This is a genomic window from Bacillus cereus group sp. BfR-BA-01408 (assembly GCF_022663305.1).
In the GTDB taxonomy this organism is placed as follows: Bacteria; Bacillota; Bacilli; order Bacillales; family Bacillaceae_G; genus Bacillus_A; species Bacillus_A pacificus.
Window position 1 is genome coordinate 1 of record NZ_JAKUFF010000006.1, and the last position, 57,471, is coordinate 57,471.

Below are 57,471 nucleotides of genomic sequence, written 5' to 3' on the forward strand. Positions count from 1 at the left end.
TTCTTAGCAGCCTCATCTTCAGCTTTCTTCGCGTCTGGAGTTCCTCCAGGCGCAGTGAAGGATGCTCCAACTGCTGGGCTTGTTCCAGTACCTTTTTTCGCTACTACAGAGAAGCTGTAAGTAACGCCCGGTTTAATACCACCAAGAGTAGCTGTCGTACCTTTTATTGATAAACTACCACTTGAACCGTCAGTCGCTTTATAGCTTGCTGCATACGCATCAACTTCTGCTGGTCCAGACCAGTTTAGTGTAACTGTGCTAGCGCCATCGAAAGTGACATTAAGACCACTAGGTGCATCTACTTTAATTTGTTTCACTGCATCTTTTTTAGCGCCTTTTACGTACAATTCACCATTTAATTCTTGTACAGAAGAAGGACGTTCGAAACGAGTTTTATCTGTAGCGAATTTGCTCATCATTACTTGGAACATTTGCTGTGCAATTTTAGTATAACGATCACTAATGTAGTTTTCTGGGCCATTTTTTTCGTACCCAGTCCATACTGCCATTGTATATTGCGGTGTATATCCAGCGAACCAGCTATCTCTGTTTGCATCAGCTGGAATACCATATTCTTTTATAACGTCTGCATCAAAGTTTTGTGTTCCTGTTTTACCGGCAACATCAACACCTGAAACGTATGCTGTTGGACCAGTACCGCCAGAACCAGGTTTTACGACGTCACGAAGAACGTCAGTCACCATGTAAGCTGTGTAGTCTTGCATCGCACGTTGTTCTTTCGGTTTAAAACTTTTCTTTTTCCCATCTGGGAAGATAACTTCTTTTACGAAGTGCGGTTTATTGTAGTTCCCACCATTACCAAAGGCTGCATATGCACCTGCTACTTGTAATGGTGAACTATCGTTACTACCAATTGCTGTTGATTCATATGTTTTGCCGTCTTTAAATGTCATACCTAAACCTTCAGCAAACGCTTGTGACTTAGGAAGACCAACCGCTTGAGCTGTCTTTAAAGCCGGAATGTTTAATGATTTTTTCAAAGCTTCACGTAGTGAAACGTCACCTTTGTAACTATTTGTTGCATTTCGTATTTTTTTACCATCGGAATACGTATATTCTGAGTCATTTAATTGATGGTATGTAGACCATTGTAAATTCTCAATTGCTGGACCGTAGTCGAAAATTGGTTTCATTGTTGAACCAACTTGGCGTTTTAAATCAGTGGCCATATTATGACCTTTGAAAGTAGACTTACTTTCTTTACGCCCAGCCCCAATTGCTCGAACTTCTCCAGATTGTGTATCCATAAATACGAATGATCCTTGGAATTGATCGTTCGGATACTTAATAAGATTGCCATCCATAATTTTTTCAGCATAATCTTGAGCATCTTGATCAAGTGTTGTATGAATCGTCAAACCATCTGAACCAATATTTACATCAGGATATTCTTTTTCAACTTCTTTTACAACCGCATCTAAAAATGCTTGATACTTCATCTCAGTTATTTCTGAAGACGGTTGAAGACCCTCTGTTACTGGGATCTTAACTGCGTTATTCATTTCTTCTTTTGTTATATAACCATGTCGATTCATTAATGACAATACGACATTACGACGATTTGTTGCTCGTTCAACATTTTCCTTTTTGGTTGGATCATAAATGTTTGGACCTTGGGGTAAACCAGCGAGCATAGCAGCTTCATGTAATTGCAAGTCTTTTAAATCTTTACCATAATATTTTTGCGCTGCTGTCGCAATACCATATGAACGGTTACCTAAATTAATCTTATTTAAGTACATTTCTAAAATTTCATGTTTAGAGTATTGTTGCTCTAATTTGTAAGATAGGTACCATTCTTGTACTTTTCTCTTTGCAGTTTTGTCCATCGTTAGAAAATAGTTTTTGACTACTTGTTGTGTAATCGTACTACCACCTTGAGATCCGAAACCTCCAGTGACATTTTCCATAACTGCTTTTGTAGTTCGTTTCAAATCAATTCCATTATGATCATAGAAACGTGAGTCCTCAGTTGCAAGGAATGCATTTTCAACTACTTTTGGAATTTGATCATACGTAACGTGGGTTCGTTTTTCAGCACCGTATTCATAGAAAAAGTTCCCATCTTTATCAAGAAACTTTGTTGATAAAGGATTGACAAGTTTTGATTTGTCTAATTTTGGAGCGTCCTTCACCATAACAAAGAAAGCGGAAACGCCAGCTACAAGACCAACGATACCAAGAAGTAGACAACCTATAAGGAATTTTTTAAAAAAGGAGCCTTTTTTCTTTGGTTTTTTCTCTGTATTTGTTTCTTGCTTTTGATTTTTTACATGATTTCGTTCTGTACGAGAACGATAATTATCTGACATTATACTTTCTCCTACCTTTCATTCTCTCCCCAAAAGTCGAAAAAAGAGCCTTAGTGATGACTCTATCACGAAAAATAAACCGTGTCTAGTACACGGATATAATCAATCCGAGGGTGATAACCGCATGATAATAAAGATCCATGCTCTACTATTTCTTCTTTCGTAATCGATTTTCGTCCACCAGTATTTTGACGATTCCAAAATGCAATAATATGTTTTGCATCTAATAAATAAAGTTCATCAAAAAGTGTAAATTTAATAATAACAAATGCAATTCCATTATGAGCGATTACTTGCTTCATATGCTCAATTTGATGAAGGTGGAAGTTTTGAAGTGGAAAACTCGTTTTATTTTTTGTTTCTTTCGCTTCAAAATCGATGTATTTCCCTTTATATACACCGTTGTAATCTGTTGTAGAAGGTTGTTTAAAATACGCTTCTTTTACCACTGCAGCACTTCGAGCGGGGTAATCTACTTTTACAATTTGAAGAGGTGTAGGTTTTTTATGTACGCATGCAATATTATGGGTTAAGTAATATTCATTCGTTTCATTCAATTCCTCTTCAAGGGACATACCTCTATTACTATAAGTATGTTTTTTAATTGGTGTTTTATGAGGTTGTGAAGCTTGATTGTACCGTTTTCCATTTGGGTAACGAATGGTCATAGTGTGTCCACTCCCAACTTGCTAAGAATTACTTACAAAGGTGATTATAACAAAAAATGAAAAAAGATGTGACCTTTTTGAAGAAAGGTATGATGACTTATTCATGTTTACATGGAATGATTATGAAAAAATTAAACAATATCGTAAAAATACGGTCTGTACAGAGGAAGAAAAAACAATGGTTTACAACATGAAGAGGGAAATAGAAATAGCTAATATGGACAACATTTCTCGAACGCAGTGTTATCAAGAATATTATGTAAGAAATAGTGAAATTAGGTGGGCTTTTTTAGCGAGTATGGTCTCGAGAAATGCGGGATGGAATATGACTGATTTACAAGGGAGGTATTATGCTACTGTTTTACCTCAAACAGTAAAAAAACATTTATTTTTGACTTATGAAGAAGCGAATTGGATTATTTTTTTAGATGCATTTCCTCAGCTGTTGTTATATGAAGAAAGTAAGAGGAGGCAGGTGCCACTATTCCATTTGTTACAATATTTTAACGTATCCATTTTTATGGAAAAGGAATGGATATATTTTTGGGAGAAAAAAGATATAAATAGACTTATGATAGCGCTTATTATAAATGAACAAAATAAAATTCAAAAACCAGTTATTGAGAATGCATATTTTAAAAAACATGTATTCCATACAGCACTTTTTAAATTACAAGAAATGCTTCATATTAGTGCCGTTATATTCCCAACCGTTGAAGGGAAGATGTATGGTTTTTCAGTTTATCAATTTGAAACGTTACAGAAGCGTATAGAACTAGGGAAGAAATTAGCAGCGTTACTATTTCATTGGAAGTATAAAAGTTTATTCCATAGGTTTGCATTGCGAACGATACACACAGGATCAAGAGCAGATTATGAATGTTATGTAAGAGAAGCTAGAAAATCTTGTACACCAGCTCTTAGAGAAGTTTATCCTGCTGTTGCACATGATGAAATAAGTATGAGAGATTGGTTTTGTAGAGATACGGAAATAAATGAACTATTTTTACCAGAAGAGTATAAGGGTGAAGTTGATATAACAGAATGGTATAAAAGAAAGAGGGAGCAAATCTATATTGCTTCCACCGTAAATCGTTTTGTTAAAAGGATAGATGAGTTCGTGATATAATAAAAAAGAAGTCCCGTCTTCATTTATGAAGACGGGACTTCTTAATGTGAAGTAACCCTGCTATGCGTGCTAAACATTTAATCTCAAAACGTAATGAATATAAGAGATTAAAGAAGTTTCACTTTATGTAGCAGGGAAGTTTGGACCATCTAATTTTGGGTTGCCAGTTTCGGGTTTATTTTGTTTATTTTGTTTTTTCTTTTTTTCGTTTTTGTTCTTTGCCATTTTCATGCACCTCCTTTTTGTATTGTTACCATTTCTATAAATGACATACAAAATGATTTCTTTGACGAATAACAACTAGTTTTGTCATGTGAGAAGGAGTGTGAAATCATTCGGCGAAATTACATGACAAAGGAAAAGCAAAGAAGGAGGCGTTTTGTATATGGCGATGGTTCAGAAGGAAGATGTAATGAAAACAATGGATCAAATGTTAAGTTCTCTCGATTTGCTGGAAATGAATATAGGGATTAGAATGAATCATGCATTAAAGGATAAGAGTGAAAAAATATGCAACAAGATAGAAATAACAGAAATGCATATTGAGCATATGGAAAATAAATTAGTGCATCACGAAGAAAAAGGGAATTGGGTGAAGGCATTTCAAAACGTCGTAGTGAGTGCATAATAAGGTGGGAATAAAATGAAGTATGAAGCATTAATACAGTCTTCGGAAAAACTTATGCAACATAATAATGAAGCAAATGTGAAAAAAAGAGAAATGATTGAATACGATTTTTATAAGGATATGAAACCGTTTGTAGATATGGTAGATGAGGAATTAAAAGTGTGGAAAGAATTAGCTTATGAATGGATTAAGGAAGAAAAACCAAAGTATATACATGTACAGCAAATTGATCAAGTGTACGATAATTTACAAACAAATGTGTTGCAATGTTTTGTAAATAAAGGAAAAGGTAAGCGATTCTTTGAAACGCATCAAGCCATTTCGTATACTTTGCAAAATATAATTGAGCAATGTAAGTAACAAGAGGGGAAACCCTCTTGTTTTTTATGCTTCTGTCATCGTTGTAGGCTTTGTTGCGCCGTTTATCTCTAATTCTTTTATTAATGTTCGGTAATCTGAAATACATATTTTTCCTTCGAGATACCAATGTCTCGCAAAGTCTAACAATTCATTTACATTCTCTGTGTAATACCCCTTTTTTTGAGAAAACGCTTGTTTTAAATCCCCTAATACCATGTTGATTCCTCCCCCATGAGAATCTTCTTCTTTTTTATCATAGCATGGAAGGGTTTTCTTTTATAATTTTTTAAAAATTTAAACTTCCGACAAAAATAGACAGATACTCCGTCACACAAATTATTTTACAAGTACATATTATATATGTAGAAACTTATGTGAAGGAGGAGAGAATGCATGTTTCAACAATCTAACGTATATCAGCAATCTAATCCATATGCACAGCAAAATATGTACCAATATAATACGGATACATATTTACGTTATAATATGTATCCTTTCGAGCCTCATTATGGAAATCAAAATTATTACCAGCCATTTGAAGTGTCGTTTATGAATCAACCGCAGCAACCTTATACGAACCAACAACCACAGCCTTATATGGATCACCAACCGCAACCTTATATGAATTCACAATACTATATGCCACCGCCATCTCCCTATAATCAACAAGCGATGTTTTATCCACCAAAACAACCGTACCCGACGCAAAATAAACAAAAGCAACAGCAACAACCAAGTCAATTTTCTAGTTTCGTTTCCCAATTTAAAAATTCAGATGGTAACTATGATGTAAATAAAATGATGAATACAGCTGGACAAATGATGAATGCGATGAATCAAGTAACAGGCATTGTAAAGCAAGTGGGAGGTTTTTTTAGTAAGTAATTTTGGAGGGATGGCTATAAAAACATTGTATACGAAATAAAGGACTAGACAAATTTCCTTAGAATAAATGGGTATATATAACAAGCGGCTTAACCTCTTTTCTCATATTGTAAAGTGTAATCAGATTTTTTTTATGAGAGAGGAGAGAAAAAACTATGCATCATTGTCATCCTTGCTTTGGAGGGCATAAGCCTACAGGACCTATTTGTACGACTGCTCCTGTCATTCATCCGACGAAACAATGCGTAACACATTCTTTTTCAACAACGGTGGTGCCACACATTTTCCCAACGCATACAACACATGTACACCATCAACAAATTAAAAACCAAAACTTCTTCCCACAAACAAACTCAAATGTAAATGTTGTAGACCCAATCGATCCAGGGTTCGGCGGATGTGGACCGTGTGGTCATGGACATCATCACCACGGTCATCAAATATCTCCATTTGGACCAGGGCCGAATGTATCACCGTTTGGACCAGGACCTAATGTATCACCATTTTTACCAAACAATGTATCACCAGTAGGTCCGAATATTGGACCAAACGTTGGTGGAATATTTAAAAAGTAAATGATATGTTAGAACTAGCGAAATGCTAGTTCTTTTTTTGTAATTGGAGTGTTGATATGAAAGTTATTGCAGTAACAGGATATAAGCCATTTGAACTTGGAATATTTAAAAATGATCATCCAGGAGTAGAATGTATAAAAAAGGCGTTGCGTCGTAAATTAACTGCTTTTGTAGAAGATGGTTTAGAGTGGGTTATAATAAGTGGCCAGTTAGGTGTAGAATTATGGGCTGCTGAAGTTGTTTTTGAAATACAAGTAGAATATCCAGATTTAAAATTAGCGGTATTTACTCCATTTTTAGAACAAGAAGAGGGTTGGAAGGAAGATAACCGTGAATATTACGAGTTTATTCTCTCTCAAGCAGACCATGTTGATAGTATCACGAAACGTAAGTACGAAAGCCCAGAGCAATTTAAATTAAAAAATCAATTTTTTATTGAAAAAAGTGATGCGCTTTTAGCTGTATATGATGAAGAAAAACCAGGGAGTCCTAAATATATTGTAGAAGCAGCAAAGAAAAAAGGAGAAATAGAAAATTATCACAGTTATTTCATTCTTTTTTCCGATTTACAAGATATAATAGAAGAGGAACAGTGGAATAATGCTGAGTAATATGTAATATAGTACTCGTATATATGATTGACAAAAAGCATTGTTTCTGAAAAAATTTAGTTAATGAAAGTTTTGGCAAAAATTTGAGGTGAAGAAAATGATTTCGGATAAAATTAAATTAACGGCGAAAGATATTTTAGAAAAAGAATTTAAAACAGGTATGAGAGGTTATCAACAAGAAGAAGTAGACAAGTTTCTTGATATGATCATTAAAGATTATGAAGCTTTCCACAAGGAATTTGAGCAATTAAAGCAACAAAATGCTCGTTTAAAGCGTGAACTAGAAGAACAAAAGCTAGCAGCAACGCAAGTTCCGCAACAACCTGTACAAACACCAGTTGCGCAACCAGTATATAACAACACGAATACGGACATTTTAAAACGTCTATCGAATTTAGAAAAAGCTGTATTTGGAAGCAAGTTATACGAATAATTTCTGGTGATAAAAAGGTTAAAGCATTTTACATAGAAAAAAACATTGCAAAATCTTTTTGTTTCCACTATACTAATGGATGTCATAACGTTTGGGTAATCGCTGCAACGCCAACGTTGTAGAGGAAAGTCCATGCTCGCACGGCCTGAGATGGCTGTAGTGTTCGTGCCTAGCCAATTCATAAGCTAGGGTATTCTGGCTGTAAGGCTGGTTTAACGGCAGGGAAAAAACCTAAGTCCTTTCGGATATGGTTTGACTACCTTTAAAGTGCCACAGTGACGAAGTCCTTGAAGAAATGATAGGAGTGGAACGAGGTAAACCCCACGAGCGAGAAACCCAAATAATGGTAGGGGAATCTTTTCCAAGGAAATGAACGATGGGAAAGGACAGGTTGTATAACCTGTAGATAGATGATTGCCACCGGAGTACGAGGCGTGGGCCGTTTGCAGTACAAAGGAACAGAACATGGCTTACAGAACGTTATGAACCAACTATGAAATAACTCAGCTCTCCTTTGTTAGAGGAGGGCTTTTTATTTGTATGAAGTTATAAATGATGAGTTAAAATGGTTAATGAGAAAATTCTTCGTAAAATGTAATAATTAATAGGAGAAATAGCTATTAATTATTGTTTGAATATACATAAGAGGTGAATGCAAATGGGAAAAGTTACTTTAATCGCAACAGCGGCAATGGGTATTGAAGCTTTAGTTGCCCGAGAAGTTCGTGATCTAGGTTATGAATGCCAAGTAGAAAACAGCAAAGTAACATTTGAAGCAGATGAAAAGGCGATTTGTCGCACGAATTTATGGTTACGTACTGCGGACCGTGTGAAAATTAAAGTTGGCGAATTTAAAGCGACAACATTTGATGAGCTGTTTGAGAAAACGAAAGCATTAAACTGGGGAGATTATATTCCAGAGAACGGTGAGTTCCCTGTTATCGGTAAATCTTTAAAATCTGAGTTATTCAGTGTTTCGGATTGCCAACGTATCGTTAAAAAGGCTGTCGTTGAAAAATTAAAAACAACATATAAACGTACAACTTGGTTTGAAGAAGATGGCCCGTTATTCCGTATTGAGATTGCAATGTTAAAAGATATCGCAACATTAACAATCGATGCGAGCGGTGTTGGACTTCATAAACGTGGATATCGTGTGGATCAAGGGGAAGCTCCTTTAAAAGAAACATTAGCTGCGTCTTTAATTAAATTAACAAACTGGAAGCCAGATCGTCCTTTCGTGGATCCTTTCTGCGGATCAGGTACAATTCCGATTGAAGCAGCATTAATTGGACAAAATATCGCACCAGGTTTTAACCGTGGTTTTGCATCGGATGAGTGGGGCTGGGTTGGTAAACAAAACTGGCGTGAAGCTCGTCAAGAAGTAGAAGATTTAGCGAACTATGATCAACCATTGCAAATCATTGGATCAGATATTGATCATCGTATGATACGTGTTGCTCAAGATAATGCAGAAGAAGTAGGTTTAGGTGATTTAATTACATTTAAACAAATGCAAGTAAAAGATTTCACAACAAAAGAGGATTATGGCTATGTTGTAACGAATCCTCCATACGGAGAACGTTTAAGTGAAAAAGCACTTGTTGAACAACTGTATAAAGAAATGGGACAAGTATTCCGTCCATTAGACACATGGTCGACGTATGTATTAACAAGTTACGAAGCATTTGAGAAGTGCTACGGAAAAGATGCATCGAAGAAACGTAAACTGTTTAATGGATTTATCCGTACAGATTACTACCAATACTTCGGAAAACGTCCACCTCGTAATTCATAGTATAAAACTCCTTTAGCGCGCATATACTGGCTATTATGTAATGCGTAAAGGAGGAACTGATATGGATAGTTTCCAATTATCAATGATTCAAAAAGCTATTCACCGTACGTATGATGAGCTCGGAAAAGAAGTGGATAACCAAGGTGCGATTGTAGATGAAATACAAAAAGCACAAGAAGAATATTTGTTAGCTCTTTCGCATGAAACAGCGATAGATAAACGGTATTTAAAGTCATTAATATAGAAGAAAATTTTCCTTTTTCGAAAGGAAAATTTTTTTTCGTGTATTTCCATGTATTGCAACAGGGGAAAGTGGCTGCGCACATATGAGTAGCAGTTGCTATATCTTTTATAGAAAAACTTTTTGGTTGGAGGCTAAGGATGTTTACTGAGAAGAGATTACCATTTGAAGTAGGGAAACAAGACAATTTTTATGATAAGTTGAATGAGTGGATTGGAGATGTGTTTTACGACATCCTTCCGGAAAAAGGCTTTGAAGAGCGTGATGAACAAATTTTTATGGCGTTTCAATTAGAGCGTGCTTTCCAAGAAAAGAAAGTAATGTTCGCAGAAGCGGGTGTAGGAACCGGGAAAACAATTGTATATCTTCTATATGCAATTTGTTATGCACGTTATACTGGAAAGCCAGCGATTATCGCTTGTGCAGATGAAACATTAATTGAGCAGCTTGTGAAAGAAGAAGGGGACATTGCTAAATTATCTGAGGCATTAGGCTTATCGGTAGATGTAAGACTTGCGAAATCGATGGATAATTATTTATGTTTACGTAAACTTGAAGATGTTATGAGTGGACGAGCTCCAGAAGTAATTGAAGATGTATACTACGAATTACCGCAGTTTGTATTTGACCACGGTACGATGCAAAACTTTACTCACTATGGTGACCGAAAAGAATTTCCGCTTTTAAATGACGAGGAATGGTCAAAAGTAAATTGGGATTACTTCCAAGATTGCTTCACTTGTGATTCTCGACATCGTTGCGGGCAAACTCTATCACGTGAACATTATCGTAAAGCAGCAGATTTAATTATTTGCTCTCAAGATTTCTATATGGATCATATTTGGACGTATGATGCTCGTAAGCGTGAAGGACAAATTCCATTATTACCAGAAAGTAGTTGTGTTGTATTTGATGAAGGACATCTTGTAGAGTATGCAGCTCAAAAAGCTTTAACATATCGTTTAAAGCAAACGATGATGGAGCAACTTTTAACGAGATTATTACAAAATGATATTCGCGAGGAGTTTGCGCATTTAGTAGAAGAAACAATTTGGCAAACAGAGCGATTCTTTGATGTGTTACAAGAGAATAAAAAAGAAATTGCTGGTTCTGATCGTTTAGAAATTACTGTGACAGAAAAAGTAACGGCTGAAGCGAAGCGACTTTATGCGAAAATTGGTGAAGTCGGTGATGCATTAGTATTTGAAAGTGAAATGCATACAGTAAACACGTATGATTTAAATATCGTTGATGAACATTTAGATGTATTAGAGCATTCACTTCGTCTGTTTATGCACGAGAAAAATGTAATTACATGGGGTGAAGAAGGTGATGGAGCTTTCACGTTAGTAATTATGCCGCGTGCAGTTGAAGAAGTATTACAAGAGAAAGTATTCTCGAAGAAAATCCCGTATATTTTCTCTTCTGCTACATTATCTAACAACGATTCATTCGCATTTACAGCAAATAGTTTAGGGGTAAAAGATTACTTATCATTCTCAGTTGCCTCACCGTTTGATTACGAAGAGCAAATGGCAGTAAACTTACTATCTCATACGAAAGAAAACGAATGGGAAAGAAAGTGTCAATATACACTTGAAAATATACAAAAAACAAATGGTCGTACACTTGTATTGTTCCGTACAACACAAGAGCTTGCAGCGTTTAAAGAATATGTAAGTAAAGAACAAATGTCAGTTCCGTTCTTATATGAAGGGGACCAAGAAATTAGTCAGCTCGTTTCTCGTTTCCAAAATGAAGAAGAGACTGTACTTTGTGCCGTTCATTTATGGGAAGGTTTAGATATTCCTGGTTCATCATTATCACATGTTATTATTTGGTCATTACCATTCCCTCCAAACGATCCTGTGTTTGAAGCGAAGCGTAAACACGTAAATGATCCATTCTGGGATGTAGATGTACCATATATGATTTTACGTCTTCGTCAAGGGATTGGCCGTTTAATTCGTACGAGCGAGGATAAAGGTGCTATATCAATCTTCTTATCTGATACAGAAGATGAGAAAGTGGTAGAAGCGGTGAAAAACGTACTACCAGTAGAAGGTAAAGAATTATAAGGAGAAAGCTTGGCGCTTGCCAAGCTTTTTTTCTATTATAAAAGGAATTTGGATTTTCGTGTCGAATTAAGTTTGAGGTAGAAAAAGGAGGTTTTTATAGGATGACAGTAGCTACATATGAAGTGGAAAAACAATTTTTAACATATGTGAAGAAGATACAGAATTATGGAGAAGCATTAAGCTTAATGTTTTGGGACTTGAGAACAGGTGCGCCTAAAAAAGGTGTAGACCAGCGTTCAGAAGTAATTGGCATGCTTTCATCAGAAGTATTTGCTATGTCGACTTCAGATGAGATGGGGAACTATTTAACAGAGCTTGAAGCTTTAATAAGTGAAGACAAACTTTCTGAAACGACGAAGAAAATGGTGGAAGAGTGTCGTAAAGAATATGATAGAAATAAGAAAATTCCACAAGCGGAATACGAAGCATATGTGAAATTAGAAGCGAAAGCGGAAAGTGTGTGGGAAGAAGCTCGCGAAAAATCTGATTTCGAAATGTTCCGTCCGTATTTAGAACAAATCGTTGAATTTAAAAAGAAGTTCATTACATATTGGGGTTACGAAACATATAAATATAATACATTATTAGATATGTATGAGCCGGGTATTACGGTAGAAGTGTTAGATCACGTATTTGGTCAACTTCGTGAGCGTATCGTTCCGCTCGTAAAAGAAATATCAGAGTCGCAAAAGAGATTAAAGACAAGTGCTTTATCAGAGCATTTTTCAAAAGAAAAACAAAAAAACTTTACATTAGAGCTATTAAAGCAATTAAATTATGATTTTGAAGCAGGTCGTCTTGATGAAACGGTACATCCATTCGAGATCACATTAAATAGAGGGGATGTTCGTATTACGACACGCTATGACGAAAAAGATTTCCGTATGGCTGTGTTTGGCACAATTCATGAATGTGGTCATGCTGTATATGAACAAAATATTGCAGAGAAATTTGAAGGTACACCGCTATGTAGTGGAACGTCTATGGGTATTCATGAGTCACAATCATTATTCTTTGAGAACTTTATCGGTCGTAATAAATCATTCTGGAAGAAAAATTATGATTTATTAAAAGAGTATAGCGATGGTCAATTCAATGATTTATCAGTAGATGAGTTTTACGATGCGATTAATGAATCAAAGCCGTCGTTTATTCGTATAGAAGCAGATGAGCTTACATATCCGCTTCACGTCATGGTTCGTTATGAACTTGAGAAAGAATTATTTGATGGTACATTACAAGTGAGGGATTTACCAGCCGCTTGGAATGATAAGATGGAAGCATATTTAGGAATTCGCCCGGCTAACGATGCACAAGGCGTATTACAAGATGTTCACTGGGCTGGTGGTTCATTTGGATACTTCCCATCTTATGCGCTTGGCTATATGTATGCAGCGCAATTTAAGCAAAGAATGTTAAAAGACATTCCGAACTTTGATGCATTATTAGAAGAAGGAAACGTAACACCAATTCGTGAATGGTTAACAGAAAATATTCACCAATACGGTAAAACGAAAAAGCCACTTGAAATTTTAGAAGATGTAACAGGTGAAGGATTAAATGCAAATTACTTAGCAGATTATTTAGAAGCGAAGTATAAAGAAATTTACGAGTTATAAAAAGAGCTGCTTACTTGCAGCTCTTTTTTTAAAGGGGGGAGAAAAATGGATTATACATATACAGTAATGACGCAAGAAGAAGCAGAAGAAATTGCATACAACTGGCATTATGAAGGGGAATATTCCTTTTATGATATAGAGGCAGATGAAGAAGATTTAGCTGAATTTTTACATGATGAGAGTAGGGGGGATCATATCTTTTCTGTGAAGGAACATGGCACTCTCATTGGTTATTTTACTGTTTGTAAAATAAATGATGGGACGGTTGATATAGGTCTTGGAATGAAACCTAATATAACTGGAAACGGATTTGGTTTACAGTTCATAAACGCTATACTAGCTTTTAGTAAAGAAAAATATGGATGCAAGTATATAACACTATCAGTAGCTACATTTAATAAGAGAGCAATTAAAGTGTATAAAAGGGCAGGATTTAAAGCAGTTGGAACGTTTATACAGAAGACAAATGGTAGTTGTTTTGAGTTTTTGAAAATGAATTATATATGTAAAAATGATTAAAAACAGAAGAATCTCCTCTGTTTTTTATTTTGATGCAGAAATAAATAATATTTTTTGTAATTGGGTGCTTTGAATTTTTGATAGAGGATGTGTATGATTGAATTTCAGTAGTAAATGTGAAGTTTAGTCAGGAGAGGTAGAATGGTTACAATTAAAACGAAAAATGAAATAGATGTAATGCATGAATCTGGAAAGTTACTTGCTTCATGTCATAGAGAAATTGCGAAAATAATGAAACCAGGTATTACAACAAAAGAAATTAATACGTTTGTGGAAGCATATTTAGAACGGCATGGTGCAACGTCTGAGCAGAAAGGGTACAATGGATATCCATATGCGATATGTGCATCTGTAAATGATGAAATGTGTCATGCGTTTCCGGCCGATGTTCCTTTAACTGAGGGTGATATTGTAACAATTGACATGGTAGTAAACTTAAATGGTGGTCTTTCAGATTCTGCTTGGACGTATAGAGTTGGAAAAGTTTCTGATGAAGCAGAAAAGTTGTTACTAGTAGCTGAGAATGCTTTGTATAAAGGCATTGATCAGGCGATAATTGGTAATCATGTAGGAGATATTGGTTATGCGATTGAAAGTTATGTAGCAAGTGAAGGTTTTTCTGTCGCAAGAGACTTTACGGGACATGGAATTGGTAAAGAGATTCATGAAGAACCAGCAATTTTTCATTTTGGTAAGCTGGGACAAGGGCCTGAGTTACAAGAGGGAATGGTAATTACGATTGAGCCAATTGTCAATGTAGGTATGCGATATTCGAAAGTAGATTTAAATGGATGGACTGCGAAAACGATGGATGGGAAATTATCAGCTCAATATGAGCATACAATTGCGATTACAGAAGATGGACCAATCATTTTAACGAAGTTATAATTGGGAATGAAAGAGTTTACAAAACTCGAACGAAAATGATGATTTTATAAAATTTGTCCGTGTTTTATTAATAAAAGCTTTTCAAAGTATAAAAAGTACGTTATAATCCTTCTATAAAATAAATAGTTAGCTACACTCATATAATCGCGGGGATATGGCCTGCAAGTTTCTACCGAAGTACCGTAAATACTTTGACTATGAGTGAGGACGAATATATTTGCTTGTTTAGCATTCTTTTTTTGCGAAACTCCAAAAGCGCGTCTCTCACTTGTAACGAGTGGTGGCGGCTTTTGGAGTTTTTTTATTGCATAAGAGGGGGAACAAACATGAAAGTATTACAAGAAAAGATTTTGAACGAAGGAAAGGTTTTATCTGGTGACGTATTAAAGGTAGATGCTTTTTTAAATCATCAAATTGATCCAGTACTTATGCAAGAAATCGGAAAAGAATTTGCTAAACGTTTTAAAGAAGAGAACATTACAAAAATCGTGACGATTGAATCTTCAGGTATTGCACCAGCGGTTATGGCTGCATTAGAACTTGGTGTAAAAGTAATTTTTGCTAGAAAGCGTAAATCGTTAACGTTACAAGATAATATGTATGTGGCAAACGTATATTCATTTACGAAACAAGAAACGAATGAAATCTCATTATCTCGAAATCATATCGATGAAAGTGATCGCGTTTTAATTATTGATGACTTTTTAGCAAACGGTCAGGCTGCTTTAGGTTTAATGAGTTTAGTAGAGCAAGCCGGAGCAAGTATTGCAGGTATTGGTATTGTTATTGAAAAAGCATTTCAAGATGGAGGAAAGAAGCTTCGTGAACAAGGAGTTCGTGTTGAATCACTAGCAGAAATTGCATCACTTGATAACGGCACAGTTACATTTGTACAGCATGAAACTGCGGAGGTGAAATAAGCGATGAAGCAACATCCATTTAAAATCGCATCACTTGGTATGCAGCATATGCTTGCTATGTATGCTGGTGCAATTATCGTTCCGCTTATTGTGGGCGGCGGACTTGGTTTAAATCAAAAAGAGTTAACGTATTTAGTCTCAATTGATTTATTAATGTGCGGCGTTGCGACAATTTTACAAGCATTATCAAATCGCTTTTTCGGTATTGGACTTCCAGTTGTACTTGGTTGTACATTTACAGCGGTTGGCCCGATGATTGCAATCGGGAAACAATACGGCGTATCCTCTATTTATGGAGCGATTATTGCTGCGGGGTTATTCGTTGTTATTTTTGCGAAATTATTTGGAAAGCTTGTAAAGCTGTTTCCCCCTGTTGTAACAGGATCTGTCGTTACCGTAATTGGAGTTACACTTGTTCCTGCCGCTATTAATGATATGGCTGGTGGAGTAGGAAGTAAAGATTTTGGTAGTCTTGAAAATTTAGCATTAGCATTTGGTGTGTTACTATTTATTATCATTATGTATCGTTTCTTTGACGGATTTATTCGTTCAATCTCTATTTTACTAGGTCTATTGTTCGGTACAATCGTTGCAGCATTTATGGGGAAAGTAAGCTTGCAAGCGGTTGGAGAAGCGGATTGGTTCCATGGTATCCAGCCATTTTATTTCGGTACACCAACATTTGAATTAACGCCAATTATTACGATGATTCTCGTTGCTTGCGTAGGGATTGTAGAAGCGACAGGCGTTTACTTTGCATTATCTGATATTTGCAATAAAAAGATTGGTGAAAAAGAATTAACAAAAGGTTATCGTGCAGAAGGATTAGCGATGGTGTTAGGTGGTATTTTCAACGCTTTTCCGTATACAACATACTCTCAAAACGTAGGGCTTGTTCAATTAACTGGAGTAAGAAATCGCGTGATTATTTACACGTGTGGTGGTATGTTAATCGTTCTTGGGTTCATTCCAAAAATCGCCGCTATTACAACAATCATTCCGAAATCAGTACTTGGCGGTGCGATGTTAGCGATGTTCGGTATGGTAATGGCATATGGTATTAAAATGTTAAGTAGCGTTGATTTTGGAAGACAAGAAAACTTATTAATCGTTGCATGTTCTGTCGGAATTGGACTAGGAGTTACTGTCGTTCCTACATTATTCTCACAACTTCCAGAAAGCATTCGTATTTTAACAGATAACGGAATCGTACTTGGAAGTGCGTCAGCAGTCCTTTTAAATATCGTATTTAATATGGTGCCGCAGCGTAAAGTGAAAGTAAAGGATGAACCAGTTCCGATACAAAGTGCGGTAAGAGAAGCGTAAAATTGATAAAAGGTTCAAATCGCATGCGATTTGAACCTTTTATTTTTGTGTTGCTTACGAGACCTTGCTTTTCTTTTTAAGTGGCATCATCTTTCCGTACGTACCAAGGCGCCATATATACTCAAGTGGCCCGTATTGGTAACGTGACAGCCACCAGCGGCTAATAAAGATTTGCAGCGTGTAGAAACCGATGCAAAATAGTGGTCCTACCCATAATGGAGCAAGATAATCATTTTTGAACAATATTCCGAATACAAGCAACGTAACAATTGTATGCGAGATATAATTTGTTAATGCCATTCGACCAACGTACTGGAACGGACGTAATATCTTTTGCCATTTTTCTTTTTGTAATAAACGCATGAGCGTGAAAATGTAGAATATGAATAATGTCTTTCCGCTTATCATCGTAATACCCATAAGTGAAAATGGTGTGTATGGTTGATTGTTCATAAAGAAGTAAACCATAATAAACCACATCGGTAATGTTAAAATGAACATAATGATTTGCCATTTTTTAAGTTTTGGATCTAATTCCTTAGCACGGCGGAAAATGTCTTTTTTACCGGCATATAATCCGAGTAAAAACAATCCTAGTGTTTCAGGAAGCATAATAAGACTGTTACTAATTGCTTCAGAATAGAAAGAATGGAATCGGTCTGTGATTTGTAAGCCCCAGTTTTCTAACGGCATAATTGCTGTGGAAAGGCCTAATTCCTCTACTGGCACGATTAACATGAGAAGAGAACCTAATAATGAGAACAGTTGCATGAAACTTAATAGTACAATTGACCAAATTAAAATAGTTCGTGGCTCTCTCTTATAAAATAAAAATAAGAAAAAACCAGTAATTGCATAAGTATGTAAAATGTCTCCGTCCCATAAAAGAACGTAATGTAAGAAACCAAATAATAATAAAATAAGTAAGCGACGAACAAATAAAGTTTTTGGTCGATCTGTTTTCGCTTCAGCACGAGTCATAAAAATGTAAAATCCTAGGCCGAATAAAAATGAAAAGATAGTATAAAACTTTGTTTGAATAAACATATCGTAAAATAGGCGAATGTAGCTGTCTATCCCTTCGTAAATTCCTGTAATATCACGTGAGTCAATCCCGGCGATAACAGGCCAGTTAACAAGAAAAATACCAAGTACAGCTATTCCTCTAATAATATCGATGGAGTGTATCCTCTCGCCTTGTGAAATATTTTGTGTCATTATTTTCCTCCTTGTTAAGTAATTCCCTTTTATTATACAAAATGTAAGATGGAGGGTATAGGGTGGATTTCCATTTTTTTTAACTATTAAGTTATGTAAGATGAGATATAATAAGAGTGCACAACAAGTTTTACCTTTTTTCAAAACAGGCAGTGAAGCTCCTTCTTATAAGGGGCTTTCTTTATGAAAAAGTGTTGATAATGATTCTCTTTAATGATAAAATGTATTCAAAAGTGATAATCATTATCAAAAAAGGTTGGTGCATGAGTATGGTATATGCATTAGTAGCAGGTACAGTCGCTGTATATGCAGTTATTGCAAAGTATGTTTTAAATGGAGTAGGAACAGCAAAATGAGTGATATTACATAAAATCCCTTTCATTTGTAAAAAGAATGAAAGGGATTTTTTATTTTTAATGAGAATATGCTGAAAATTTAGTATGATAGTAAAGTGAAAAGATAATCAATGAGTAGGTGCATTTCTCACTGGTTATTGGCTTGCAAATAGCATATACATCTTGGATAAAGGGGAACAAGGGGATGACAAACATAGTACAGACAAACGGTATGAAAAAACTTGTTTGTTTTTATGAAGAGTGGCAAAAACACGGCGATGCAGAGAATAGCTTAAAGTTGTTTGAAGTAATTCAAAAATATAAACGAGAGCAGCTTATGATAGCATTCTGCGGTCACTTCTCAGCAGGGAAATCAACGATGATGAATCATCTATATAAAGCGCAGTTGTTACCGACAAGTCCAATTCCGACAAGCGCTAACGTCGTTAAAATTGAAAAGGGATTTGATCGTGTTGTTGTAACGATTAAATCTGGAGAGCAGTACGAATATGACGGTGCATATTCAGCAGAAGAATTAAAACAAATTTGTAAAGATGGCGATGAAGTAATTGGTGTTCATATTTATCGGAATGATGCGCCAATTCCTGAAGGTGTTATGTTAGTTGATACACCAGGGATTGATTCAACAGATGATGCCCATCAACTAGCGACAGAATCAACGCTGCATCTAGCAGACGTGATTTTTTATATGATGGATTATAATCACGTCCAATCGGAAGTGAATTTACAATTTGTTAAAGAATTGAAACAACGTAATAAAACGGTTTATCTCGTTGTAAATCAAATAGATAAACATAAAGAAAATGAATTATCGTTTGCGGATTATAGAGATAGTGTAAAACAATCATTCTCTAACTGGGATATTGAAGTAGATGGAGTTTATTATACATCATTACGAATGATGAACCATCCACATAATGAAATTGAAAACCTAGAAACGTTAATTACTTCTATTATGAAAGAAAAAGAGCAGTATGTAAGAGATGGAATGGAGCGAGAAACAGAATATTTAATGGGGGAACATTTCTCGTTTATTCTTTCTGAAAATGAAAAAGCTCTTTTGAAATATGAGGAAGAGTTAGCATCACCGCTTTCCATTTCAGAAATAGTTGAAAAGAAAGAAGAGCTAACGGAAATGAAACATCGCGAGGCTAATAAAGAGTCTCAAATGAGAAATGAATTTATAAAAGGTTTACAAGCTATATTAGATAACGCGTATTTAATGCCATTTGAAATGAGAGAATTGGCAAATGCGTACTTAGAAACGAAATTAACAAAATTTAAAGTTGGTTTGCTATTTGCGAAAGGAAAGACTGAGCAAGAAAAACAGAGACGTTTAGATGCTTTTTATGCTGCTTTGCAAAAGACTGTCGAAACGCAACTTGATTTTCATGTGAAAGAATTTATTGTTGCCTTCTTAAAAGAAGAAGGGTTGTTTACAGAAGAGATTGGGAAAGACATATATGCTTTAGAAATTGCTTTTGGACCAGAAATGTTAGCGGAAGTAATTAAACAAGGTGCAGGTTTCACAGGTGATTACTTACTTCTTTATACAGCGGATGTAGCGAATGAATTAAAGAAACGTTATTTTACAAAAGCACAGCAAATTTTTGATAAAAGTGCAGTCGTTTTAAAGCAAAAGGTAAAAGAAGCAGTTGATCGTGTTGAAGAAGAGATTGAAACATATACGATGTTGCAAACTGCGAAAGAAACACAATTGCAATACAGTAACAATTTGGAGGCATATGAAGGCTATTTACAAAATATTTGGCATGATCGTGTTGCTACACCAGAAGGATTGCAAGTAGAGGAAATATTGCAAAGTAAAAAACAAATTGTTAGTGAGAAATTCACACTACAAGAGCAGGAAATTGTAAATGATAACGTAGCGGCTCGTGAGGAAGAGATAAAAGGAACGGCAGCTTTAAATATTCAGCGTATATTAGAGAAAGTGAAGAAAGCTGAAACGATATTAGAGCCATTGCCAGCGCTAAAACATGTACAGCAAGAGGTAATAGAAAAAAGGCGCCGTGTGGAAACGAAACAATTTACAGTGGCATTATTTGGAGCTTTTAGTGCTGGGAAATCATCATTTGCCAATGCATTGCTTGGTGAAAAAGTACTTCCTGTGTCACCAAATCCGACGACGGCAACGATTAATCAAATTTTGCCAGTTACAGAGGAAAAACCACACGGAACAGTAATGGTTCAATTTAAATCAAAGCAAGCCTTATTAGAAGATATGAAAGCTGTTTATAAGCTGTTTCATTATGAGATTACTACGTTAGATGAAGCGTTAGCACAGATTGATAAAGTTATGAAATACCCTTCACCAACTGGAAAGCAAAAAACAACATTTAGCTTTTTACGAGCGGTACAAAAAGGGTATGATACGGTTTCTGCGCATTTAGGTGAGCAAGTACAAGTTACATTAGATGAGTTTTCTGATTATGTAGCGAATGAAGAAAAATCTTGTTTTGTTGAGTACATGGAGCTTTATTATGATTGTGCATTAACAAGGCAAGGAGTAGCGCTTGTAGACACACCTGGAGCGGATTCTATTAACGCCCGCCATACAGACGTTGCGTTCCAGTATATTAAAAACGCAGATGCTATTTTATTTGTCACGTATTATAATCACGTGTTCTCTCGTGCCGACCGTGAATTTTTAATTCAGCTTGGTCGTGTAAAGGATACTTTTGCTCTTGATAAAATGTTCTTCTTAATTAATGCGGCCGATTTAGCAGAGTCTGAAGAAGAGCTTGAAATGGTAAAAGGTTATATCGCAGATCAGCTACTGCAATACGGTATTAGGAATCCGCGTTTATTTGCAATTTCAAGTTTATGTGCGCTTGAAGAGAAACAAGGGAAAAATATTGAAAAAGAGAAGTACGGTATTTTACAAAACTCTGGGATTGCTAAGTTCGAGGAATCATTTACATCCTTTATGATGAGAGATTTAATGCTCGTATCTGTTCATGCTTTATATGGTGCATTGCAAGGGGCAGATCAGCTGTTAGTAAATATGATAAATGGTGCAAAGCAGGGGAATGAAGAGAAAGAGAAGCAAACGAAAAAATATGAAGCAGAGCGTGATCAACTACTTCATATTATTTCATCATATAGTGTGCTTGCTGAAGAACAGGCGATGCAAAATGAAGTGAAAGAATTGCTTTATTACGTGCAACAACGTCTATTCCTACGCTATAACGATGTGTTTACTGAATTTATTAATCCAGCATCGCTTCGAACGGATGGAAATGTGAAAGTGCAGTTGCAGCAGTGTGTTATGGAATTAGTAGCATTTATTCAGCATGATTTATTACAAGAAATGCGTGCGACATCATTACGCCTTGAAAAATGGATAGATGAAGCGATGAAGCGTGCAAAGAATGAAATTGTGGTGAACTGTAAAGTAGAAAATGAATCAATTTCTATGAATGGAACAGTGGAATATGAATATAAAGATATTACACATAAAGAACCGTTCCCTTCAGTTGAAATAAAAGATTTCAAAAAAGCATTGGCACACTTTAAAAACGAGAAAAGCTTTTTTGAAAAGAATGACAAAGCCTTTATGCAAGAAGACGCTAAATCTGTATTAGAACCTCTCGTATCAAACTATGTAGCTGATGAAAAAGATTTATTTGTTCATCATTATAAGCAAGAGTGGGATTTGAAATGGAACTTATTCCAAAAAGTGATGCAGCAAGATGTGATGAATTATTATGAAAGTGTATTATTTGCATTGGCTGAAACAATTGATGTATCACTATATGAACAAAGTAAAGAACAATTGCAAAAGCAATTAGTAGAGATTGAAAAAGAAATGTATGTGATGTAGTCGTTATGAGAAAAAGATTCGTTCGATTTTCTTTTGTAGTACAGTATCTAAAGATTTGACAAACCCAGCAAATTCATCGGTAGAAATCATATGAGTAAGAACGAGTCGTCTGCCGTCTGGTGTTTCACCGCATAAGACGAACGAAGAAAATTCATATGTTTTGTTTTCTACTACTAATTTTGGATAGGAATACGTGTCGCTCTTCTTCTTCTTTCCATCAATAGAGATGACGTTGCATTTTTTCTCATTGTTGTCCATGGTGAATCCCTCCTTTCTATTACTTATGGTAGACAAGGAGGGTTTAGAACAATAGAGAAGGGGGAATTTTTTATGACTGTTGTAATAGAACGTATTTCAAAAGAAGCTATACCGAAGTCTTTATTACTACTTGCTGATCCAAGTGAACAGCAAATTGATGCATATGTACAAAGAGGATTAACATACGTAGCTAAGCAAGAGGATAATGTAATCGGTGTATATGTGATTTTGGAAACAAGGCCGAAGACGATGGAAATTATGAATATTGCGGTTGTAGAGCATTTGCAAGGAAAAGGGATTGGAAAGAAGCTAGTAAGTCATGCTATAGAAACTGCTAAAGGATATGGTATGTCAAAACTTGAAGTTGGTACAGGCAATTCTAGTGTTTCACAACTTGCTTTATATCAAAAATGTGGATTTCGTATTTTTTCTATTGATTTTGATTACTTTTCGAAGCATTATGAAGAAGAGATTATTGAAAATGGGATTGTATGCCGTGATATGATTCGGCTTGCAATGGAATTAAATCAGAACGTATAACTTATTTAGGGGGAAGAGAAGATGGAAGTACATAAAGCAATTACAGCACATTCTCGTAAACAAAATGAAAGTGTAAAAGCATGTTTACAATTAGATGCGCAGCGTGAAGCAGCTATTGAAGCAGCCGTATCTCTTGCGTCAAATGGGAAAGAATTTTCGGTTGATGTCATTAATGTTGTAACGAAGCAAATTAATGCTCTTGCAAAAAATGGTGTTACACTAGAGCGTAAATATGTTACAAAAGAAATGGTTATGGAGTATGTAAGTCGTTTGAAAGAGAAAGAAGGTCGTTAAAGATGTTAGTTACAGTCGAATGGTTACGTGAGCATATAGAAGATGAGAACGTCCGTATAATCGATTGTCGTTTTGATTTAGCGAATCCTAATTGGGGTAGAGAAAAGTATGAGGAAGAACATATTCCTCATGCATTATATTTTGATTTGAATGTAGATTTATCAAGTCCTATAACAGAACATGGTGGTCGCCACCCGTTACCAAATATTGAGGAGTTTGCAGACAAGCTTTCGCAAGCTGGTATTGATGAACACACGAAAGTGATTGCATATGACAGTGAAGCGGGTGCAAATGCTTCTCGTCTTTGGTGGTTATTAAACTATGTAGGACATGAGAAAGTATATATATTAGATGGCGGATTTCCAGCATGGAAAGAGAATGGACTACCGGTAACACCGGAAATTTCTGTTGCTAAACGAAAAGCATTCAAAGCAAATGTACAAAATCATATGCTTGTAACGATGGAAACGGTGAGAGAGAATATTTATGCAGGTGCAGATGTTACGTTAATTGATTCTAGAGAGCCAAAACGTTATGCTGGTGTAGAGGAACTTGTTGATCCGAAAGCAGGACACATTCCAACAGCAGTAAATTATTTTTGGAAGGATGGAATGCTGCAATCAGGACAATTTAAGAATGAAGCTCAGCAACAAGAACGATTCCAAAATCTTTCGAAAGATAAGGAAACAATTGTATATTGTGGTTCTGGTGTTACAGCATGTCCAAATATCGTTGCATTGAAATTAGCTGGATTCCAGAATGTTAAATTGTATGCAGGTAGCTGGAGTGATTGGATTTCTTATCCAGAAAATCAAATTGCAAAAGAAGAAGATTAATCACTTGCATGCAAAAATAATTTGTATTAAAATAAGGTCACAAGCAAGAGATTGCTCGAAAAACTTTGTATTTTACACATTGGAAACAATGTGATAATATAACGACAAGTAAATAATACATCCTGCGGTGTACGTAACTTATTTATGTCTAAAACCGATGTTAGTTATACGGAAGCTCAATATTTAGCGACCATCATCAAGCCTTCCTTGTGGAGGAAGATGTACGGTAACTGTGAGGGCATCCACCTGCGAGTAGCGGGTTTTTGGACATTTACGAGGAGCGGCACGTGCGGGGGTCTTATTTCAACTAACATTATATAAAATTCCTACGGTGTACGTAGCTTATGCATGTCTTAAACCAATAAGTTTAATATGGAAGTTCAATATTTAAATGTAGCTAACATGCCATCTTTTTAAGAAGGAAGTTACAAACATTTGTGAGAGCATCCACCTGTGAGAGCAGGTTTATGGACATCTAGAGAGAACGGCATATGTGGGGCTAAATAAAAACCTTACGTTTTATACGTAAGGTTTTTTTGTTGCATACATATATCCATGTTATCTCGATTCACCTGTGAAGTTTCCGTAATAAATATAGCACTTTCTGTCTTTATTATATCTAGGTTAGTTTGTTATACCTTTCGAAAAAAATGTAGGCTACTGTTGACATCTATTTTAAATAAGAGTAACATTTTCTATGTAATAAAAATAAGTCTCTGTTAGGTGAGGCTCCTGTATAGAGAAATGCTACTGCCCAAAAATGTCGAGAGACGCCAATGGGTCAACAGGAATGATCGAATTAAGGTTTTTCTTAACGTAGCTGGTAATGTACCTATGCTATACAGTGCTAAAACTCGGCGAGGGAGAGGTCCGTAGATTTCTAATTGTATTAGGAATCGTTTATTTGTGTATGTCATGGCCTTTACTCTTTTCGGAGTAAAGGTCTTTTTGTTGCAAAGCTATGAGTAATTTCATAGTATAAACTATAAAATAAAACGAGGAGGTGAGGAGCATGTCAAATTCTGACTCGGTTCCGTTACCCATATACTTCAAATCAAAAATATATGATGTAGGCAGGAAACGACTTGTTCCTCCCTTTATATTTATCATCATGTAGCGTTTATATGTATGTTTAAGCGCTAAATACTTTCACAGTAAAGTAGATAAATTGAGAAACAAAGCGTTTCTTCCTACGTTGTAAAGGAGGAGACGATAATATGTTATATGCAAACAAAACTGTGGGTAACACGTCATATAAATTAAGTAAAAAATCAATGAAAGAACAAACATTGCTTCAAAAAAATAAAGATTTATTAATTGAAATCGCAACGAGAGATGTAAAATCTGTATTTGCGTATTTTAAAACAACAAGAGATGGATTATCTATGAAAGAGGCACAAAAACGTATTCAAGTATACGGCCGAAATGAATTAACTTCAAAAAGAGCTCGTATTGCGGAAGTAATGATGAAGCTAAGTGGAATGATCCCAGGTTTTTCAAAACAACATGTGAGAGATGGATTACAATGTGAAAAGATTACTGTGTCTCGAGTAGAATGTTCTAGTGTAACAGGTTTAAATGGTGAATTAAAAATGATGGATTTGCCAGTACAAGAGCTTGTTCCTGGGGATATAATTTTCCTTTCAGAAGGTGACACAGTACCAGCAGATGTACGTATCATTTATGCAAATGATTTATTAGTAAATGAATCTGTACTAACAGGAAATGATGCGAGTATTGAGAAGTTTGAAAGCTGCTATCATCTTGAGCGCAAACGATTTATTCCTTTAAAAAGAATGAAAGACTATAATCCACTTGAACTTGAAAATGTATGTTTCAAAGGAACGTATATTGTTGGTGGAAATGCGAAAGCTGTAGTAGTTTCAACTGGGAAAAATACGTATACAGGGATTCTTCATACTTGTTGTAGTAGAACGTCTTAATGTGTAAATGATGCTAAATATACAAAAACAATGTATAATAGACAAAGTTGAAAAACGTAGAATGGTAATCTATTTATATAACCTTACGTGATGACGTGAGGTTATTATTTTTTTGGTAGGAGAGGAATTATGAAAAAAGTATTATTAGTTGATGGTATGGCACTATTATTTCGTGCTTTTTATGCAACAAGTGTCTATGGACAGTTTATGAAACGACAAGATGGTACCCCTACAAATGGGATTCATGGTTATATGAAACATTTATTAACGGCAATGCAAGCAATTGAACCGACACATATCGTAACATGCTGGGATATGGGAAGTACAACATTTAGAACAGAATCGTTCTCAAATTATAAAGCAAATCGTGCAGCGCCGCCTGAAGAATTAATTCCGCAATTTGATCTAGTGCAAGAAATGACTGCAAAATTATCTGTTCCAGTTATCGGTCTGAAAGGGTATGAAGCGGATGATTGTATCGGTACACTAGCAAAACAATATTGCAATGAAGCGGAAGTTTATATTTTAACAGGTGATACGGATTTACTTCAGCTTGTTGATAAAAACGTTACAGTTATGCTTCTGCGCAAAGGAATTGGAAATTACGAGTATTACACACCGGAGAAAATTATGGAAGAAAAAGGTGTAGAACCGTGGCAAATTGTTCATGCGAAAGCTTTTATGGGAGATACAAGTGATAATTATCCAGGTGTAAAAGGTATTGGTGAAAAAACAGCGTATAAGCTTATTCAAGAACATGGTACAGTATCAGCTGTACTAGAAAACATAACATCATTAACGAAAGCGCAACGTACGAAGATTGAAAGTGATTTAGAGAATTTAAATATTTCATTACAATTGGCACAAATTCATTGTGAAGTTCCTATTTCATGTTCACTAGAAGAAGGATTACACACAATAGATGAAGAAAAATTACGATTCGTTTGTGAAGAAATGAATTGGGGAAGACCTGAAATATTAATCAATATGTTGTAAATACTCGAAAGACCGATTAAAAGTAAAATGAATCGGTCTTTCTTTTTTTGTTCACAAAGTTGTCAGAAAATAAACGGAATTTTCATATGAAGTTCAAATAGAATTCACAACAATCAATTATTATAAGAACAACCAGATAATTCATTATCTTTTATCCCACTTTAATGGGCAGTAAGACCCCCATCTTAAAATTCAGCGAAAGCAAAGAAGTTAGGTGGGGGATCAACTGCCCATAAAAGTCCGATTGGTTCAACTAATAATCAGTGGGGGATGAAGAAAACCCCCACTGATTAAAGTTTCACTTTATATAAATCATCCCCCAAGGAGGACAATGAAAATGAGAAAAAAAGTGAGAAAATCTTTTAAACAATTATTAATTGAAAATAAACAATCACTATTAAATAATAAAGAAAATATGAAAGAAATTGAGGAACGAATTGAGAAACGACATGTAGCATATCAAGTTGCTAGTAATTGAGTATAATAATTTTCCCTATGAAAAAAGCTTGTAGTTTAGAGACTATCCAAACTACAAGCTTTTTCTTTTGTATTACTTCCACCAAATCCAAGCCCAAAAGTAATTTCGTACATTTCGAGGAGTAATCCGTATGAAGCGTTCACCGTCAAAGAAGCAATTCAAATTTGGAAGTGTTTCATCTGGATTTTCTGGAACAAAGGTGACGATGTTTTCGTTACTTCTAATGGGTACTGTAATGGGTAGGTAGTGAAATTTGAAGCTGTACTATTTTAATCACAAGATAGATAGTTGCCATCCTAAAAAAGATTAGCACTATTAGCAGGGATGTTTAAAATAGCGATAGAACTATTTTGTGTATGGTTAATAATGTTGCATTAGCATGATTTTAATTATTATTGTACTTAATTCTTATAGGTATGTTGTCACCTCATATAGTCTTGGTCAAAATAGGATATGCGTGACAAATAAAGGGTAACATGTACAAGTTGAATTGGGAAGATGGATTTAAATGTCTAGATAAGGGGATGGAGTATGATTGAATTGGAATTTAGCGTGGAGCGTCTTAGGGAAGAACAAATAGGCGATATTGTAGCATTATCATCTTATATTGGTTGGGATTATAACAGGGAAGAAGTTGAAGCAATTTTTAACTCAGGTATTGTATACGGCGTATGGAATGAGAGAAAGGAACTTATTGCTAGCGCAGCAATAATATTATATGGGGAGGCGTTGGCATCTATCGGAATGGTAATTGTACATCCAGATTATAAGGGAAGAGGAATTGGAAAGATGATTACAAATTCATGCATGAATAGCGTATCAGCTCAAACTCCATTTATGCTTATTGCTACGGATGAAGGGAAACCTTTATATGAAAAATTAGGATTTAGGGCAGTAAGTTATGTTTCTAAATACATATGTAACTCATACAATGCGAATGATTATTGTGTAAGAAATGAAGATTATGTGATGAATTATGAAGAGGATGAGTTAGAAAAAATAATAAAAATAGATGAATATGCGTTTGGAACAAATAGAAAAGAGTTTTTAAAGAAAAGAATTATGCAAAGTGAACAGTGTATCGTTGTAAAGGACAAGGAACAAAATGTATTAGGTTACGGTTTAAGCATACAAACACCAGAAAATAAAATAATAGGACCGGTTGTTGCTAAAAATGATGAGATGGCAATGAGAATTGTACATGATTTAGCAAAAGGGCATAATGGTAAATTAAGAATTGATGTACTAGAAGGAAAGAAAGATTTCATGAAAGTATTAGAGATTACTGGTTTTAAAAAGGTGAATACACCACCAATTATGATGAAAAATAGCGGTCAATTATTAAAAAGGAATAATGAGTTATATAGCATTGCAGCACAAATTTTTGGGTGAAAAAGAATCCTTCTGAACGAAGGATTCTTTTTCGCTAATCACGATATTGATCATGAGTCGGCTGAAAGAGGTCTTCCTCGATATCCCTCACCATAGAAAAATGATCAACGTTATAATGCCCATGTAAAGTTTTATTGTGGTGACCAATAATTTGCTCTGCAGACAATACGTCAGAATCAGTTGTGGAATGACCGTTTTTAATTAATGTAACATCAAAGCCTTGTACAGTTGCTGTCCTTACAGCGGTATCAATACAATGCTCTGTTTTACATCCACCGATAACGATATGGTTAATCTTTTCTTCTTTTAAAAGTTCAAGTAAAGAAGTGCCATAGAATGCATTTGTGGCTGCTTTATTAATAAGGATTGCAGACTGAGGTACTTGGATTTTATTATGTACTTCAAAGCCTACGCCGCTACCAGAAGCAACATCGATATCTCTTACGAAAACAATAAGGGCATTGGAATCTATTGCTTTCTGCACGGCTGTATTTAATGTAGATAATAATTCGGTTTTACGAAAAACTTCACTTTCTTGTTCATTTCCATCCATTAATTCTTGCTGCGCATCGATAATTAATAGTGCTTGTTTCATCATGTCTCCCCTTTAATATGGAATAAGTTCCACGGTACATATTCCTTCATATTGTAAAGAAATCCTCCATTTATAAACGAAGTAGATGATTGATTTACAAAGTTGTCAAAGAAATTTCATTCTCATGGCGTATAAAAACATGTATGATAGGAAGTGGAGAATTTTTGAGTAGGTGGGAATAACATGCAAACAGTAGAAGATTATCTTTCATTCTTACATACGAAAGGATTTAAATTATCAGAGGAAGCACAAGGATTTATTATGTTCGGACAAGGATATACGGGTGCATCTGATGGCATTGTAAACGCAGCAATAGAAGCGACAATTAAGCATCAATTGCAGTTTGATGGCAGTTATTTTGTTGCGTTATTAGAACGATTGAAAGAAGAAGAGATTACAGATAAAAAAAGCGCTAAGGCTTTTATGCGGAAGTTACAAGCGTAACTTCACGCAGCCTGCGCTTCTTTTTTTGTTTTAGAAGGTAATTCAACAAAAACCATGCCTAGGAAAATACAGAGGCATCCGATAATAGCGGAAATAGAAAGTTGTTCGTTTGCAACGAGAACGCCTGTTAAGGCAGCGAAAACGGGCTCCATTGCGAAAATAATTGCTACTCTCGTTGGAGACGTATGTTTTTGTGCTGATGTTTGAATGAAAAAAGCAATGGATGTCGCGAACAGGGAAGTTAGAAATAGAGCAAATAAAAAGGAAGCATTCGTCCATAGTGCTACTGAAAATAATTTTTCCCAATCTTCAAACAAAAAGGCGCAAATAGAAGAAAACATACCGACAGCTAATACTTGCGATGTGCTTAACAATAAAGGTGATATTTTTTTAGAGAAGAAGCCGTTAACGAGAATATGAGCAGCGAAAGCAACTGCACAACCGAGAACGAGTATATCTCCAATGTTTAATTGAAAAGAATCACCTGCTGTTAATAAATATAAACCCGCTGTTGCTACAGCAATGCCAATTACGATAAAAATAGTAGCTTTTTGTTTTAAAAAGATAAAAGACAAGATTGGTACCATAACGATACTAAGCCCTGTTAAGAAACCAGCTTTTGAAGAAGTTGTATAAAGTAAGCCGAATGTTTGTAATACATAGCCAACGCATAAAAAGAATCCAACGGTTAATCCAGCGAGGCTACTCTGTTTTATATCTTGTTTTGAAGTTTTTTTTGAGAAAATCATTTGAACGAATAATAAAATGATTCCAGCGAATAAAAAGCGTATACCATTAAATGTAAATGGACCAACGAAAGACATAGCATTTTGAACGACGACAAATGTAGCTCCCCAAATAAAAGACACAAATAATAAAGCAAGAGGAGCAATCCAATCTTTTTTCACACTCATACCCCCGTTAATTTTGTAAGATAGCTTTTCTAGCTAATTCATCAGCAACTTTATTTTGACTACTTGGAATCCACTTAATAAAAAAGAGATCGAAACTTTTTATGTACTGCAGTGCTTCCTCTAATAGTGGTGCAAACATTTTATTTTTTGCGTATTCTTTTTCGACAGCTCGCTCAACAAGTTGCGAATCTGTACGAAAAGAGACAATGTTATAATTATGCTCCGTGCAATATTTTAATGCCGCAAGTAAAGCGTGGTATTCCGCTTCATGATTGGACATTGTCCCAAGGGGGAATGATAATTGTACAGCGGGTTGAACCCCTTTAATAAATACGCCTGCACCAGAAGGACCAGGATTTCCTTTTGATGCACCATCAATATATACTTCAATCAAAATGAGAAACCTCCAAATGATAAGATGATCCCCTACCTATATGTTTCATTGAAGTAGGGGATAGAGTAACTTAGCCGATTGTAATACTATAACGACATGTAAATGTTTCATGCGCTTGTAAAGATTGAATTCCTTTTTTTCCCTTGAAATCTTTTGCTGGATTTACTTCATCAGCAATTCCGTACCAAGGTTCAATACATAAGAAAGGTGCATTCTCGCCTGGTGTCCATACGCCGACAAATGGGAATCCGTCAAATTCTACTTTTACGAATTTATTATGTTTATGAGAACGGATGGAGATTTCATCTGTATTCATATTTTCAAAAATAAGTGCATCGTTTTTAAATAGGTCGTATGTAAGTGGCAACTCATTCGTACTTTCAGCAATTAGTTGCTTCTTATTTGAAAGGTAAGGTCCTTCTAATACGCTCGTTTCTAAACGCTCTGAACCATTAAAAGATAGATGGTAATCTGTAAATGACTCGCCCTCTAATAACGGGAAATTGAAACCAGGATGTGCTCCGATTGAGAAGAACATCTCTTTTGAAGCAGGGTTATTCACTTCGTATGTTACATGAACGGTTTGTCCGTCTAGTTCATAAGAAACGAGTAATTCGAATTCGTATGGGTATTTTTTTAATGTTTCTTCATTACTAGTTACAATGTAGGTGATTTTCGTTTCACTTTGTTCTTCTACAGAGAATGTAAGATCACGAGCAAAGCCGTGTTGTGTTAAAGAATAAGGTTTACCATCTACGTAGTATGTATTATCTACTAATCGGCCGACGATTGGGAATAAAATTGGTGCACGGCGTCCCCAATAAGTAGCATCACCTTGCCATAAGTATTCTGTATTGTCTTCTTTTAAGCGAACGCTTTGTAATTCTGCACCTTTGTCAGAGATGGTAACGATCACTTTTTCATTTTGAATTGTTGCAGTCATGAAGTAAAACCTCCTAAATCTTTCATATATTTCATTATACGTTGTCTAAAAGAAAAAGGGTAGTTCATGGTAGGAATCTATTGACGAAAGGGGGGCTACCGCGTAAAATATAATCTTGTTGCTAAAAAAACGAATAACGTGGTTCGAAACCATCCCACGTAAAAAAACTAAGGAGATTTTGTCATGAATATTAGAACTTTAGTCGGTAATGGTATTTTAGCGGCATTATATATTGCTGTTTCTATGCTTATTCAGCCATTTGGCTTTACGAATGTACAGTTTCGTATTTCAGAGATGTTTAATCATCTCGTTGTATTTAATAAGAAAGCAATTTACGGAATTGTATTAGGTGTATTTTTAACGAATCTCTTTTTCTCACCTATGATCGCTTACGATTTAGTATTTGGAGTAGGGCAATCTATTCTTGCATTAGTTGCAACGATTATTTCTATGCGATTTATTAAAGGTGTTTGGGCTCGTATGATTTTTAATACAGTTATTTTTACAATTACAATGTTTATGATTGCAATTGAACTTCATCTTGCATTTGATTTACCATTTATGTTGACTTGGTTAACATGTGCAATCGGTGAATTTGTTGTCATGGCGATTGGTATGCCTGTAATGTACTGGATTAATAAACGAGTACAATTTGAAAGATTTATGTAATAGATGAAAGAGCTATTCCTATAGGGATAGCTCTTTTTGTATGTAATCACATTGAATATAATGCTGTGACTATTGATAAAATATAATAAAATAAAGTGAGGCTTTCATTAGCTGGCTACATATAAGAAGTCTTACATAAGGGGAATCTAGTATGAAATATAAAATTCATTGGTTGTATAAAACAAAGCGCGGTTTGCAGACGGACTTAACGACAGATTATATGAACATAGAAGAAGTACTTCAATTTGCAGAGGATTTCGAGAAAACAGGAAGAGTAAAAGAACTATTATTTTATGATGAAATGGATGCAGAATGGTCATTAAAAGAAATGAAAAAACTGAGTAAGCAAGTGGAGGATGAGCCTCAAGAAATACTCGTTTATTTTGATGGTGGTTATGATGTGCAGACGAAAGAAGCTGGAGTAGGTATATGTGTGTACTATAAAAAAGGAAATAAAAACTACCGAATTCGCCGTAATGCATATATAGAAGGCATATATGATAATAATGAAGCGGAATATGCATCATTACTATATAGCATGAATATACTCGAGGAATTAGGGATTAAGTATGAAGCGGTCACGCTTCGCGGAGATTCTCAAGTTGTACTGCAGCAATTGGCTGGAGAATGGCCTTGTTATGATGAACATTTAAATCATTATTTAGATCAAATTGAGCAAAAGGCGAAGCAAATGAAATTAAAACTTGTATGTGAGCCTATATCAAGAAAACAAAATAAAGAAGCACATCAATTAGCTACGCAAGCATTAGAAGGAACAGTGATTGATAGTCATAAAGAAATAACCGAATAGAGAGGTGCAAGAGTGGATAAAAAGCAACTCATTACAGAGGTAAATGACTTATTAGAAACGTATTGTGAAGGATGTTTTTTGCGAGAACATAATCGAAAGACAAATAGTAAGTATTATGCTCATTCCTTTTGTATAAGACAATGTACAGTTGGAGAAACATTGAAAAAATATGGGGAACAGTTGTCATGAAAAAACATCCAGAGAAAACTCTCTGGATGTTTTTTAGTGCTTCGCTTCATTTAATTGATGCTCACACTCGCTTAATTTCTTTTCCTCATTTATTAAAAATGGCTCGTCTAAATCTGTTGCAACAGATTTCATAATTTCAAGCTGAGAGCGAGCTGCTTCTACAGCAGTAGTCGCATGCTCTAATGTATCTGGATCCATTGAAATTGTCGCTGATCCTACCATTTTTTGTGCTGTTTCTACACGGAATTTCACTTCTTCAAAATCATTTACTTCTGATCCCATTAATAATTCCTCCTTTGTATAGTGCGCATTTCACATAGTTTTTGCTCTGGAAAACGGAAATATACAAAGGAATAACAAAGGAGGTTACCAAGTAAGGTAACCTCCTGTCATATGTTGGATTAAAGTTTTACTACGTTAGCAGCTTGAGGTCCACGGTTTCCTTCAGTGATATCGAAAGATACTTCTTGACCTTCTTCTAAAGCTTTGTAGCCTTCGCCTTGAATAGCAGAGAAATGTACGAATACATCGTCAGCGCCTTCAATTTCGATAAATCCAAAACCTTTTTCGTTGTTAAACCATTTTACTTTTCCTTGCATGTTACAATTCCTCCTAGAAAACATTTACGTTTTTTCATTTAGTGAAATTCATTTGAAAAGATAATATAAACTAAAAATGCTATAATCTTGAATATTCTGCTAAATGATTAATTTAAATATACACGAATTGGGAGAATTTAGTCAAGTAAGCGATTTTATTTTTTTGTATTTTTAAATAATTTTTTAGCCAAATTTTTTAATAGGTATAGGACAGGCCGAGTATGTAATAGTCTTAATTGAACGCTATACATAATGAGGTGAAAGAATGAATGAGTCTTATTTATTAGATAATGAAGGAATGAGAACGAGAAACGACATACCGAATTGGGTTGCAAAGGAATTTCAAAATTTTTCGAGTGTTGTGCTAGAACCAACTTTTCCGTGCTATTTCGGCTTAACAGCTTTAAAAAAGAATGAACTTCGTTATTCATTTCTCTCTCATAATGATTGGAGTCATTTGCCACATACAATGTTATCTTTTTTAGAGTTAATGAAAGAGCGTCCAATTGTAAGAAGAGGATTTTTTCTTTTTGTAGAACCGGAATGTGAGGAGCAATCACTGGAATATTACCGTGATTACTTTTGGAAAGTACTACAATATTTACATGAAAACGATAAGGAAACATGGCCAAAGCAAATTCCTGAAGACCCAGATCATTACTTATGGGAATTTTCATTTGGCGGGGAACCGATATTCGCATTTGGAAACGCACCAGCCTATAAACAACGAAAAACTAGGCATTTAGGAAATTCTCTCGTTATTGGATTTCAGCCACGTACTATATTTGATGGATTAGAAGGAGATCGTCCTAAAGGAGCATATTCTAGGCAAACGGTCCGTGAGCGAGTTGAAAAGTGGGATCAGCTGCCGAAACATCCTAACATTAGTCATTATGGTGATCCGGATCATCGTGAATGGAAACAATACTTTATAGGAGACGATGTAGAACCGTTAAAAGGAAAATGTCCTTTTCTTCATAAGATAGAAAAGTAAGAGTCATCATCTGGATGGCTCTTTTGCATATTTTGGATAAAAAAGGGTATTTTAGTAGTAAATATTTTGAGGAAAGCTAGTCTATTTTTAATTATTACATCATTACTTAATAGTAAAGGAAGTAGAAAGGATAGAGTGATGTTTGGAGCAATTATACAACAAATTGTATTAGGTATTTCATTAGCTGCGCCAGTAGGTCCGATTAATATTGAAATGTTAAAACGAGGAATTGAACGAGGTTTTTGGCATGCGTGGGTTGTTGGAATTGGTGGAATGACAGCAGATATTTTGTTTATGCTTCTCATCTATTTCGGTTTATCTTCTCTGTTTATGTATACATATGTACAAGCTTTTATGTATTGCACAGGGTTTTTCTTATTATTTTATTTAGGATTTCAAAGTGTAAAACAAGGAATTTCTCAATCGAATATGGAATATAAAAAAGAAGAGGTAGGCGGCCTTAAACAATCGTTTATGGCAGGTTTTTTAATTGCGATATCCAATCCATTAAATCTTGTTTTTTGGTTTGGTATATATGGAAGTACACTTAGCTCATTGCTTACGAAGGTAACGAAACAAGAAGCCTTTTTGTACAGTCTTTGTATTATCGTTGGTATTATTTTATGGAATGTAAATATTGCTTTTTCTGTCCATTTTGGCAGAACATTATTAAAGCAAAAAGCACTTGGCTATATAACAGCCGGAGCAGGTATTATTTTAGTAGGATATTCTATCCATTTTGCATACAAAGCTTTACAGTTGTTCACATAAGATTGAAGGGGAGATTTTTATGTATCGAACCACTATTGACGGAAAAGAAATCATTATTACGTTAGCACCAAAAATCAGAAAAGAAATTACTGATAGAAATCCACTATATGAAGCGGTATTTCATAATGCAGCAAGATTACTACAAACAAAGCAACCAACGTTTGCTGTAAATCATGAAATATTTGGACTTATCATTGGAGAGGTACAAAGAGGAGAAGTAACAGTGTTTGCGGTAGAACATATTATTCCAAAGCAAAATATATTTGGACCGAACAATTTTTTCTCGACAATAGAGCAACAGGCAAATTTGTAAAGCGTATAGAATAAGATATAGAAAAGAAATAGTCGTAACGATATGTTGCGACTGTTTTTTTTGAAAAGGGGGAAGGAAGATGAAGAGGGTGGGGAAAGAGTTCTTTTTACAACATGATATCGTTATTATGTATAGTATTTTATTTGTTTTTATCATTATTTTAAAAATGCAATTTTTCACATGGATCGGTTTGTTAGCATGTTTGTTTGGGATTATTTTTTATACGCTAAACGAATATATGACACACCGTTTTTTATTTCATTTAAAACCACCTAAAAACGTATTTTTATTAAAAATGCTAAGAAGATTACATTATGACCATCACGTATATCCAGATGATTTAAAACTTTTATTTTTGCCTGTATGGTTTAGTATACCGAGCTTTACTATATATTTACTTATATCATACGTGATAACAAAAAGTGTTACCATTACACTTTCATTCGGAATCGGAATGATTATTATGCTTCTCGTTTATGAATGGAAACATTATATTGCACATAAGCCAATTCGTCCCGTCACCAAGTTTGGTAGGTGGCTAAAAAAACAGCACATATTACACCATTATAAAAATGAAAAGTTTTGGTTTGGTGTTTCAAATCCAGTATTCGATTTCATATTTGGAACACTTAAAGATGGAAAAGACGTTGAATTAAGCGAAACAGCTCGTAATTTAGAAAAAGAGAAAAAAACAGAAGTGGTGCGATAAGCACTACTTTTTTATTTTGTTTTAATGGGTATGAAAGCTTCACTGGCACGTAAATTTTATGTTGGAAAAGTATATTAAAAACTTAGGGGAAAATGCTGAAAAATGTCTATCGAAAAATCTTTGCAGGAATGTATGGATTGTCTAAAATGAAAATAGGTTTCTGAATATTTATAAAATTTAGTTTTTTTGGTATACAAGGGGGAATTGTACTTTCAGTAAGAGAGGGGATTAGAGAATGAAACGAGATGATACGTCAGCACGTAAGTTACAAAATGAGGTGAATTATACAGAGGTTGTTCAGTCAGAAGAATTTCAATTGTTATTAAATACGAAAAAGAAGTTCATCGTTCCAATGAGTATTTTCTTTTTAAGTTTTTTTATTGCGTTACCTATTTTAACATCGTATTCAAAGGTACTCAATACACCGGCATTTGGTGATGTTACGTGGGCGTGGATATTTGCTTTTGCACAATTTATTATGACGTGGTCATTATGTATGATTTACAGCAAAAAAGCTGAATCCTTTGATAAAATCTCACAAAACATTCTGCAAGAGATGCAAAAAGGGAGGGGCTGACTTTGAATACAACCGCTTTTGCACTATTTTTAATCATCGTACTTGGTACACTCGTCATAACTTATTTTGCATCGAAGAAAACGAAAAATGCGAGTGAATTTTATACAGCTGGAGGGGGATTAACTGGTTGGCAAAATGGTCTGGCCATTGCGGGAGATTATATGTCTGCTGCGTCTTTTCTTGGTATAGCGGGAGCGATCGCGTTAACTGGGTTTGATGGTTTCTTCTATAGTATCGGTTTCTTAGTTGCTTATTTAGTTGTACTATACTTAGTTGCAGAGCCGCTTAGAAACTTGGGGAAATACACATTAGCAGATATGATTGCGGCGCGTTTTGATGCGAAAAAAGTTCGCGGAGTTGCAGCGCTTAATACGATGACGATATCCATTTTTTATATGATTGCACAATTAGTTGGTGCGGGTGCACTTATTAAATTATTATTAGGAATCGAATATACAACATCTGTATTAATCGTTGGTACACTTATGACTGTGTATGTTATTTTTGGTGGTATGACTGCGACGAGCTGGGTACAAATCGTTAAGGCTGTATTACTTATGGCTGGTACATTTATTATTTCTGTAATCGTTTTCGCCAAATTTAATTTCAGTGTGACGGAAATGTTCGCGCAAATGAAAACAGCTACTCCGTTAAAAGAGTCGTTTTTAAATCCCGGTGTAAAGTATAAAGATGGTCTTGATACGCTATCTTTAAATTTAGGACTAGTTCTTGGTACAGCAGGGTTACCACATATTCTTGTCCGCTTTTTTACAGTACGTGATGCAAAAACGGCACGTCAATCTGTTGTATATGCGACATGGTTAATTGGCGCATTTTATATTATGACGATTTTCTTAGGATTTGGGGCAGCAGCGTTTGTAGGAAATGAGGCAATTATTAAAGCAAATCCAGCTGGTAATATGGCAGCACCTTTATTAGCTAAAGCATTGGGCGGAGATTTCTTATTTGCTTTCGTATCAGCAATTGCTTTTGCAACGATTTTAGCTGTAGTGGCAGGCCTTGTATTAACAGCAGCATCCGCATTCGCACATGATTTTTATAATGAAATTATCCGTAAGGGGAAATCAACGGAAAAAGAGCAAGTATCCATGGCTCGTTATGCGTCTATTGGAGTAGCTGTATTATCTATTATACTAGCGTTATTTGCTCAAACATTGAACGTAGCATTTTTAGTTTCGTTAGCATTTGCAGTTGCAGCGAGTGCAAACTTGCCAGTTATATTATTCACAATATATTGGAAGCGCTTCAATACAACAGGTGCCATCTCTGGTATGATTGCTGGTCTTGTATCAGCTATTGTTCTTGTAGCGTTAAGCCCAAATGTATGGAACCCTGTAGCTGGAAAAGCTATATTTGTTGGGGAAGCGATATTCCCATATACGACACCTGGAATTATTTCGATTCCGCTCGGATTTCTTGCAGCGTATTTAGGAACTGTTTTATCTAGTAAGAAAGAAGATGCAGCGAAATTTGATGAAATTCTCGTGAAATCTAATACTGGGCATGGTATTAGTGACGCGTCTTCGCATTAAAAAAGAGGAGCTTTTCGATAGATAAGAAAAGCTCCTTTTTCTTTTGTCATTTTCTTGTAAATAATACTGCTTTGTAAGTAGGATTTGTCTTAATTTTGTGGAATGAAAATAAGCAGGGAGAAATTTAAATCATCATGGTACCAGCGCAGCTTTTGTGAAAAATAAGTTGTTATGGAAGGTGGAAGAAATGATGAAAACGAAACAGACTGATGAATTATTAGCAAAAGATGAGCAATATGTTTGGCACGGAATGCGTCCCTTTAGTCCAAATAGTACAATGGTAGGGGCAAAAGCAGAAGGGTGCTGGGTTGAAGATATACAAGGAAAAAGATATTTAGATGGTATGAGTGGTCTTTGGTGTGTGAATAGTGGATATGGCAGAAAAGAGCTTGCAGAGGCGGCCTATAAGCAATTACAAACATTATCATACTTTCCGATGTCACAATCACATGAACCGGCTATAAAGCTTGCAGAAAAATTAAATGAATGGCTTGGAGGAGAGTATGTTATTTTCTTCTCTAATAGTGGTTCGGAAGCGAACGAAACAGCTTTTAAAATAGCGAGACAATACTATGCGCAAAAAGGTGAACCACATCGTTATAAATTTATGTCACGTTACCGCGGCTATCATGGGAATACAATGGCAACGATGGCAGCGACGGGACAAGCACAGCGTAGATATCAATATGAGCCATTTGCTTCAGGATTTTTACATGTAACGCCGCCAGATTGTTATCGTATGCCTGGAATAGAAAGAGAGAACATTTATGATGTAGAATGTGTAAAAGAAGTAGATCGGGTCATGACATGGGAACTAAGTGAAACGATTGCAGCTTTTATTATGGAACCAATTATTACAGGCGGAGGCATTTTAATGCCGCCACAAGACTATATGAAAGCTGTTCATGAAACGTGTCAAAAACACGGTGCCCTGCTTATTAGCGATGAAGTGATTTGCGGTTTTGGACGTACAGGAAAGGCATTTGGATTTATGAATTATGATGTGAAGCCTGATATTATTACAATGGCAAAAGGCATTACGAGTGCATATTTACCATTATCAGCAACAGCTGTGAAAAAAGAAATATATGAAGCATTTAAAGGAAAGGGAGAATATGAATTCTTCCGTCATATTAATACATTTGGTGGAAATCCTGCAGCTTGTGCACTAGCACTTAAAAACTTAGAAATTATGGAAAATGAAAATTTAATTGAGCGATCTGCGCAAATGGGTTCTCTTTTATTAGAGCAATTAAAAGAAGAAATTGGGGAGCATCCACTTGTTGGAGATATTAGAGGAAAAGGTCTACTAGTGGGAATTGAACTAGTAAACGATAAAGAGACGAAAGAGCCAATTGATAACGACAAAATTGCAAGTGTTGTAAATGCTTGCAAAGAAAAAGGGTTAATTATAGGTAGAAACGGTATGACAACAGCAGGATATAATAACGTCTTAACATTAGCGCCACCACTTGTTATTTCAAGTGAAGAAATTGCCTTTGTTGTTGGAACGTTGAAGACAGCGATGGAACGCATTTAATGAATCGAGCGAGCTGTGATTACAGCTCGCTTTTGTTTATCCCACTTAATGGGCAGTAAGACCCCCACCTCAAAATGCAGCGAAAGCAAAGGAGTTAGGTGGGGGTCGGGCTGCCCATTAAAGTCCGATTGGTGAGGGCTGATTAAAGTTTCACTTTATTAGGTGAAATATGATACGTTTTCAAAGGGAGGGAAATTATTATGAAGAAATATGATCCTAGTCAACATTATCACATCGGATATTATGAAGATGGATATGATTTAGAAGTGACAGCGTACAAAAGAATACATGAACCAGTTTGGGATGCTTATATTCCACACTATGAGGTAGACGATTTTTATAAGAAAGTGGAGGAAATGAAGCTAGGTGAATATGTAGATGATTATGGCATTATGGTGTATTCATTTCGTAATGATATTGATGATGATGAAGCGCGAATTATTTTTGAAAAATGGTTAAAAACGAACGGGATTGTTTAAAGATAAAACGAAAAAGAAGCCTACTATCTTATAAGATAGTAAGCTTCTTTTTTATTAAACTTATTTACTTGCTTTCATTGCTTTATCTTTTGCACCAAAAGTGTATTTTAACATTGGTGGTGTAATCATTGTAGTTAAAATAACGACAATAACGATAGCTGTAAAGTAATCTTGTGCTAGTAGACCTGAAGAAAGTCCTGTTCCTGCGATGATAAGTGCAACTTCACCACGAGAAACCATTCCAGAACCGATAATTGCAGAAGACTTAGCGTCAAATCCAGTCATTCGTGCACCTAAGCCACAACCGATTAGTTTCGTTAATACAGCGATTACTGTTAATGCTAGGATGAACCAAATTTGATCGCCAATACCGTCAAATGTAATATTCATACCGATACTTACGAAGAATACTGGAACGAACATAGCGTAAGCGATTGGCTCTACTTTCTTTTCTACTTCATGTTTGTAGTTCGTTTGAGAAATAGCGATACCAGCTGCGAAAGCACCGATAATACCAGCAATTCCTAATAGTTCGCCGAAATATGCGAATGAGAAACAGATGATAAGAGCCGCGCTCACGATAGACTCAGATACGCGTAGTGGTGATAACCAGCGCATAATCGCAGGAACACCTTTCCATCCGATTAAAATAATAGAAGCGAAGAATACAACTTTCTTCAAGATAATCATTGTTAAGTTAACATCGTCTGTACCTAGGAAACTCATTGCAAATGCTAATAAAATAACGACAAGAATGTCATCAAATACAGCTGCGCCCAGCATAGTTGTACTTTCACGTGTTTTCATCTTTCCTAAATCGCGAAGTGTTTGTACGGAAATACTAACACTTGTCGCACATAGAAGTAATCCTAAAAATACAGCATTTCCTTGTTCCATTCCCATAACAAGACCAGAAACGTAACCACCTACGAATGGAAGAATGATACCTCCAAGTGCAACAGCTAAAGAAGAATTACGATTTGCGTTTAATTCCTCTAAGTCTGTTTCAAGTCCTGCCATAAACATTAAAAGAATAACACCAACATTACTTAATTGTGTTAGAAGCTCTGAATTTTCAATCCAACCTAATACAGCTGGACCGATAACGATACCGACAATTAATTTACCTAGTACAGAAGGTTGACCTAATCTAACACTAAGATCACCAGCAAGCTTTGTACTTAATAAAATAAGTGCAATTTGAAAGAAAAATTCGAATTCCATCGGATCCTCTCCTTATCATTTTTATTTTTATCATACGATTTCTCGGAATTTGCCTAATGAAAATATGTAAAACCCATTAAACAAAGGGTCTGATTACGAGTTCTTTTGAACTTGTAATTTGAACCTGTAATTAATATATAATAGATTTTACAAAAAATCAATGAAAAAATGGGGGCTTTTTTAGAGAGAGACTGTGTAATTGGGGATATACATATAAGAGTAGCGTGTGAATTTATATATGTATGAAATAGTATGAAGTCCTTTTTCATTACAAATAATAAAGCCTAAATACGATTTCACGAGTTATAAATGTGAAAGGGAGGGTTTATAGTTTGAAGTCATTAAAAAACAACGTGTCTATCGTTGCTTTAGGTGGAGTAAATGAAATAGGGAAAAATATGTATGTTATTCAATTTGAAAATGATATTGTCGTTATTGATTGTGGATCAAAATTTCCAGATGAAAGTTTATTAGGAATTGATTTAATCATTCCAGATGTCACCTACTTACAAGAAAATAAAGAAAAAATTCGCGGATTAGTCGTGACGCATGGACATGAAGACCATATTGGCGGAATACCATATTTTTTAAAACAACTAAACGTACCAATCTATGCTACGAAGTTAACGTTAGGTTTAATTGAAATTAAATTAAAGGAGCATAACCTTCAAGATAATACAGAATTAATCGTGATTCATTCAGAATCAGAAATTGATTTTGGTGCTATTAAGACAACTTTTTTTAAAACGAATCATAGTATTCCAGATTGCCTCGGTATTGTTTTTCATACACCAGAAGGTACTATAGTACATACAGGTGATTTTAAATTTGATTTAACACCAGTTAATAATCAACATCCTGATATTCATAAAATGGCTAAAATAGGTAGTGAAGGTGTATTAGCTTTACTATCTGAAAGTACAAATGCAGAACGACCTGGATTTACCCCATCAGAAAGGTCGGTAGGGGAACGGATAGAGGAAATATTTATGAAAGCAAATAGGAAAGTGATTATTTCTACTTTTGCTTCTAATGTGAATCGTGTTCAGCAAATAGTTGAAGCTTGTATAAAAACAAATCGAAAACTGGCTTTGCTCGGGAGAAGTATGGTAAATGTAGTAGAAGTTGCTCTAGAGAAAGGGTATCTAAATATTCCAGATGGTATGCTAATTGAAGCAAATGAGGTAAATAATGTAGATCCAAAGCAGGTCGCAATACTTTGTACAGGAAGTCAAGGAGAACCAATGGCAGCTTTAGCGCGTTTAGCTAGTGGAAACTATAGGCAAGTAGATGTTTTACCAGAAGATACAGTTATTATAGCTGCGACTCCTATTCCAGGAAATGAACGTAATGTTTCGCGAATTATCGATAACTTATTTGCATTAGGGGCAAGAGTGATTTACGGATCAGGCAGTTCTACTGGAGTCCATGTATCTGGCCATGCATATCAAGAAGAATTAAAGTTAATGCTCACATTAATGAAGCCAAAATATTTTATCCCCATTCATGGAGAGTTTAGAATGCTACATCACCATAGCTTACTAGCGGAATCAATTGGTGTTGAAAAAGAAAATATCTTTATCGTTCGTAATGGAGATGTTGTAGATATAAGTAATCAAGTGGCAATTCAATCGAGAAAAATACAAGCAGGAAATATATATGTAGATGGATTAGGAATTGGTGATGTTGGAAATGCATTATTACGTGATCGAAAACAACTTTCAGAAGATGGAATGCTCGTTATAGTTATTACTTTTAATAAAGTGGATGGAGAAATAATTTCAGGTCCTGATATTATTTCTCGTGGATTCGTCTATGTTCGTGATTCAGAAGAATTTTTGAAGGAATTAAATAAATTAGCTGTTATTACGATTAATAATGTAAAGAAAGAGAAAGTGAATAGCTGGGGTATTTTGAAAAGAGAAGTAAGAGAAGCTTTAGGGAAGTATATATATACGAGTACGAAAAGAAAACCGATGATTCTTCCTATAATTATAGAGGTGTAATAATGAATAAAAAGAATTCTCTTAAGGGAATTCTTTTTTGTTTTGAAGATAGAATGAACATATAATGAAATAAATAGAAATGGAAGGGAATAAAAGATGTTATTAAACAAACGCTTTACAATTGGAGAAATGGCAAAAATGCATAATATAGCGGAATCTACTTTACGTTATTATGATGAAAAAGGAATTTTTCATCCGTCCATTGTGGACCCACAAACAAATTATCGCTATTACACAATCGATCAATTTTCACTATTAGATACGATTAAGTTTTTACGCCAATTAAATATTCCATTAAAGGAAATTAAGAAATATATTGATGAAAGAAATCCAGCATACGCACTCAATTTGTTGGAAAAACAACAAGAAATGATGTTGAAAAAACAAAGAGAAATTGAGTATGCTTTGGCGAAAATGGAGCATAGAATTCATTTGATTAAGGAAGCAACAAAAGCAAAAGCTAAACAAATGGTAATAAAAGAGATCCCGCGGCGAAAAATAACAGCCATTGCGGTTGCTCCGAATACGACGGATGATATGTTTGAGTACTACATCCATTCGTTGCAAAAAAATATGAGGCAAATGGATGATAGTTTATTTTCTGGAGATATTGGTGTAACAGTTGCGAAAAAAGGATTCATGCAAAATGAGTTTCAAGCGTATAGTAGCGTGTTTATTCTTTTGGATTATATGCCGTATGAAGTGCATAATTCAGATGAGATTAAGGAAGGTTTATATGCTTGTTCTTATCATCATGGACCGTATGAAGAAACAGATGCAACGTATAAGGAATTACTTGCATACATTGATCAAGAAGGATATGAAGTAAGTGGAGATGCGATTGAGATTGGATTAATCGATTGGTCTGTAACAGAAAATCCAGAGGAGCAAGTAACAGAAATTCAAATTCCTATCATGAAAAAATAAAACAATAAGCTGTGGCACTCGTATCATTACAAATGGGTATTAAATACGATAATTCAGTTACCTATTTTTTAAATTCTCTATTGACCTTCAAGTTACTTGAAGGTTTAAACTAAGAAAAGAGAGTTAAAAAAAGGAGCATAATAGTATGGAAGCAACAGAAAAATTAAGAGAAAAACCGATAAAAAGTTTATTTATTTCTTATTTAATACCAGCTGTTCTAGGAATGGTATTAATGTCGGTTAATATTGTAATTGATGCGGTAATGATTAGTCGGGGAGTTGGAGCAAATGGATTGGCAGGAGTAAACGTGGCTATTCCAGCGTTTTCAATTTTCTTCTCTATTTCATTATGGATTGGAATGGGCGGGGCAACGTTATATTCCATTGCATTAGGTGAAAATAAAATTGAAAGAGCAAGGTCTATTTTTACTCAATCCATGACGGTAGCAGTCATTATTGTAGGCGTTTTAGCGGCCATTTGCTTATGGAGAATAGAAGATTTAGCATACGTATTCGGTGCGAATGAAGTAATTTTACCGTATGCGTTAGACTATTTACACGTATTATTAACATTTGGAATGATATACGTTTTAGAAAATATTTTAAGTACATTTATACGAAATGATGGAAATCCTAATTTAGCAATGGCAGGTTTAGTTGTAACAGCTGTATTAAATATAGTGTTTGACTATATCTTTATTTTCATCTTTAAATGGGGCGTAACAGGAGCTGCTTCAGCAACTATTCTTTCAGCAGCGATTGGTTTCCTTGTATTATTAACGCATTTCTTTAGAAAAAGTAGTATTTTAAAATGGACGAAATTCCATTTTGAATGGGATACAGTAAAACAAATTATGATAATTGGTTTCCCGAGCTTTACAGCAGAAAGTACAGTAGCGATTGTAACGATTGGTTTTAATATTGCATTCGTTCAATATGCAGGAGAAGTAGGAGTCGCTTCTTATGCGATGGTGAATAGTATTCATGCAATGACATTGCTATTATTCTTTGGTGTAGGTGCAGCATTACAACCGATTGCTAGTTTCCATTATGGTGCAAATTTAGCAGAGAGACTTCGTGAAGGATTGCAGTTTGCAGTGAAAATTGCAGTTGTACTTGGAGGCGTTGCAATAATTGTCGGATTATTCTTCGGGAAATATATTATTGGTCTATTTGATGTCCAATCTCCAGAGTTATTGGAGTTAACATTAACAGGTATGAGCTTGTTCTTTATCCAATATGTATTTTTAGGCTATAACATTGTGTATGGAGAGTACTTCCAATCAGTGCGACAAACGACAAAATCAGTACTTATTATAATGAGCCGAGGGCTGCTATTTATTATTCCGTTATTATGGATTATGCCGAAATTATTTGGGATAAACGGAATTTGGCTCGTTATGCCAGTAGCGGAAGTATTGACAGCGATTATCGTATTTACGATGAATCGTATGAAACATCCTGTGCCATTAAACATGGCAGGCGAGAAAGAAGCAATATGATGAAGAAAATCCCCTTGAGCAAGTAAGGGGATTTTTTATTCTTTTAAACTAATAGCAAAAGATCCATCCGTTTCTTGAACAGACGCAAAGGCAACGTTTTTAATATTTGTGATGCCTTTTTCTTTTAATTCTTTATATAACCACTTTTCGTCCTTATGAATTAACTTTAAGTTATCGTATTGAATTTGTGAATCAACGATAAGGGCAATTGGTAATCCAGCATACTTAACATCTATGTTCAAATCTTTCGGAGTTAATGGGACAAGTTCACGCTTTGGTAAAATGCTAATGGCTCCATTCGCTTCTAAAATAGCGTATTCAATTTCATGAACACTTGGATATCCTGCGACACGAAGGTTAGAAAGTAATTCAGCAATGGGATACCTACTTTTTTGTAAGTTCTCAAAAATAATATCACCATGTTTAATTAAAATAATCGGGTGTCCGAGAATGAAACGATTTAGTTTGTTGAATAGGCTTAATTTTGTAAGGATTAAATGCAAACATGTAATAACGACCATACCGAGAAAAGCTTGCAAAGCACCAGAGACTGGTATGGCCTGAAAAGCTAAATAAGATAAAAAGATAATAGCACCAAAATCATGAGGAGTTAGTTGTGCTAAAGCTGATTTACCGAGCATCTTAAGTGATAGTAAAAATAAGATAAAAAAGAACGATACGTTACATAAAAAGAGAAGCAATAGAGACACTCCTTCGTGCAAAGTTGTACTTACTGTTCCCGAAAGAAATATAAATATTACTTTCTAGAGGATAAATTAGGTTGAATTGGAATTTGTCTGTATACAAACAAATAAATGGATATTATCATGAAAGAAGCAAAGAACATAGGAGTATAGAGATATGAGAAAGAAAAAAATAATGAAGTATATGATAGGAATGATAATGGTTTGCGCCGTTTATGTGGGATTTTTACAATATAACATTTATAAGCATGGGCAAATGAATGCCACCTATGAAGCTGATTATATCATTGTATTAGGCTCGAAAGTAAACGGAACGAAACCATCGTACTCATTGCAATATCGTATTGATAAAGCAGCTGAGTATTTGAAAGCACATGAGAAAGCAATTGCTATTGTGTCTGGAGGAAAAGGAAAAGGGGAAGATATTTCAGAAGCATTAGCAATGAAAAATGAATTAATAAAACTAAAAATTGCAGAAGACCGCATTATAATGGAAGATAAGTCAACGAGTACAGATGAAAATATTAAATTCTCAAAACCTTTAATTCCGGACAATATGAAAAAAGGACTGATCGTAACAAATGACTTCCATATGTTTAGAGCGAAAAAAATAGCAGCTAAGCAAGGTTTACAATTAGAAGGTCTTCCGGCCGAAACACCAAAGCGAATTGTCATTCCATCGAATATACGTGAATATTTAGCCATTACGCAATATTGGTTTATGAATCGAATATAGTGGACGTGGTCCCGCCTAGCATTCTAGGCGGGATTTTTTGAGGGGAATCTTACAAATATGTCATCTTAATGAAAGGTAAAGCGATAGTTTCTAGAATGGATTCCTGACATAATGAAGATAACAAAAACTATTTAGAGGTGAATCGGATGAAAGGAAATAATATATTATCTTCACTATGTTACTTTAGTATCTTTTTTGCACCATTTTTACTACCAATTATCGTGTACTTCGTTGCAGAGGATGAAGTGAAATATCACGCGAAAAAAGCATTTTGGTCACATATTTTCCCGTATGCAATTTTATTCGGAGGGGTAGCGATATCAGGAATATACGGTTTAGGATTCAATCAATCTGACGGTGCTGGAATTGGGATCATGATCACATATGCAGTGTTCATTCTTGTAGGGATTTATTACTTCATTTGGAATATTGTAAAAGGTGTTAAAGTGTTGAAAACAGCGCAATAAGATAAGGAATAATTTGGAGTTAATTTGTCGTTATTTGTCGGTAAGTCGATATCCTTTGTCGAATCGACGATATATTTGAAAAATCGTCGATATAGTGCAAGGAATCGTTGATATATTGAAAAAATCGTCGATATAATTTCATTTACCGTATTAATAGATCTTTTAAAAGGAGCAATTCAAAAAGAATTGCTCTTTTTGTGCTTATAAGTTGTGAATATTGGAAAAGATATGTTAATTTTTCATTAGGAAGAGAAAAAAGGAGTGATTTTCATGAATGAGATGATACATAAAATGGAGCAACACGTTTCAGTTCGTAAATATAAAGAAGAATCCATTCCGAAAGATGTAGTAGAAAGAATGGTGCAAGCTGCGCAGCATGCTGCTTCCTCGCATTTTGTACAAGCTTACTCTGTTATATATGTAACCGATCAAGACTTAAAGGCGAAACTAGCAGAGTTATCCGGAAATCGTCATGTGAAGGACTGCGCAGCATTCTTTGTTTGTTGTGCAGATTTAAAACGACTTGAAATGGCATGTGAAAAACATGGTACAGAGATAAAGCATGAAGGAGTAGAAGACTTTATCGTAGCAACGGTAGATGCTTCACTCTTTGCGCAAAACTTGGCGTTAGCAGCAGAATCGTTAGGATACGGTATTTGTTATATTGGTGGTATTCGTAATAATCCGGGAGAAGTGAGCGAATTGCTTCATTTACCAGATAAAGTATATCCTGTATTCGGAATGACAGTCGGTGTATCAGATGAAGATCATGGAGTAAAACCACGCTTACCAGTAGCAGCAATCCTTCATGAAAATGGATATGATGAAAAGAAATATGATGAATTACTAAACGAATACGATGAAACGATGAGCGCGTATTATAAAGAAAGATCATCAAATAAGAAAAACGCAACATGGACGGAATCGATGAGTTCGTTTATGTCTAAAGAAAAAAGAATGCATATGAAAGAGTTTTTAAGTGAAAAAGGATTTAATAAGAAATGAGTAAAAAGGCAGACCTACAGCGAAGGAGAACTTGCAATATTTTAAAAATGTAACAGAGCTTTGTGATGAAACGTTAGTTTAAGTGAATAGTTTGATTGCTAATGCCTAAGTTCAGAATGTAGATATCACTTTCTGAACTTAGGTATTTTATTTGTTATCATATACATAAAAATTAAAAAATTTTTACAAAAGTGATAGAAAATGAGAATGAAATGCCAATAGTAAGTAAAGGCAGCTGCTAAAGGGGAATTGAGGAAGGAAGATGTTTATGATTTTCGATTCTGAAGTGGATTTAATTACAGCTATGAAAAAACGTGATCAAGATGCTTTGAAAGAAGTAATTGATCAATATGGAAAATTAATTTTATACATTATTCATAAATCATTAAGTAGCCCTATGGAGAAACAATATGTGGATGATTGTTATAACGATGTATTTACTGTCATTTGGTTTCATATCGAACAATTTGATATGGAAAAGGGAAACTTCAAATCTTGGATGATTGGTATTACTAAATTAAAGACATTGGAATATAAAAAGAAAGTATATAAAGAGAATAAAGTCGATAAAGACGTAGAGATAGATACAGGTGTCCATGATAGGTATGAAATAGAACAAGAAGAAGAGATTATGGAAATAGTCCAAGATTTAAACAAGAAGGATCGATATATCTTTTTAAAGAGGTACATTGATGGATATTCCATTGACGATATTGCAAAAGAATTAAAAGTAACGGCGGATTATATATACAATCGAATTTCTCGTGGGAAGAAAAAAATTCAAAAACTATGGAAAGGGAGTGTGTAATATGGATAAAAGATTATTATCTATGTTAAATGAGCTCCAATATTCAGATGAAGAAATTGCACGTTTAGAGAAAGAAGCGGATGAGACTATCAATATAGATAAGTATTATGTGAAAAACGGAGAATTATTGAAGAAATTAACGGTGCAAATGTTGGAAGAATCAGTTCGGAAAGATTTACAAGAAGGAGAAGAAATCGAATGCGAAATATTAGTAGAAGAGGGGAGTCTTGTAAATTCTAAAGTTATACCGAATATATTAACGGCAGGTGCTGCTTTTTATTATTACATTGTTTTAACAAATACAAGATTACGAATTAAATCGTTAGATTGTTATTTCAAAGAAATAAATGAGTACAATGTGCTAATTAGTTCAATTCAAGCAGTTTCGAGACATAAAAAAATGAAGAATGTATATGGAATTACTATAGATAATAACTATATACAATTAGGAAGTACCGAGCATGAGCAAGAATTGAAAACGGTAATTGAGAAGCTAAAACAACGAGGGGTGAAAGAAGAGAGATATAAAGAGTTTGAAAAAAGTTGGCTGATTTTTTTCAATGTGTTTGTAATAGCGATAGGTGGGCTTCTAGTTTTAAAATATTTAATTTGAAAATAAAAAGCGGCATAATAGCCGCTTTTTATTGTTATCACGTTCAAAAATATTGAAAACTTATCCGTTATGACACAAACTAAAGCAACTTCTATAACGAATGCAAACTTTCAATAAGAAGATACATGCCCGTGCAACTTAAAAGGATGTACGTAAATATTTTAAAAATCCGTTGATTAAGCCATTTGAAAATAATTTGACCTATATACAAACCTAGAAATACGATTGGAATAGCGTAAAAACTTGATTCCCAAATTGTTTTGTTTGTGCCAGTAAAGAGTATTTGCGTTAGTAGACTAATGAAATATATAAATAGATAAAAAGCTAAAGTAGTTGCTCTCAGCTTCTCTTTTTTTGTATCAGTTCCTGTAAAGTACAGTAACAGAGGTGGTCCCGGCATACCGATACTTGTCGTTAAAAGACCGGATAATCCTCCCGCTAAGAAATCTCTAGATTTTGTTGATTGAATCTTAAAGTTACAGATTAGCATCAACGTTAATAGTAAGAGCAAGATGCTAATTGCTAATTTAAACGTATTGATGTTAATGGAAACGAAAATGAAAATACCAAAAGGAACACCAACTATACTGCCGACAATTAATCTTTTCAGTAGAATACAATCAATGTCCATTCTTATTTTCCAAATGAGTGATATAGAAATAATGAATGATAAAATGATATTTATTTGTATAGCTTCTTGTGGTAGAAATAACATGAGTAAGAAAGGTGTTGCCATAATAGAAAAGCCAAAACCGGTACTCGTTTGTAAAATAGAAGCTACTAATATAATACAAATGAACATGAATATAGTATTCAAAAAAGCCCCCCTACATAATCAAATTTCATTAATATTTTAACATAAAGTAAAACTTTAATCAGTGAGGGCTTACTACCTAGCAAATCGCCGCTTGTTATGTTGCGGTTAATATTCCAATGATGATCCTGTAGCCTTAAAATATTTTTCACGTGAAGGAGTCATTACTCGGATTGCTAATAAACAGGAAAGGAAAAGGATGAGTAACGAGCTACTTATTACAGTCATTTGAACGGAAAGAAATTGTGCGGATGCTCCAATTGCTAAAATGAAAAAGATTTGGATAAAACTTTTTATGGAATCAAATACGCTATCGATACGTCCTATCATATGAACCGGAATGTTATTTTGATAAAATGTAAAAAAGCCAGTACCAGCAAATGATGAAGAAATGCCAAGTAAAATAAAACCGCCTGCCGCGACGATAAATGAATTTGAAAAGGCGAAAATTACATAGCCTATTGCTGTGAAAATTGTCCCTAATCCGATACAATATTGAATTGGTAAACGTTTGGCAAAAAGAGAGACAAGAAATGAACCGGAAACGTAAGCAGCGCCAGTTATACTAACAAGCATACTGTATTCTATATCGGTTAAAAACAGTACTTGTCTTGTAAAAACAACTTCTTGTGAATCAAGTGCCATAGCGACAAGCATAGTCGCTTGAAATAAAACGAATATGAGAATAATGTACGTTTCAGTTCGAGCGAATGAAAAAACTTGTTTCCAATCACTTCGTAATGTTTGTACGAAAGTATTTGCAACTTCTTCGCTTTGTTTTGTTTGTAACGTAATATTAGGTAAGAAATAAATGAGAATAGTAGAAAGTAGAAAGGAAAGTGAGTTGCAGTAAATTACAAAGGATGCTGAGTGCGTGGTGAGAAGTATTCCAGCAAGAGCTGGACCGATAATAAAAGCCCCGCTTGTACAAAAGCTACTCCAAGCGTTGAATTGAGCGCGTTCTTCAGCAGGTATAAGCATTGTTTTATAAGAAAATGAAGCTGGATCGAAAAATGATGTAGCGATACGAGTTAAAAAGATAAAAATATAAATGGCCCAAATAGAATCAAATAGTGGAACGCAGCCAATGAGAATTGCTCGAATTATATCTGTGATGAGCATAATGGACCGTTTGTTTAATCGATCTACTATGCTACCAGACCAAATTTTTGTAACAACGGTCGCAATTGGACCGACAATCCATAATCCTGCTACAGCAGCAGGGGAGTTTGTGCTATGTAACACCATTACGTTTAGGGCGATGAGATACATAAAATCACCTAAACGAGAAATTCCTGTTCCCGACAATAATAATAATTTATTTTTCATGAACAAATGGCCCTTTCTTTCATTGTTTTTTTAGCCTGCAGGAAATAGCGTATTCCTCTTCAGAGTTTGATTGACGAGCGGTTTTGTTTTCCCATCGTAATAAAACTTGTGTAACTTCCCAAGTAAGCTGTTGTAATTCCTCTGGAGTTAAAAATAAATGAGATACAATATGACTGCCTGTATTCGTTCCTTCTGTGCCGCTTTCTTCAATATAGAAATGAGCGGATTTTGCCTTGTAATATTTTTCAATAATTCCTCGTTTTTCTTTCGTGTCTACTAATTCAAGTAACCCTCCATCGTACAAAATTTGAACGTGATAATGTACGCTACCAGCAGATTTATTTAGTTTAGTAGCTACTTGCTTTGCAGTGAGTGCTTCGTCTTTTAAAAGGTGAAGAATTTGAATACGTGTTGCATTGGAAATAAGTTTCTGCTGCTCAGCTGAAATAGTAAGCCTATCTTCAAACATTATAATATCCCCTTTCTTATAATCTAAATTTATTGTACATTCTAAAAAATTAGAACGTAAGAAAAATAAATCGCCTTTTTCCTCTGTTTTTCGACATAAATAAAAATAGCATGTACATAAACATGCTATTAAGTAATAGTAGATTCTTCATTAAGTTTCCCGCGATAAAACAGGTAAAGCCATATAAAACTTACAAATATACAGCATGTAGCTAGAAAACTACCAATTATTTGAGGAGAAAGGATTTCTAATAGCCATCCTGTAATGAACATAGAGAACTGTATAAGTGAACCGTAAATTGAGTAATGAAAGGAAAAAACTTTACCAATCATACTTTCGTGCGTGTAAGTTTGAAGTAATGTCGTATCAAGTGGAACGATGATTCCTCCTGCTATGCGCATACAGAGCAATGTAATGATACCGAAAATAAGTTGATCGGATAGAATGAATCCAAGAAAGAAAATGCCTTGTAGGAAATAGGCCCAACCAAATGCTTTTTTCATTTTTTCTTTATTGCTGGATATGTAAAGAGTAACGAGAAGGCTTCCTATCATAAGCCCAGCCCCTTGAACCGTATATAAAATCCCAATGTTCGTGTGGAAAATTTTTTCGGCATAGATTGTTAGAAGTAGCTGATAAGCGCCGCCAATTATGCCCCATGAAATGCCGACAAGAATTAATGTTAAAATGATTTTTGTTTGTAATATGTATGTATAACCATCTTTTATATCAGTAAAAAATGCTTTTTTCTTATTAAAATTAATATGAGCAGGGATACTCATACTATAAATAAAATAGGCTGAAACAAAGTAGGAAAGGCTATTTACTAAAAAAGCGAACTCAATATGTAAAGATTGTGCGATAATCCCGCCTAAAGAAGCTCCCATAATAGACATAAAACCATTCAATGTACTAGAAAGAGAATTAGCAGTTACGAAATGATTTTGATGTACGATGTTTTTTAAGGTTGCTTGTTTAGCCGGCTCAAATAAACAAGAAAGTACGGATAAACATATATTAGAAATGAAAATAATCTCAATTTTATATAGTGCGAATAAGTAAGTGAGGACGATTATGCCTCGTAAAATATCGGTAAAAATCATAATATTCTTTTTAGAAAAACGATCTACAACTCCGCCTATGAAAGGACTAAGCAGAAGCTGAGGTAAACCTTTACTTATAAAGGTGAGTGCGATCATAAATGGAGATTCCGTTATGCTATAGACGAACGTTAATAAAGCTACAGTATGAAACCAATCTCCAAGCACACTTAATGTTTGCCCATAAAATAGTTTTTTGAAGTTATTATTTGTTTTAAGAAGCGCGGAATAAGAAACTGACATAAAAAGATTAATCCTTATGTAATGATGATGCTTGAACTTGTTTTTTCCACTCACTTAAATACACTTTCTCCTCTGTAGGGAGTCCAACAGGTAATTGTGCAATCAATTCTAAACTATTTCCGTCAGGATCGTTAAAGTATACGGCGGCATGCGCTAACTCTGGAAAAACAATTGGTTCAATTGGCTCCATTCCAAAATCTTTTCGTGCTGAAATGCCTTTTTGGTTTAGCCAATGTATTGCATGTTCTAAATCATGTAAGCTTACTTGAAAGGCGATGTGTCGTAAAGAGGGATGATAATTTACTTTGTATTCTGTACCTTCCCAAAGACCGAGCCAACTTTCATTTTCCTTAATCCAAAAGAAAGCAATATCGTCTCCTCTTTTATATAATTTTAGTCCTAGCGATTCGTAAAAAGGTATAGACACTTCTAAGTTACGGACAGGTAAATGTGCTTCGTAAAGACCTTTAATCATTGTAATCCTCCTAAGTAAAAATATTTCTTATTTCATAGTAAACGTTTTTTTATTAGTTGAAATCACAAAAAAGAGGGACATAACTTCATACGAAAGTATGAAAAAAACAGCTCAAATATGAGCTGTTTTCTTATAGTTTTTCGTTCATTTGTTAAGGATAAGATATATTAGTATCCGTATCCGCCGCCACCCCAACAGCTACATCCGATGATGATTAGAAGGATGAATAGTACGATAAGCAAAGCAAATCCACCGCCGAAACCAGCGCAACTTCCACCATAACTCATATGTTTTCCTCCTTTTGAGTAAGTTAATCTATATAATTCATGGACTACTGTATACAGTATGTTTTTCGTATGGAAAAGGAGCCAGTCTCTTGAGTAATTAGACAAACGCCTGTATGGTCATTTTGATTGTATATGGAGCTAGGGGTATGTGAAGAAATCATTATATATTTCGCGATTTGTTCATAAAAAATATAAAAATTGTAAAAAAACCATTTTTATATTTTTTTATGAGAGGATTTGTACTATAATTTTACAAGTAATATTATGGGAAAAGGGAGTTTTAGTGAAGAGATGGAGATGGGACAACTACAAAATAAAATAGAAACTAAAAAGAAAGAGCTAATTCAACTTGTTGCTAGACATGGATTGGATCATGATAAAGTTTTGTTATTTAGCCGAGATTTAGATATACTTATTAATAAGTTTATGAATGTGAAAGATAAAGTACATAAATAATTTGCAGTTTTTTATATTAAGATATTCAACGAAGAGGAGAGAGATATATTTGGAACATTTACAAGAAGAGCTATATAAACAAATAAAAGAAGAAAAAGGTATTGTTACAATTTTTTTAAAGAGTGGCGTTAGAATAGTAGGAGAAGTTGTTGCAATAGACAAATTTACCGTTTTAATGTTAGTTGATGGAAAACAACAACTTATTTACAAGCAGGCTGTATCAACAATAATGAAATAAGACACTCGTACTGAGTGTCTTATTTCATTATTGTTTGCAAGCTTCAACGTCAATGCCGGCAGCTAATAATTTTTTTTCACCATCTTGCTCAATGATTTTTTGTAATTTAGATAGGAAAGAATCAAAGTTTGTATGCTTTGCTACTTGGAATGTCATTTTATGCTCAATTGGCAACCACGTATCAATATCAGCTTCGTTATGCTGAATTTTTACCTCAAGCTTATCAAGTGCGTTAGCAACTTTTGCTTCGTATGTTTCTTTCGCTTCAAACTCCATCCATAAATCATATAATTCCTCGCCGAGAGAACCTTTTAATGTTCGTTTAATATTTAAAATTGCTTCTTGTTCATTTATTTGTTTTAGTAATTGTAATTCATGACTATTCATTGTATCAAAAGCAGGAATATCA

General features: G+C 34.8%; 66 protein-coding genes, 3 other RNA genes and 3 riboswitches (1 of these 72 only partly in view). Of the genes, 48 read left to right on the plus strand and 21 right to left on the minus strand.

What is annotated here, in order from left to right; translation table 11 throughout:
• Together MR083_RS05085 and recU are read right to left on the minus strand one after the other, a co-directional pair.
• A partial coding sequence (locus MR083_RS05085; RefSeq protein WP_242268667.1) for a PBP1A family penicillin-binding protein occupies window positions 1-2,333 on the minus strand: 2,333 nt, incomplete at its 3' end.
• Between the two features lie 65 nt (window positions 2,334-2,398).
• The gene (gene recU, locus MR083_RS05090) at window positions 2,399-3,001 is read right to left on the minus strand and encodes a Holliday junction resolvase RecU (protein ID WP_000155593.1); all 603 of its coding nucleotides are present in this window, start codon (window positions 2,999-3,001) and stop codon (window positions 2,399-2,401) included.
• Window positions 3,002-3,104: 103 nt separating this feature from the next.
• Here recU and MR083_RS05095 point away from each other — a divergent pair, with 103 nt between their 5' ends.
• Complete coding sequence (locus MR083_RS05095) at window positions 3,105-4,130, plus strand: DUF2515 domain-containing protein (protein ID WP_041184744.1); 1,026 nt, start codon at window positions 3,105-3,107, stop codon at window positions 4,128-4,130.
• 123 nt (window positions 4,131-4,253) lie between these two features.
• Here MR083_RS05095 and MR083_RS05100 read toward each other — a convergent pair whose 3' ends face one another.
• Window positions 4,254-4,430, minus strand: a complete 177-nt coding sequence (locus tag MR083_RS05100; RefSeq protein WP_001982922.1) for a hypothetical protein — start codon at window positions 4,428-4,430, stop codon at window positions 4,254-4,256.
• A gap of 85 nt (window positions 4,431-4,515) precedes the next feature.
• On the opposite strand from MR083_RS05100, the gene MR083_RS05105 reads away from it, so the two are divergent.
• Together MR083_RS05105 and MR083_RS05110 are read left to right on the plus strand one after the other, a co-directional pair.
• Window positions 4,516-4,758 (plus strand): hypothetical protein, encoded by a 243-nt coding sequence (locus MR083_RS05105; protein ID WP_001252039.1) that lies wholly within the window; start codon window positions 4,516-4,518, stop codon window positions 4,756-4,758.
• 15 nt (window positions 4,759-4,773) lie between these two features.
• Window positions 4,774-5,118, plus strand: a complete 345-nt coding sequence (locus MR083_RS05110) for a YppE family protein (protein WP_000872959.1) — start codon at window positions 4,774-4,776, stop codon at window positions 5,116-5,118.
• Between the two features lie 24 nt (window positions 5,119-5,142).
• Here the strand turns inward: MR083_RS05110 and MR083_RS05115 are convergent, their stop codons facing one another.
• Window positions 5,143-5,334 carry a YppF family protein gene (locus tag MR083_RS05115; RefSeq protein WP_000242661.1) on the minus strand — a complete coding sequence of 64 codons (192 nt, stop codon included), beginning with the start codon at window positions 5,332-5,334 and terminating at the stop codon, window positions 5,143-5,145.
• Between the two features lie 177 nt (window positions 5,335-5,511).
• On the opposite strand from MR083_RS05115, the gene MR083_RS05120 reads away from it, so the two are divergent.
• From MR083_RS05120 to pbuX, 13 genes are all read left to right on the plus strand, one after another.
• Window positions 5,512-6,003: a YppG family protein gene (locus MR083_RS05120; protein WP_242268669.1), complete on the plus strand. Its 492-nt coding sequence runs from the start codon at window positions 5,512-5,514 to the stop codon at window positions 6,001-6,003.
• A gap of 155 nt (window positions 6,004-6,158) precedes the next feature.
• The gene (locus MR083_RS05125) at window positions 6,159-6,578 is read left to right on the plus strand and encodes a CotD family spore coat protein (RefSeq protein WP_000546263.1); all 420 of its coding nucleotides are present in this window, start codon (window positions 6,159-6,161) and stop codon (window positions 6,576-6,578) included.
• 56 nt (window positions 6,579-6,634) lie between these two features.
• Window positions 6,635-7,189, plus strand: coding sequence for an SLOG family protein (locus tag MR083_RS05130; protein WP_000862921.1), 555 nt, complete (start codon window positions 6,635-6,637; stop codon window positions 7,187-7,189).
• A 97-nt stretch (window positions 7,190-7,286) separates the two neighbouring features.
• On the plus strand, window positions 7,287-7,622 hold the full coding sequence (gene gpsB / locus MR083_RS05135) for a cell division regulator GpsB (RefSeq protein WP_000622429.1): 336 nt from the start codon (window positions 7,287-7,289) through the stop codon (window positions 7,620-7,622).
• An 87-nt stretch (window positions 7,623-7,709) separates the two neighbouring features.
• Window positions 7,710-8,100: RNase P RNA component class B (gene rnpB / locus MR083_RS05140), an RNA gene on the plus strand.
• A gap of 180 nt (window positions 8,101-8,280) precedes the next feature.
• Entirely contained in the window at window positions 8,281-9,420 is a 1,140-nt protein-coding gene (locus MR083_RS05145; protein WP_000521235.1) for a THUMP domain-containing class I SAM-dependent RNA methyltransferase, read from the plus strand.
• Window positions 9,421-9,481: 61 nt separating this feature from the next.
• Complete coding sequence (locus MR083_RS05150; protein WP_000376892.1) at window positions 9,482-9,664, plus strand: DUF3921 family protein; 183 nt, start codon at window positions 9,482-9,484, stop codon at window positions 9,662-9,664.
• A 137-nt stretch (window positions 9,665-9,801) separates the two neighbouring features.
• Window positions 9,802-11,739, plus strand: a complete 1,938-nt coding sequence (locus MR083_RS05155) for an ATP-dependent DNA helicase (protein WP_000493701.1) — start codon at window positions 9,802-9,804, stop codon at window positions 11,737-11,739.
• A gap of 101 nt (window positions 11,740-11,840) precedes the next feature.
• Entirely contained in the window at window positions 11,841-13,358 is a 1,518-nt protein-coding gene (ypwA, locus tag MR083_RS05160; protein WP_000215093.1) for a carboxypeptidase, read from the plus strand.
• Between the two features lie 45 nt (window positions 13,359-13,403).
• Entirely contained in the window at window positions 13,404-13,877 is a 474-nt protein-coding gene (locus tag MR083_RS05165; RefSeq protein WP_242268671.1) for a GNAT family N-acetyltransferase, read from the plus strand.
• Window positions 13,878-14,018: 141 nt separating this feature from the next.
• Entirely contained in the window at window positions 14,019-14,765 is a 747-nt protein-coding gene (locus MR083_RS05170) for a type I methionyl aminopeptidase (protein WP_000256354.1), read from the plus strand.
• Between the two features lie 116 nt (window positions 14,766-14,881).
• Window positions 14,882-14,983, plus strand: a riboswitch (purine riboswitch).
• Between the two features lie 108 nt (window positions 14,984-15,091).
• Window positions 15,092-15,685, plus strand: coding sequence for a xanthine phosphoribosyltransferase (locus tag MR083_RS05175; protein WP_000866487.1), 594 nt, complete (start codon window positions 15,092-15,094; stop codon window positions 15,683-15,685).
• Between the two features lie 3 nt (window positions 15,686-15,688).
• Complete coding sequence (gene pbuX, locus MR083_RS05180; RefSeq protein ID WP_000809226.1) at window positions 15,689-17,011, plus strand: xanthine permease PbuX; 1,323 nt, start codon at window positions 15,689-15,691, stop codon at window positions 17,009-17,011.
• 54 nt (window positions 17,012-17,065) lie between these two features.
• Here the strand turns inward: pbuX and MR083_RS05185 are convergent, their stop codons facing one another.
• Window positions 17,066-18,229: a DUF418 domain-containing protein gene (locus MR083_RS05185; RefSeq protein WP_000193091.1), complete on the minus strand. Its 1,164-nt coding sequence runs from the start codon at window positions 18,227-18,229 to the stop codon at window positions 17,066-17,068.
• Window positions 18,230-18,769: 540 nt separating this feature from the next.
• On the opposite strand from MR083_RS05185, the gene MR083_RS05190 reads away from it, so the two are divergent.
• Entirely contained in the window at window positions 18,770-22,429 is a 3,660-nt protein-coding gene (locus MR083_RS05190; protein ID WP_000182149.1) for a dynamin family protein, read from the plus strand.
• Between the two features lie 3 nt (window positions 22,430-22,432).
• Here the strand turns inward: MR083_RS05190 and MR083_RS05195 are convergent, their stop codons facing one another.
• Window positions 22,433-22,687: a DUF3931 domain-containing protein gene (locus MR083_RS05195; RefSeq protein ID WP_000369740.1), complete on the minus strand. Its 255-nt coding sequence runs from the start codon at window positions 22,685-22,687 to the stop codon at window positions 22,433-22,435.
• 72 nt (window positions 22,688-22,759) lie between these two features.
• Here MR083_RS05195 and MR083_RS05200 point away from each other — a divergent pair, with 72 nt between their 5' ends.
• The 9 genes from MR083_RS05200 (at window position 22,760) to MR083_RS05240 (ending at window position 29,166) form a co-directional block, all read left to right on the plus strand.
• Entirely contained in the window at window positions 22,760-23,227 is a 468-nt protein-coding gene (locus MR083_RS05200; protein WP_000219272.1) for a GNAT family N-acetyltransferase, read from the plus strand.
• A 21-nt stretch (window positions 23,228-23,248) separates the two neighbouring features.
• Window positions 23,249-23,521 carry a YpbS family protein gene (locus tag MR083_RS05205; protein ID WP_000451811.1) on the plus strand — a complete coding sequence of 91 codons (273 nt, stop codon included), beginning with the start codon at window positions 23,249-23,251 and terminating at the stop codon, window positions 23,519-23,521.
• 2 nt (window positions 23,522-23,523) lie between these two features.
• The gene (locus MR083_RS05210) at window positions 23,524-24,357 is read left to right on the plus strand and encodes a sulfurtransferase (RefSeq protein WP_242268673.1); all 834 of its coding nucleotides are present in this window, start codon (window positions 23,524-23,526) and stop codon (window positions 24,355-24,357) included.
• A gap of 116 nt (window positions 24,358-24,473) precedes the next feature.
• Window positions 24,474-24,656, plus strand: a non-coding RNA gene (ssrS, locus tag MR083_RS05215) — 6S RNA.
• Between the two features lie 21 nt (window positions 24,657-24,677).
• Window positions 24,678-24,861, plus strand: a non-coding RNA gene (gene ssrS / locus MR083_RS05220) — 6S RNA.
• Window positions 24,862-25,065: 204 nt separating this feature from the next.
• Window positions 25,066-25,231: riboswitch (M-box (ykoK) riboswitch) on the plus strand.
• Window positions 25,232-25,574: 343 nt separating this feature from the next.
• Complete coding sequence (locus MR083_RS05225) at window positions 25,575-26,300, plus strand: P-type ATPase actuator domain-containing protein (protein WP_000964962.1); 726 nt, start codon at window positions 25,575-25,577, stop codon at window positions 26,298-26,300.
• Between the two features lie 129 nt (window positions 26,301-26,429).
• Complete coding sequence (locus MR083_RS05230) at window positions 26,430-27,296, plus strand: 5'-3' exonuclease (protein WP_000757048.1); 867 nt, start codon at window positions 26,430-26,432, stop codon at window positions 27,294-27,296.
• Window positions 27,297-27,633: 337 nt separating this feature from the next.
• Window positions 27,634-27,774, plus strand: a complete 141-nt coding sequence (locus MR083_RS05235) for an FbpB family small basic protein (RefSeq protein WP_001228043.1) — start codon at window positions 27,634-27,636, stop codon at window positions 27,772-27,774.
• Between the two features lie 531 nt (window positions 27,775-28,305).
• A complete protein-coding gene (locus tag MR083_RS05240; protein ID WP_000570998.1) occupies window positions 28,306-29,166 on the plus strand; it encodes a GNAT family N-acetyltransferase in 861 nt (286 codons plus the stop codon).
• A gap of 34 nt (window positions 29,167-29,200) precedes the next feature.
• Here the strand turns inward: MR083_RS05240 and MR083_RS05245 are convergent, their stop codons facing one another.
• A complete protein-coding gene (locus MR083_RS05245; protein WP_000806356.1) occupies window positions 29,201-29,761 on the minus strand; it encodes a cysteine hydrolase family protein in 561 nt (186 codons plus the stop codon).
• 183 nt (window positions 29,762-29,944) lie between these two features.
• On the opposite strand from MR083_RS05245, the gene MR083_RS05250 reads away from it, so the two are divergent.
• The gene (locus tag MR083_RS05250) at window positions 29,945-30,205 is read left to right on the plus strand and encodes a DUF6123 family protein (protein WP_001195212.1); all 261 of its coding nucleotides are present in this window, start codon (window positions 29,945-29,947) and stop codon (window positions 30,203-30,205) included.
• Between the two features lie 2 nt (window positions 30,206-30,207).
• Here the strand turns inward: MR083_RS05250 and MR083_RS05255 are convergent, their stop codons facing one another.
• From MR083_RS05255 to MR083_RS05265, 3 genes are all read right to left on the minus strand, one after another.
• Window positions 30,208-31,113, minus strand: coding sequence for a DMT family transporter (locus tag MR083_RS05255; RefSeq protein ID WP_000711156.1), 906 nt, complete (start codon window positions 31,111-31,113; stop codon window positions 30,208-30,210).
• Window positions 31,114-31,126: 13 nt separating this feature from the next.
• On the minus strand, window positions 31,127-31,513 hold the full coding sequence (locus tag MR083_RS05260) for a reverse transcriptase-like protein (RefSeq protein WP_000573869.1): 387 nt from the start codon (window positions 31,511-31,513) through the stop codon (window positions 31,127-31,129).
• 70 nt (window positions 31,514-31,583) lie between these two features.
• A complete protein-coding gene (locus MR083_RS05265) occupies window positions 31,584-32,456 on the minus strand; it encodes an aldose 1-epimerase family protein (protein WP_242268675.1) in 873 nt (290 codons plus the stop codon).
• Window positions 32,457-32,588: 132 nt separating this feature from the next.
• A riboswitch (PreQ1 riboswitch) is annotated at window positions 32,589-32,633 on the plus strand.
• Between the two features lie 6 nt (window positions 32,634-32,639).
• Here MR083_RS05265 and MR083_RS05270 point away from each other — a divergent pair.
• From MR083_RS05270 to MR083_RS05280, 3 genes are all read left to right on the plus strand, one after another.
• Window positions 32,640-33,125 (plus strand): QueT transporter family protein, encoded by a 486-nt coding sequence (locus MR083_RS05270; RefSeq protein ID WP_001026467.1) that lies wholly within the window; start codon window positions 32,640-32,642, stop codon window positions 33,123-33,125.
• Window positions 33,126-33,276: 151 nt separating this feature from the next.
• Window positions 33,277-33,936 (plus strand): ribonuclease H family protein, encoded by a 660-nt coding sequence (locus tag MR083_RS05275; protein ID WP_000875522.1) that lies wholly within the window; start codon window positions 33,277-33,279, stop codon window positions 33,934-33,936.
• 12 nt (window positions 33,937-33,948) lie between these two features.
• Window positions 33,949-34,125 (plus strand): zinc-finger domain-containing protein, encoded by a 177-nt coding sequence (locus tag MR083_RS05280; RefSeq protein ID WP_000358801.1) that lies wholly within the window; start codon window positions 33,949-33,951, stop codon window positions 34,123-34,125.
• Between the two features lie 33 nt (window positions 34,126-34,158).
• Here MR083_RS05280 and MR083_RS05285 read toward each other — a convergent pair whose 3' ends face one another.
• Together MR083_RS05285 and cspB are read right to left on the minus strand one after the other, a co-directional pair.
• Window positions 34,159-34,407, minus strand: coding sequence for a DUF2564 family protein (locus MR083_RS05285; RefSeq protein ID WP_000534391.1), 249 nt, complete (start codon window positions 34,405-34,407; stop codon window positions 34,159-34,161).
• A 119-nt stretch (window positions 34,408-34,526) separates the two neighbouring features.
• Entirely contained in the window at window positions 34,527-34,724 is a 198-nt protein-coding gene (gene cspB / locus MR083_RS05290) for a cold shock-like protein CspB (RefSeq protein ID WP_001161727.1), read from the minus strand.
• 265 nt (window positions 34,725-34,989) lie between these two features.
• Between cspB and MR083_RS05295 the strand changes: the two genes are divergently transcribed.
• The 8 genes from MR083_RS05295 to MR083_RS05330 all read left to right on the plus strand — a co-directional run bounded on the left by MR083_RS05295 (window position 34,990) and on the right by MR083_RS05330 (window position 41,660).
• A complete protein-coding gene (locus MR083_RS05295) occupies window positions 34,990-35,718 on the plus strand; it encodes a YqcI/YcgG family protein (RefSeq protein ID WP_016717045.1) in 729 nt (242 codons plus the stop codon).
• Between the two features lie 138 nt (window positions 35,719-35,856).
• Window positions 35,857-36,489, plus strand: a complete 633-nt coding sequence (locus MR083_RS05300; RefSeq protein ID WP_000466557.1) for a LysE family transporter — start codon at window positions 35,857-35,859, stop codon at window positions 36,487-36,489.
• 19 nt (window positions 36,490-36,508) lie between these two features.
• Entirely contained in the window at window positions 36,509-36,802 is a 294-nt protein-coding gene (locus tag MR083_RS05305; protein WP_000286361.1) for a hypothetical protein, read from the plus strand.
• A gap of 79 nt (window positions 36,803-36,881) precedes the next feature.
• Entirely contained in the window at window positions 36,882-37,511 is a 630-nt protein-coding gene (locus MR083_RS05310) for a sterol desaturase family protein (RefSeq protein ID WP_000832152.1), read from the plus strand.
• Between the two features lie 235 nt (window positions 37,512-37,746).
• Complete coding sequence (locus MR083_RS05315; protein ID WP_000817374.1) at window positions 37,747-38,088, plus strand: DUF485 domain-containing protein; 342 nt, start codon at window positions 37,747-37,749, stop codon at window positions 38,086-38,088.
• Between the two features lie 2 nt (window positions 38,089-38,090).
• Window positions 38,091-39,641, plus strand: a complete 1,551-nt coding sequence (locus tag MR083_RS05320) for a solute symporter family protein (RefSeq protein ID WP_001098251.1) — start codon at window positions 38,091-38,093, stop codon at window positions 39,639-39,641.
• 190 nt (window positions 39,642-39,831) lie between these two features.
• Complete coding sequence (locus MR083_RS05325; RefSeq protein ID WP_000850971.1) at window positions 39,832-41,181, plus strand: aspartate aminotransferase family protein; 1,350 nt, start codon at window positions 39,832-39,834, stop codon at window positions 41,179-41,181.
• A 200-nt stretch (window positions 41,182-41,381) separates the two neighbouring features.
• Complete coding sequence (locus MR083_RS05330; RefSeq protein WP_016717048.1) at window positions 41,382-41,660, plus strand: DUF3986 family protein; 279 nt, start codon at window positions 41,382-41,384, stop codon at window positions 41,658-41,660.
• Window positions 41,661-41,720: 60 nt separating this feature from the next.
• Here the strand turns inward: MR083_RS05330 and MR083_RS05335 are convergent, their stop codons facing one another.
• A complete protein-coding gene (locus MR083_RS05335; RefSeq protein WP_000393891.1) occupies window positions 41,721-42,884 on the minus strand; it encodes a cation:proton antiporter in 1,164 nt (387 codons plus the stop codon).
• 332 nt (window positions 42,885-43,216) lie between these two features.
• Here MR083_RS05335 and MR083_RS05340 point away from each other — a divergent pair, with 332 nt between their 5' ends.
• The 3 genes from MR083_RS05340 to MR083_RS05350 all read left to right on the plus strand — a co-directional run bounded on the left by MR083_RS05340 (window position 43,217) and on the right by MR083_RS05350 (window position 47,318).
• The gene (locus tag MR083_RS05340) at window positions 43,217-44,890 is read left to right on the plus strand and encodes a ribonuclease J (RefSeq protein WP_000838591.1); all 1,674 of its coding nucleotides are present in this window, start codon (window positions 43,217-43,219) and stop codon (window positions 44,888-44,890) included.
• A 96-nt stretch (window positions 44,891-44,986) separates the two neighbouring features.
• Window positions 44,987-45,817: a MerR family transcriptional regulator gene (locus MR083_RS05345; protein ID WP_000925926.1), complete on the plus strand. Its 831-nt coding sequence runs from the start codon at window positions 44,987-44,989 to the stop codon at window positions 45,815-45,817.
• Between the two features lie 145 nt (window positions 45,818-45,962).
• Window positions 45,963-47,318 (plus strand): MATE family efflux transporter, encoded by a 1,356-nt coding sequence (locus MR083_RS05350; protein ID WP_000388382.1) that lies wholly within the window; start codon window positions 45,963-45,965, stop codon window positions 47,316-47,318.
• A gap of 35 nt (window positions 47,319-47,353) precedes the next feature.
• Here the strand turns inward: MR083_RS05350 and MR083_RS05355 are convergent, their stop codons facing one another.
• On the minus strand, window positions 47,354-48,019 hold the full coding sequence (locus MR083_RS05355; protein WP_000923931.1) for a DUF421 domain-containing protein: 666 nt from the start codon (window positions 48,017-48,019) through the stop codon (window positions 47,354-47,356).
• 160 nt (window positions 48,020-48,179) lie between these two features.
• Here MR083_RS05355 and MR083_RS05360 point away from each other — a divergent pair, with 160 nt between their 5' ends.
• From MR083_RS05360 to MR083_RS05380, 5 genes are all read left to right on the plus strand, one after another.
• Window positions 48,180-48,758, plus strand: coding sequence for a YdcF family protein (locus MR083_RS05360; protein WP_001227683.1), 579 nt, complete (start codon window positions 48,180-48,182; stop codon window positions 48,756-48,758).
• Between the two features lie 146 nt (window positions 48,759-48,904).
• A complete protein-coding gene (locus MR083_RS05365; protein WP_000678047.1) occupies window positions 48,905-49,225 on the plus strand; it encodes a magnetosome magnetite crystal formation protein family in 321 nt (106 codons plus the stop codon).
• A gap of 270 nt (window positions 49,226-49,495) precedes the next feature.
• Window positions 49,496-50,230 (plus strand): oxygen-insensitive NADPH nitroreductase, encoded by a 735-nt coding sequence (gene nfsA / locus MR083_RS05370; RefSeq protein WP_001004533.1) that lies wholly within the window; start codon window positions 49,496-49,498, stop codon window positions 50,228-50,230.
• 262 nt (window positions 50,231-50,492) lie between these two features.
• Window positions 50,493-51,038 carry a sigma-70 family RNA polymerase sigma factor gene (locus MR083_RS05375; protein WP_029141091.1) on the plus strand — a complete coding sequence of 182 codons (546 nt, stop codon included), beginning with the start codon at window positions 50,493-50,495 and terminating at the stop codon, window positions 51,036-51,038.
• 1 nt (window position 51,039) lies between these two features.
• Window positions 51,040-51,651, plus strand: coding sequence for a flagellar motor switch protein FliG (locus tag MR083_RS05380; protein WP_014893162.1), 612 nt, complete (start codon window positions 51,040-51,042; stop codon window positions 51,649-51,651).
• Window positions 51,652-51,742: 91 nt separating this feature from the next.
• Here MR083_RS05380 and MR083_RS05385 read toward each other — a convergent pair whose 3' ends face one another.
• From MR083_RS05385 to MR083_RS05410, 6 genes are all read right to left on the minus strand, one after another.
• Window positions 51,743-52,468, minus strand: a complete 726-nt coding sequence (locus tag MR083_RS05385; RefSeq protein ID WP_001092071.1) for a sulfite exporter TauE/SafE family protein — start codon at window positions 52,466-52,468, stop codon at window positions 51,743-51,745.
• A 105-nt stretch (window positions 52,469-52,573) separates the two neighbouring features.
• A complete protein-coding gene (locus tag MR083_RS05390) occupies window positions 52,574-53,794 on the minus strand; it encodes an MFS transporter (RefSeq protein WP_000791688.1) in 1,221 nt (406 codons plus the stop codon).
• 19 nt (window positions 53,795-53,813) lie between these two features.
• Window positions 53,814-54,263, minus strand: coding sequence for an ArsR/SmtB family transcription factor (locus MR083_RS05395; RefSeq protein WP_074615170.1), 450 nt, complete (start codon window positions 54,261-54,263; stop codon window positions 53,814-53,816).
• A 128-nt stretch (window positions 54,264-54,391) separates the two neighbouring features.
• Window positions 54,392-55,606 (minus strand): MFS transporter, encoded by a 1,215-nt coding sequence (locus MR083_RS05400; RefSeq protein ID WP_242268677.1) that lies wholly within the window; start codon window positions 55,604-55,606, stop codon window positions 54,392-54,394.
• A 7-nt stretch (window positions 55,607-55,613) separates the two neighbouring features.
• Window positions 55,614-56,081 carry a VOC family protein gene (locus tag MR083_RS05405; RefSeq protein WP_000589699.1) on the minus strand — a complete coding sequence of 156 codons (468 nt, stop codon included), beginning with the start codon at window positions 56,079-56,081 and terminating at the stop codon, window positions 55,614-55,616.
• Window positions 56,082-56,248: 167 nt separating this feature from the next.
• Entirely contained in the window at window positions 56,249-56,368 is a 120-nt protein-coding gene (locus MR083_RS05410) for a YjcZ family sporulation protein (protein ID WP_000120179.1), read from the minus strand.
• 237 nt (window positions 56,369-56,605) lie between these two features.
• On the opposite strand from MR083_RS05410, the gene MR083_RS05415 reads away from it, so the two are divergent.
• Window positions 56,606-56,824, plus strand: coding sequence for an aspartyl-phosphate phosphatase Spo0E family protein (locus MR083_RS05415; RefSeq protein WP_002091864.1), 219 nt, complete (start codon window positions 56,606-56,608; stop codon window positions 56,822-56,824).
• Window positions 56,825-56,873: 49 nt separating this feature from the next.
• Window positions 56,874-57,062 carry an RNA chaperone Hfq gene (gene hfq / locus MR083_RS05420; protein WP_000400661.1) on the plus strand — a complete coding sequence of 63 codons (189 nt, stop codon included), beginning with the start codon at window positions 56,874-56,876 and terminating at the stop codon, window positions 57,060-57,062.
• A 27-nt stretch (window positions 57,063-57,089) separates the two neighbouring features.
• Here the strand turns inward: hfq and MR083_RS05425 are convergent, their stop codons facing one another.
• On the minus strand, window positions 57,090-57,471 hold the 3' portion of the coding sequence (locus MR083_RS05425) for an HD domain-containing protein (protein ID WP_242268679.1). It continues 221 nt past the right edge of the window; only the last 382 of its 603 coding nucleotides appear in the window; its start codon lies beyond the right edge, outside the window; its stop codon occupies window positions 57,090-57,092.

Coding starts and splice junctions, on each gene's coding strand:
- MR083_RS05130 (WP_000862921.1), top strand. CDS start 6,635: ATGAAAGTTATTGCAGTAACAGGATATAAGCCATTTGAACTTGGAATA.
- MR083_RS05105 (WP_001252039.1), top strand. CDS start 4,516: ATGGCGATGGTTCAGAAGGAAGATGTAATGAAAACAATGGATCAAATG.
- MR083_RS05175 (WP_000866487.1), top strand. CDS start 15,092: ATGAAAGTATTACAAGAAAAGATTTTGAACGAAGGAAAGGTTTTATCT.
- MR083_RS05195 (WP_000369740.1), bottom strand. CDS start 22,687: ATGGACAACAATGAGAAAAAATGCAACGTCATCTCTATTGATGGAAAG.
- MR083_RS05265 (WP_242268675.1), bottom strand. CDS start 32,456: ATGACTGCAACAATTCAAAATGAAAAAGTGATCGTTACCATCTCTGAC.
- MR083_RS05390 (WP_000791688.1), bottom strand. CDS start 53,794: ATGAAAAATAAATTATTATTATTGTCGGGAACAGGAATTTCTCGTTTA.
- MR083_RS05275 (WP_000875522.1), top strand. CDS start 33,277: ATGAAATATAAAATTCATTGGTTGTATAAAACAAAGCGCGGTTTGCAG.
- MR083_RS05270 (WP_001026467.1), top strand. CDS start 32,640: ATGAATATTAGAACTTTAGTCGGTAATGGTATTTTAGCGGCATTATAT.
- MR083_RS05315 (WP_000817374.1), top strand. CDS start 37,747: ATGAAACGAGATGATACGTCAGCACGTAAGTTACAAAATGAGGTGAAT.
- MR083_RS05335 (WP_000393891.1), bottom strand. CDS start 42,884: ATGGAATTCGAATTTTTCTTTCAAATTGCACTTATTTTATTAAGTACA.
- MR083_RS05405 (WP_000589699.1), bottom strand. CDS start 56,081: ATGATTAAAGGTCTTTACGAAGCACATTTACCTGTCCGTAACTTAGAA.
- MR083_RS05120 (WP_242268669.1), top strand. CDS start 5,512: ATGTTTCAACAATCTAACGTATATCAGCAATCTAATCCATATGCACAG.
- ypwA (WP_000215093.1), top strand. CDS start 11,841: ATGACAGTAGCTACATATGAAGTGGAAAAACAATTTTTAACATATGTG.
- MR083_RS05155 (WP_000493701.1), top strand. CDS start 9,802: ATGTTTACTGAGAAGAGATTACCATTTGAAGTAGGGAAACAAGACAAT.
- MR083_RS05190 (WP_000182149.1), top strand. CDS start 18,770: ATGACAAACATAGTACAGACAAACGGTATGAAAAAACTTGTTTGTTTT.
- MR083_RS05210 (WP_242268673.1), top strand. CDS start 23,524: ATGTTAGTTACAGTCGAATGGTTACGTGAGCATATAGAAGATGAGAAC.
- nfsA (WP_001004533.1), top strand. CDS start 49,496: ATGAATGAGATGATACATAAAATGGAGCAACACGTTTCAGTTCGTAAA.
- pbuX (WP_000809226.1), top strand. CDS start 15,689: ATGAAGCAACATCCATTTAAAATCGCATCACTTGGTATGCAGCATATG.
- MR083_RS05350 (WP_000388382.1), top strand. CDS start 45,963: ATGGAAGCAACAGAAAAATTAAGAGAAAAACCGATAAAAAGTTTATTT.
- MR083_RS05145 (WP_000521235.1), top strand. CDS start 8,281: ATGGGAAAAGTTACTTTAATCGCAACAGCGGCAATGGGTATTGAAGCT.
- gpsB (WP_000622429.1), top strand. CDS start 7,287: ATGATTTCGGATAAAATTAAATTAACGGCGAAAGATATTTTAGAAAAA.
- MR083_RS05325 (WP_000850971.1), top strand. CDS start 39,832: ATGAAAACGAAACAGACTGATGAATTATTAGCAAAAGATGAGCAATAT.
- MR083_RS05115 (WP_000242661.1), bottom strand. CDS start 5,334: ATGGTATTAGGGGATTTAAAACAAGCGTTTTCTCAAAAAAAGGGGTAT.
- MR083_RS05310 (WP_000832152.1), top strand. CDS start 36,882: ATGAAGAGGGTGGGGAAAGAGTTCTTTTTACAACATGATATCGTTATT.
- recU (WP_000155593.1), bottom strand. CDS start 3,001: ATGACCATTCGTTACCCAAATGGAAAACGGTACAATCAAGCTTCACAA.
- MR083_RS05250 (WP_001195212.1), top strand. CDS start 29,945: ATGCAAACAGTAGAAGATTATCTTTCATTCTTACATACGAAAGGATTT.
- MR083_RS05235 (WP_001228043.1), top strand. CDS start 27,634: ATGAGAAAAAAAGTGAGAAAATCTTTTAAACAATTATTAATTGAAAAT.
- MR083_RS05225 (WP_000964962.1), top strand. CDS start 25,575: ATGTTATATGCAAACAAAACTGTGGGTAACACGTCATATAAATTAAGT.
- cspB (WP_001161727.1), bottom strand. CDS start 34,724: ATGCAAGGAAAAGTAAAATGGTTTAACAACGAAAAAGGTTTTGGATTT.
- MR083_RS05110 (WP_000872959.1), top strand. CDS start 4,774: ATGAAGTATGAAGCATTAATACAGTCTTCGGAAAAACTTATGCAACAT.
- MR083_RS05375 (WP_029141091.1), top strand. CDS start 50,493: ATGTTTATGATTTTCGATTCTGAAGTGGATTTAATTACAGCTATGAAA.
- MR083_RS05240 (WP_000570998.1), top strand. CDS start 28,306: ATGATTGAATTGGAATTTAGCGTGGAGCGTCTTAGGGAAGAACAAATA.
- MR083_RS05125 (WP_000546263.1), top strand. CDS start 6,159: ATGCATCATTGTCATCCTTGCTTTGGAGGGCATAAGCCTACAGGACCT.
- MR083_RS05205 (WP_000451811.1), top strand. CDS start 23,249: ATGGAAGTACATAAAGCAATTACAGCACATTCTCGTAAACAAAATGAA.
- MR083_RS05295 (WP_016717045.1), top strand. CDS start 34,990: ATGAATGAGTCTTATTTATTAGATAATGAAGGAATGAGAACGAGAAAC.
- MR083_RS05245 (WP_000806356.1), bottom strand. CDS start 29,761: ATGAAACAAGCACTATTAATTATCGATGCGCAGCAAGAATTAATGGAT.
- MR083_RS05330 (WP_016717048.1), top strand. CDS start 41,382: ATGAAGAAATATGATCCTAGTCAACATTATCACATCGGATATTATGAA.
- MR083_RS05230 (WP_000757048.1), top strand. CDS start 26,430: ATGAAAAAAGTATTATTAGTTGATGGTATGGCACTATTATTTCGTGCT.
- MR083_RS05345 (WP_000925926.1), top strand. CDS start 44,987: ATGTTATTAAACAAACGCTTTACAATTGGAGAAATGGCAAAAATGCAT.
- MR083_RS05200 (WP_000219272.1), top strand. CDS start 22,760: ATGACTGTTGTAATAGAACGTATTTCAAAAGAAGCTATACCGAAGTCT.
- MR083_RS05165 (WP_242268671.1), top strand. CDS start 13,404: ATGGATTATACATATACAGTAATGACGCAAGAAGAAGCAGAAGAAATT.
- MR083_RS05170 (WP_000256354.1), top strand. CDS start 14,019: ATGGTTACAATTAAAACGAAAAATGAAATAGATGTAATGCATGAATCT.
- MR083_RS05095 (WP_041184744.1), top strand. CDS start 3,105: ATGTTTACATGGAATGATTATGAAAAAATTAAACAATATCGTAAAAAT.
- MR083_RS05285 (WP_000534391.1), bottom strand. CDS start 34,407: ATGGGATCAGAAGTAAATGATTTTGAAGAAGTGAAATTCCGTGTAGAA.
- MR083_RS05365 (WP_000678047.1), top strand. CDS start 48,905: ATGAAAGGAAATAATATATTATCTTCACTATGTTACTTTAGTATCTTT.
- MR083_RS05380 (WP_014893162.1), top strand. CDS start 51,040: ATGGATAAAAGATTATTATCTATGTTAAATGAGCTCCAATATTCAGAT.
- MR083_RS05360 (WP_001227683.1), top strand. CDS start 48,180: ATGAGAAAGAAAAAAATAATGAAGTATATGATAGGAATGATAATGGTT.
- MR083_RS05395 (WP_074615170.1), bottom strand. CDS start 54,263: ATGTTTGAAGATAGGCTTACTATTTCAGCTGAGCAGCAGAAACTTATT.
- MR083_RS05150 (WP_000376892.1), top strand. CDS start 9,482: ATGGATAGTTTCCAATTATCAATGATTCAAAAAGCTATTCACCGTACG.
- MR083_RS05185 (WP_000193091.1), bottom strand. CDS start 18,229: ATGACACAAAATATTTCACAAGGCGAGAGGATACACTCCATCGATATT.
- MR083_RS05305 (WP_000286361.1), top strand. CDS start 36,509: ATGTATCGAACCACTATTGACGGAAAAGAAATCATTATTACGTTAGCA.
- MR083_RS05400 (WP_242268677.1), bottom strand. CDS start 55,606: ATGTCAGTTTCTTATTCCGCGCTTCTTAAAACAAATAATAACTTCAAA.
- MR083_RS05410 (WP_000120179.1), bottom strand. CDS start 56,368: ATGAGTTATGGTGGAAGTTGCGCTGGTTTCGGCGGTGGATTTGCTTTG.
- MR083_RS05300 (WP_000466557.1), top strand. CDS start 35,857: ATGTTTGGAGCAATTATACAACAAATTGTATTAGGTATTTCATTAGCT.